This is a genomic window from Aeromonas sp. QDB23 (genome assembly GCF_027707745.1).
In the GTDB taxonomy this organism is placed as follows: Bacteria; Pseudomonadota; Gammaproteobacteria; order Enterobacterales; family Aeromonadaceae; genus Aeromonas; species Aeromonas allosaccharophila.
Window position 1 is genome coordinate 1 of record NZ_JAPCJA010000041.1, and the last position, 45,821, is coordinate 45,821.

General features: G+C 56.2%; 43 protein-coding genes, 1 tRNA gene and 2 pseudogenes. 33 read left to right on the forward strand and 13 right to left on the reverse strand.

The genetic code is table 11. The annotated features are described in order from the left end of the window. Together PG888_RS16180 and PG888_RS16185 are read right to left on the reverse strand one after the other, a co-directional pair. Positions 1–260, reverse strand: a 260-nt coding sequence (locus tag PG888_RS16180) for an IS5/IS1182 family transposase (RefSeq protein WP_032175310.1), incomplete at its 3' end; no start/stop codon positions are given. 43 nt (positions 261–303) lie between these two features. Further along, positions 304–801 (reverse strand): annotated as a pseudogene (locus tag PG888_RS16185) (winged helix-turn-helix domain-containing protein); the annotation flags it as partial. A 439-nt stretch (positions 802–1,240) separates the two neighbouring features. Between PG888_RS16185 and PG888_RS16190 the strand changes: the two are divergent. Then, positions 1,241–2,158, forward strand: a complete 918-nt coding sequence (locus tag PG888_RS16190) for an IS5-like element ISAs4 family transposase (protein WP_270693830.1) — start codon at positions 1,241–1,243, stop codon at positions 2,156–2,158. A 3-nt stretch (positions 2,159–2,161) separates the two neighbouring features. On the opposite strand, the gene PG888_RS16195 is transcribed toward PG888_RS16190, so the two are convergent. Further along, positions 2,162–2,539 (reverse strand): hypothetical protein, encoded by a 378-nt coding sequence (locus tag PG888_RS16195; protein ID WP_270815858.1) that lies wholly within the window; start codon positions 2,537–2,539, stop codon positions 2,162–2,164. A gap of 67 nt (positions 2,540–2,606) precedes the next feature. Here PG888_RS16195 and PG888_RS16200 point away from each other — a divergent pair, with 67 nt between their 5' ends. After that, on the forward strand, positions 2,607–2,978 hold the full coding sequence (locus PG888_RS16200; RefSeq protein ID WP_270693831.1) for a helix-turn-helix domain-containing protein: 372 nt from the start codon (positions 2,607–2,609) through the stop codon (positions 2,976–2,978). Between the two features lie 103 nt (positions 2,979–3,081). Here the strand turns inward: PG888_RS16200 and PG888_RS16205 are convergent, their stop codons facing one another. Both PG888_RS16205 and PG888_RS16210 read right to left on the reverse strand, forming a co-directional pair. Then, complete coding sequence (locus tag PG888_RS16205; RefSeq protein WP_270693832.1) at positions 3,082–3,306, reverse strand: helix-turn-helix transcriptional regulator; 225 nt, start codon at positions 3,304–3,306, stop codon at positions 3,082–3,084. A gap of 266 nt (positions 3,307–3,572) precedes the next feature. Then, positions 3,573–4,199, reverse strand: a complete 627-nt coding sequence (locus PG888_RS16210; RefSeq protein ID WP_270693833.1) for an inovirus Gp2 family protein — start codon at positions 4,197–4,199, stop codon at positions 3,573–3,575. A 1,605-nt stretch (positions 4,200–5,804) separates the two neighbouring features. On the opposite strand from PG888_RS16210, the gene PG888_RS16215 reads away from it, so the two are divergent. The 21 genes from PG888_RS16215 (at position 5,805) to PG888_RS16315 (ending at position 21,631) form a co-directional block, all read left to right on the forward strand. Continuing rightward, entirely contained in the window at positions 5,805–6,689 is an 885-nt protein-coding gene (locus tag PG888_RS16215) for a hypothetical protein (RefSeq protein ID WP_201035391.1), read from the forward strand. A gap of 195 nt (positions 6,690–6,884) precedes the next feature. Next, a complete protein-coding gene (locus tag PG888_RS16220; protein WP_201035390.1) occupies positions 6,885–7,394 on the forward strand; it encodes a lecithin retinol acyltransferase family protein in 510 nt (169 codons plus the stop codon). Then, on the forward strand, positions 7,391–7,828 hold the full coding sequence (locus PG888_RS16225; RefSeq protein WP_201035389.1) for a hypothetical protein: 438 nt from the start codon (positions 7,391–7,393) through the stop codon (positions 7,826–7,828). Before PG888_RS16220 ends, PG888_RS16225 begins: the two co-directional genes overlap by 4 nt. Before the next feature lie 59 nt (positions 7,829–7,887). Continuing rightward, positions 7,888–8,313, forward strand: coding sequence for a DUF2787 family protein (locus tag PG888_RS16230; protein ID WP_201035388.1), 426 nt, complete (start codon positions 7,888–7,890; stop codon positions 8,311–8,313). Between the two features lie 9 nt (positions 8,314–8,322). After that, a complete protein-coding gene (locus tag PG888_RS16235; RefSeq protein ID WP_201035387.1) occupies positions 8,323–8,613 on the forward strand; it encodes a hypothetical protein in 291 nt (96 codons plus the stop codon). A gap of 85 nt (positions 8,614–8,698) precedes the next feature. After that, the gene (gene radC, locus PG888_RS16240) at positions 8,699–9,196 is read left to right on the forward strand and encodes a RadC family protein (RefSeq protein ID WP_201035386.1); all 498 of its coding nucleotides are present in this window, start codon (positions 8,699–8,701) and stop codon (positions 9,194–9,196) included. After that, entirely contained in the window at positions 9,193–9,384 is a 192-nt protein-coding gene (locus PG888_RS16245) for a hypothetical protein (RefSeq protein WP_201035385.1), read from the forward strand. The genes radC and PG888_RS16245 overlap by 4 nt, the downstream gene beginning before the upstream one ends. 24 nt (positions 9,385–9,408) lie before the next feature. Further along, positions 9,409–9,747 carry a hypothetical protein gene (locus PG888_RS16250; protein WP_236544900.1) on the forward strand — a complete coding sequence of 113 codons (339 nt, stop codon included), beginning with the start codon at positions 9,409–9,411 and terminating at the stop codon, positions 9,745–9,747. 167 nt (positions 9,748–9,914) lie between these two features. Next, on the forward strand, positions 9,915–10,421 hold the full coding sequence (locus PG888_RS16255; protein ID WP_201035384.1) for a hypothetical protein: 507 nt from the start codon (positions 9,915–9,917) through the stop codon (positions 10,419–10,421). Next, complete coding sequence (locus PG888_RS16260; RefSeq protein ID WP_201035383.1) at positions 10,421–10,636, forward strand: hypothetical protein; 216 nt, start codon at positions 10,421–10,423, stop codon at positions 10,634–10,636. The genes PG888_RS16255 and PG888_RS16260 overlap by 1 nt, the downstream gene beginning before the upstream one ends. Continuing rightward, entirely contained in the window at positions 10,633–10,995 is a 363-nt protein-coding gene (locus PG888_RS16265; protein ID WP_201035382.1) for a hypothetical protein, read from the forward strand. Before PG888_RS16260 ends, PG888_RS16265 begins: the two co-directional genes overlap by 4 nt. A gap of 86 nt (positions 10,996–11,081) precedes the next feature. Then, entirely contained in the window at positions 11,082–11,624 is a 543-nt protein-coding gene (locus PG888_RS16270; protein ID WP_201035381.1) for a hypothetical protein, read from the forward strand. 1 nt (position 11,625) lies between these two features. Next, positions 11,626–11,967, forward strand: a complete 342-nt coding sequence (locus tag PG888_RS16275; protein ID WP_201035380.1) for a hypothetical protein — start codon at positions 11,626–11,628, stop codon at positions 11,965–11,967. Between the two features lie 30 nt (positions 11,968–11,997). Then, the gene (locus tag PG888_RS16280; protein ID WP_201035379.1) at positions 11,998–12,294 is read left to right on the forward strand and encodes a hypothetical protein; all 297 of its coding nucleotides are present in this window, start codon (positions 11,998–12,000) and stop codon (positions 12,292–12,294) included. Positions 12,295–12,409: 115 nt separating this feature from the next. Beyond that, positions 12,410–12,724, forward strand: a complete 315-nt coding sequence (locus PG888_RS16285) for a hypothetical protein (protein WP_099994252.1) — start codon at positions 12,410–12,412, stop codon at positions 12,722–12,724. A gap of 2 nt (positions 12,725–12,726) precedes the next feature. Further along, the gene (locus tag PG888_RS16290) at positions 12,727–13,131 is read left to right on the forward strand and encodes a type IV toxin-antitoxin system YeeU family antitoxin (RefSeq protein ID WP_099994251.1); all 405 of its coding nucleotides are present in this window, start codon (positions 12,727–12,729) and stop codon (positions 13,129–13,131) included. Between the two features lie 435 nt (positions 13,132–13,566). Continuing rightward, complete coding sequence (locus PG888_RS16295; protein ID WP_234577345.1) at positions 13,567–15,417, forward strand: class I SAM-dependent DNA methyltransferase; 1,851 nt, start codon at positions 13,567–13,569, stop codon at positions 15,415–15,417. Continuing rightward, complete coding sequence (locus PG888_RS16300; protein WP_077098315.1) at positions 15,407–16,729, forward strand: restriction endonuclease subunit S; 1,323 nt, start codon at positions 15,407–15,409, stop codon at positions 16,727–16,729. Before PG888_RS16295 ends, PG888_RS16300 begins: the two co-directional genes overlap by 11 nt. Before the next feature lies 1 nt (position 16,730). Then, positions 16,731–17,774: a DUF4917 family protein gene (locus tag PG888_RS16305; protein ID WP_234577347.1), complete on the forward strand. Its 1,044-nt coding sequence runs from the start codon at positions 16,731–16,733 to the stop codon at positions 17,772–17,774. Positions 17,775–17,789: 15 nt separating this feature from the next. Continuing rightward, positions 17,790–18,866 (forward strand): Fic family protein, encoded by a 1,077-nt coding sequence (locus tag PG888_RS16310; protein ID WP_077097230.1) that lies wholly within the window; start codon positions 17,790–17,792, stop codon positions 18,864–18,866. 206 nt (positions 18,867–19,072) lie between these two features. Then, positions 19,073–21,631, forward strand: a complete 2,559-nt coding sequence (locus PG888_RS16315) for an HsdR family type I site-specific deoxyribonuclease (RefSeq protein ID WP_270693837.1) — start codon at positions 19,073–19,075, stop codon at positions 21,629–21,631. A 196-nt stretch (positions 21,632–21,827) separates the two neighbouring features. Here the strand turns inward: PG888_RS16315 and PG888_RS16320 are convergent. After that, positions 21,828–21,915: transfer RNA gene (locus tag PG888_RS16320), tRNA-Ser, on the reverse strand. A gap of 209 nt (positions 21,916–22,124) precedes the next feature. Between PG888_RS16320 and PG888_RS16325 the strand changes: the two genes are divergently transcribed. The 3 genes from PG888_RS16325 to PG888_RS16335 all read left to right on the forward strand — a co-directional run bounded on the left by PG888_RS16325 (position 22,125) and on the right by PG888_RS16335 (position 25,559). Then, entirely contained in the window at positions 22,125–22,781 is a 657-nt protein-coding gene (locus PG888_RS16325) for a Bax inhibitor-1/YccA family protein (RefSeq protein ID WP_042061979.1), read from the forward strand. Between the two features lie 249 nt (positions 22,782–23,030). Beyond that, complete coding sequence (gene yccS / locus PG888_RS16330) at positions 23,031–25,184, forward strand: YccS family putative transporter (protein ID WP_213393725.1); 2,154 nt, start codon at positions 23,031–23,033, stop codon at positions 25,182–25,184. Between the two features lie 24 nt (positions 25,185–25,208). Beyond that, entirely contained in the window at positions 25,209–25,559 is a 351-nt protein-coding gene (locus PG888_RS16335; protein WP_005347582.1) for a TusE/DsrC/DsvC family sulfur relay protein, read from the forward strand. A 96-nt stretch (positions 25,560–25,655) separates the two neighbouring features. Here the strand turns inward: PG888_RS16335 and PG888_RS16340 are convergent, their stop codons facing one another. Together PG888_RS16340 and PG888_RS16345 are read right to left on the reverse strand one after the other, a co-directional pair. After that, complete coding sequence (locus PG888_RS16340; protein ID WP_201934413.1) at positions 25,656–26,570, reverse strand: Gfo/Idh/MocA family protein; 915 nt, start codon at positions 26,568–26,570, stop codon at positions 25,656–25,658. A gap of 357 nt (positions 26,571–26,927) precedes the next feature. Beyond that, positions 26,928–27,878, reverse strand: coding sequence for a transposase (locus PG888_RS16345; RefSeq protein WP_201934417.1), 951 nt, complete (start codon positions 27,876–27,878; stop codon positions 26,928–26,930). Between the two features lie 959 nt (positions 27,879–28,837). On the opposite strand from PG888_RS16345, the gene PG888_RS16350 reads away from it, so the two are divergent. From PG888_RS16350 to PG888_RS16360, 3 genes are all read left to right on the forward strand, one after another. Continuing rightward, positions 28,838–29,830: a reverse transcriptase family protein gene (locus PG888_RS16350; protein ID WP_270693838.1), complete on the forward strand. Its 993-nt coding sequence runs from the start codon at positions 28,838–28,840 to the stop codon at positions 29,828–29,830. An 88-nt stretch (positions 29,831–29,918) separates the two neighbouring features. Beyond that, on the forward strand, positions 29,919–30,950 hold the full coding sequence (locus PG888_RS16355) for an IS630-like element ISAhy2 family transposase (RefSeq protein ID WP_041204896.1): 1,032 nt from the start codon (positions 29,919–29,921) through the stop codon (positions 30,948–30,950). A 305-nt stretch (positions 30,951–31,255) separates the two neighbouring features. Further along, on the forward strand, positions 31,256–31,957 hold the full coding sequence (locus PG888_RS16360) for a retron Ec48 family effector membrane protein (RefSeq protein ID WP_213393361.1): 702 nt from the start codon (positions 31,256–31,258) through the stop codon (positions 31,955–31,957). Between the two features lie 61 nt (positions 31,958–32,018). Here PG888_RS16360 and PG888_RS16365 read toward each other — a convergent pair whose 3' ends face one another. From PG888_RS16365 to PG888_RS16375, 3 genes are all read right to left on the reverse strand, one after another. Continuing rightward, positions 32,019–34,376 carry a YgiQ family radical SAM protein gene (locus PG888_RS16365; protein ID WP_213393362.1) on the reverse strand — a complete coding sequence of 786 codons (2,358 nt, stop codon included), beginning with the start codon at positions 34,374–34,376 and terminating at the stop codon, positions 32,019–32,021. A 185-nt stretch (positions 34,377–34,561) separates the two neighbouring features. Beyond that, positions 34,562–37,678, reverse strand: coding sequence for an efflux RND transporter permease subunit (locus tag PG888_RS16370; RefSeq protein ID WP_182939134.1), 3,117 nt, complete (start codon positions 37,676–37,678; stop codon positions 34,562–34,564). Further along, positions 37,678–38,727: an efflux RND transporter periplasmic adaptor subunit gene (locus PG888_RS16375; protein ID WP_270693839.1), complete on the reverse strand. Its 1,050-nt coding sequence runs from the start codon at positions 38,725–38,727 to the stop codon at positions 37,678–37,680. The genes PG888_RS16370 and PG888_RS16375 overlap by 1 nt, the downstream gene beginning before the upstream one ends. A 197-nt stretch (positions 38,728–38,924) precedes the next feature. Between PG888_RS16375 and PG888_RS16380 the strand changes: the two are divergent. Together PG888_RS16380 and PG888_RS16385 are read left to right on the forward strand one after the other, a co-directional pair. After that, positions 38,925–40,466: pseudogene (locus tag PG888_RS16380) on the forward strand (sensor domain-containing diguanylate cyclase). 46 nt (positions 40,467–40,512) lie between these two features. After that, a complete protein-coding gene (locus PG888_RS16385) occupies positions 40,513–41,382 on the forward strand; it encodes a patatin-like phospholipase family protein (RefSeq protein WP_182939131.1) in 870 nt (289 codons plus the stop codon). A 72-nt stretch (positions 41,383–41,454) separates the two neighbouring features. On the opposite strand, the gene PG888_RS16390 is transcribed toward PG888_RS16385, so the two are convergent. Next, positions 41,455–42,816 (reverse strand): sodium-dependent transporter, encoded by a 1,362-nt coding sequence (locus tag PG888_RS16390; protein ID WP_201932530.1) that lies wholly within the window; start codon positions 42,814–42,816, stop codon positions 41,455–41,457. 200 nt (positions 42,817–43,016) lie between these two features. Next, on the reverse strand, positions 43,017–43,283 hold the full coding sequence (locus PG888_RS16395; protein WP_040094449.1) for a helix-turn-helix domain-containing protein: 267 nt from the start codon (positions 43,281–43,283) through the stop codon (positions 43,017–43,019). 257 nt (positions 43,284–43,540) lie between these two features. On the opposite strand from PG888_RS16395, the gene PG888_RS16400 reads away from it, so the two are divergent. Continuing rightward, positions 43,541–44,137, forward strand: a complete 597-nt coding sequence (locus tag PG888_RS16400) for a hypothetical protein (protein WP_201932532.1) — start codon at positions 43,541–43,543, stop codon at positions 44,135–44,137. A gap of 308 nt (positions 44,138–44,445) precedes the next feature. Then, complete coding sequence (locus PG888_RS16405; RefSeq protein ID WP_042656135.1) at positions 44,446–45,468, forward strand: porin OmpA; 1,023 nt, start codon at positions 44,446–44,448, stop codon at positions 45,466–45,468. Positions 45,469–45,821: the final 353 nt, after the last annotated feature.

The window sequence follows — 45,821 nt, forward strand, 5'->3', positions numbered from 1 at the left end:
ATGGAGGCGATTTCGTACAGAGCATCTTCCATCGCGCCATCGCTCAGGTTGTACCAATGCTGCATGCAGTGAATGCGTAACATGGTTTCCAGCGGATAAGGTCGCCGGCCATTACCAGCCTTGGGGTAAAACGGCTCGATGACTTCCACCATGTTTTGCCATGGCAGAATCTGCTCCATGCGGGACAAGAAAATCTCTTTTCTGGTCTGACGGCGCTTACTGCTGAATTCACTGTCGGCGAAGGTAAGTTGATGACTCATGATGAACCCTTTTTCATGGCTCCAGATGACAAACATGATCTCATATCAGGGACTTGTTCGCACCTTCCTTAGCTTTGAGCGTCTCATAGGCCTCAACGAAAGCCTGTTGTTTTGCCGTATCAAACTTGTGCGGCACACCTTTTGGTTTCTTGTAGCTAAAGCCGTTTTTATGAAGCCATTTGTGCATCCCTGCCACCGTATACTGCACGCCAAATTGCGCCAGTACATAGGCAACAATTTGCTTGTTGTGGTGGTAAGTATGCTCAGTTAGGTGCGTGATGAGTTGGGCTGTTTGCTCAGCCGTCAGTAGGCTTTGGGAACCGCCAATTTCGGGTTTGAGTTTCCCCGAAACTGTGTAGTCAACAAGGTGGTGACGGACAGTTGACTCATGGATCCGCAATGCTTGAGAAATCATTGCCGTAGTCCAGCCTTCGGATGCAAGCAGTACCGCTTTAATGCGGTCACACTCGAGCTTGTCACGGCCTTTGCCATGCATAGTTTCGAGTTGTTTCTTTTGGTCATCGGAGAGGTGCAGTTTCATAACAGCTAACTTGATCCTCATTTCGGTAAAAATCAAGCATCTTCATTGATCTCGGGTATACCAGCACGCTTGGGATTATTTGAGTCTCCAAAAATGAGGGGGTCCTTAAGTCTGGTAAGGGAAATTGGTTGCGTTGAGCACATCAGGGGATAGGGAGGTCAGCATGCTCTTGGCTTCCTCCCGCCTAGAGAAGTGGAGACGACGTACACATCAAGGCTGATAGGGGCCAAAAGCATTGCCGCTCATAACCCCGTCCAGTTGCTATAGACTGCCTCCTTTCTTCTTCCTCACTGCGCCATGATCTGATGACCTAGCTTTTCCACCACTTGTACAACCCGTAGGCGGCAGCCCGGCGTTGTTGCCCAAATTGATGCAGCTTGAATGGAACTAACTGAGGGCGCGGTGATCTGATCACCACCACCCTCTTCAAGTCTGCATCATGGGCACGTCGCTTCACCCCATCACCAATTGGCCTCAATACAACAGGTCTTTGATCAACCGTGGCTCTCTCACTTTCTGGGTTGATGCCGAGGCCATGGATAACTGGTTTCACCAAGACCATCACGGAAAACGGGGACGCAGTCAGCTCTACACCGACCAGAGCATCTGTACCTTTCTGATGCTCAAAGGGATTTTCAGCCTCACGCTGCGAGCCACTCAGGGGCTACTCGACTCCCTGTTCGAGCTGATGAATGTGCCGCTGTGTGCCCCGGACTACAGCTGTGTCAGCAAGCGCGCACGCACAGTGAAGGTGGCCTATCGGCAGCCCCCCAAGGGGCGCATTACCGACCTGGTTATCGACTCGACAGGTCTGAAAGTGTTTGGTGAAGGCGAGTGGAAAGTCAGAAAACACGGCGCTGAGAAACGTCGAGTCTGGCGTAAGTTGCATCTGGCGGTAGATCCCATGACTCACGATATCGTGGCGGCAGAAGTGTCGCTGGAGAATGTGCATGACGCAGAGGTGTTGCCGACCTTGCTCAATCCTCTGCGTCGCAAGCTGGGGCGTGTTTACGCGGATGGCGCCTATGACAGCAAAGCCAGCCATCGGTTGATTGCGCGTAAAGGAGCGACGGCGTGTATCCCGCCTCGCAAGAACGCAGGGCTATGGAAAAAGGGCCATCCGAGAAATGAGGCGGTGCAGGTGATGCGCAAGGAAGGGCTGGCGCACTGGAAGAAGATATCGGGGTATCACCGTCGTTCGCTGGCAGAGACCGCTATGTTCCGGTTCAAACAGTTAATGGCAGGCCAAATCACCCTGCGAAAATACAATGGTCAAGTGGGAGAAGTGATGGCGTATGTGAGCGCGATAAACAAACTGAACACCCTTGGCTTACCTGTCAGAAAGCCCCGAGTGTAGCAGTCACTTGGGGCTGGGGGAGTCATGACTTACTGGCTGATTTGGGAAACAACGCCCGGCAGCCCCAATTGCAACAGGCGCTGCGGCAGTGACCGCAAGTCCAGCGGCCATGCCGCCGCCAACGACACTGCCAACAGTGGCCAAGCCCGATGTAATACCGGCTGCGCCCAACCCACTGACAGCGCCCGCTGCTGCAACTGTACCGACGGACCCCGCTACACCCGCAGTTGCACCAACCGCTCCCGCCTTTACCGCATTCTTGTCGATGTCACTCATGTCATACCTCTCCATACCGATAGGTAGTTCGTTTGCCAATAAAAGTGTGTAAATCGCCGAGATAAACACACTGGTTTCATCACTGGTTAATTTACAACCCAACATTCATTTCACCAACCCTTTTGCTCAATAAAAATACTTCTACAACTTTTAAGTTCAAGCTGGTTATGTAATGAGCAAGTTCACATCAACAGACATGGATGTGCTGTTAGGGAGGCGAATTAAACTCCGGCGCAAAGAGTTACAGGTGTCAGCAGCACAACTAGCAGAGGCGCTGGACCTGTCTCAACAACAACTGTCTCGATATGAGCGGGGTGGAAATCGAATTAGCGCAGCGTTGCTGGTCGATATTGCTGCGCTGCTGGATACACCGGTTGAATGGTTCTTTCTGGATTGTCCCTCTCGCTATCACGCACTGGTTGTTGCATCCACACCAGTGGCATACCGCCCAACAGAGGGGCTCAAACGTCGATTGGAGCAACAGTGGGCCGGCCTGAGTGCAGAGAAACAACAGGCCCTGATCCAGTTTCTCGATTTTTATTGAATAACAGCGTATCTCCAATGCCGCGTTTCCTGATCTGTCGACAAGCATCGTTCTGATGCTGGTGCGAGCAAAAAAAACAATGATCCCATCGTATTGGGATTACCTATACAGCCGCATCAACCTGATTGAACCGGGCCAATATCCACTGGTCCACGTCGCTTTCCAGCCATCCCACACTTTTCTGACCAAGGCGCACTCGTTTGGGAAACGATGGGTCATAGCGGGGTGAACTCTCGCTCATCCAGTCATACAGCGTGCTACGGGCAACATTCAGCTTGAACAGCATGTCTTTAAGACGCAAAACGCGAACGGGTTTGTGTTGGCTCATGGTGAAATTTCCTGAATAAAAAATGCCATGGCAACAAGTGCAACCATGGCATGGAGATAAGGGGGCGACGCTCAGTGGCGTTGTCGGTGATGAGGTCAGGCAGTGGTGACGATATGAGTGCTATGCCTGCTCATCAGATAACGAGTGGCGTAGATAAATACCGACGAGGCCATGGGGTCATGGCAATATCTTGGTAATGGGAATTGCTTTGGGGCTCAGAGCTGGCGTTCTATGCGCTCTTGTTGCAATTTCCATCGCATCACGTGTTATCTCTTGCCACCGGCCGAGCACCCGAATGACCGAGCCGCCTTGCTGTAGATTTTGGTGCGGTCTTTAGCCAGATAGCTGACCCGTTCAAGAAACCCTTTGTAGTCGGTAGAGTTTCGTTCATCCAACTTGAGCCAGTACCAGGGGTTTTGGGGGAAATGAACCAAAGATGCATTGTTTTTAACGGCCTCCAGCTTTAAGGCGCTACACCACGCCTGACATGCCATGACGAACAAGCTGGGCCTTTCGTGTTTGTCCGCTGGATTAGCCTTGAAGTCACCTACCGAACAAAACGCATCCTTGTTGAGCATGAGCACCAGGTGGTAATGAGCGCGCTCTGATTGCTCTCCCACTTCTCTGACCCAGATATAGAACAGGGATGTATCGTGCACACGCTTGTCCGGGTCCTCTTTTTTCTTGCGCTGGCGGTTTGCCTTGAGTTTGGCTTTCAGTGAGTCAATGAAGCGGGTAATGGCCTTGGTATCTGCTGCCAATTCGTTGTTGGGAAAATGCAGGTCGATACGCACGGCCATGAGTCTGGGGTGAGTCGCAAGCGCCAGGTCGATAGTGTCCTGACAGCGCTGCAGGTAGCTGGCGTTATGGTAAAGGCTAGACAGTGACAACATGTTGAAATCCTCTTGGGTGTGGTTGGTGTCACCAGATGGATTTCGCCGTAATAATTTATGTCGATTGTGCCGGGCATGACGATGTGAGCCAGATGGCTGCCCAGGTGATGGGCTGATTGATGCGTTGGGAATGTACTGATGGTGGAGCGCAACGCGCTGCCTTGAACAGCAAGGCTCTGTATAGCACCTCATTCGCTCTCTGACACATTACTCAAGGAAAGATGACTCGTTGGGTGCCATCAGTCTCACCAGGGCTCTATGGCGCTCACAGGGGCGATAATGAACCAGCCAGACTACACAACTCATCTTGGGGGCATTTCAGATTGGCTCAATCACCTACAACGAACCATGAAACAGATATGCGATACGGATGACCGATAACATCCCTTCTCTTCCTCCTGCATTCAGGTATTCGTACCCTACGGAAAATTCATTAACAGTTATGTCGTTTAATTGTCAGCCATAAGGGCCTCACCAACGTCGGCAATAGCATCAGTACCGTGTTGGTTATATAGGCTCTGGCTCAACGCCTCCTGATATCCAGAGTAGACATATCAACACACTGGCTCATGTCACTATTTCAGATAAAAATCTCGTGATGTGGCACAGGCCTCTGAGCCGATACTTGGACTTATACTGGATTAATATGGTAGATATCTGACCATATATCACGCATCCACCTTACTACTTACCACCCCCTATCGACACCTGCTTGGATCCATATCAAAGCCTCCCCACCGATAATCCATGGCAAGCCCATCAACGATGACGTTGTTGATATACCACTCCTTGTGAAAGGCCATATCCGCGACATCACCTTTCAATGTCATCGACCAGCATATATGCCCTATATGCTCCATATCCCTGTAGGTACACACCCCATAACCACAACCTATATAATCCATACTCATCAGACATATAGACCATGTTTCCTGCTACATATACCGCGTTATTGCTATGCATTACCTATGGGTGATAGGGCTATGTTACTTATGAGATATATTCTCTATATTTACGTCATGTATGCTCTATATCGTTATCTATATATTATTATATTAACAATCCGACATGTATCACCTTATATTTAGCTAGCTTGGCAAAAATGTAAACCCAGATGCCACAAGGGTTCCTGTCTGTATATGACATCGCCCATAGTGGTAAAAATCACTCTGGAGTTATCATTTTACCACTATGCCTTTTTCATCCTCAGAAAGTACTGTTTTCTCGCCTCTTCCCCTCCTTGCTAGAAGTCCGGAACACTCCCTATCGCATCACTGCCGCCAAGCGGTCACCCTGTCCTGTGCATGGTCTTGACGCAGCTTGGGTGTGAAACGACGATGACAGGTAACCACCTCATCTAACCGCCAGTATTTTTTCATTTACCGACCGTTCCTCTTGTGTCGACAACGCGACGACAGCGGTGCCGATGCATCAAGCGTACTACCCAATTAATGCTGATGTACTGAACATGCCAAACCACCTTTACCCGCCGCCAGCGCATCTTTGTCAGTCATGATTGCGCCCACATTAAAATCAAGCGGTTGCAGATAGTGCATCACCATGATAGATTTCAATAGTGCATCACTAATTAAATAATGGATATTTATGGCCATCAAAAACAGGCTTAGCGTTAATTTCACCTCTTCAACAACGAGAAACTATATCAAGATGCTTTCCGATGTGAATGGCATGAGCCAGTCATATGTTGTGGAGGAACTCATAAAAATGGCTCTATTTGGGGTGAAGAACCCCTTTAAAGCAATACCAGAAAATAACCAGTTCTCGCTAGAAAATGTCGCTTTCATCAATCAAATAGAACTACATAAACGCTTGCACTTGAGTGCGGTTAAACAACTTGGCAACGAGTGGCTAAGTTTTACCCCGCTGCCCATGGTGTTACGTAGCTTTCCTGTTACCTCGACATTTCTCGCCCGCAAAGCGGCCCCGCTATTTGAAGCGCCAGGGACAATAGTAGACCCTCAGTGGGGAAAAGATATACCCAACAAAATACGAGAATATATCACCGAGAAATTATCTCACATCATTGCGTCATTGGGAGATGTGCCAGACATCATCCACATCTTCCTCAATCGAGCTGATGTTAAATATGACATAAATGAAAATGGGGATGTATCAGCCAGCGTCACGCCACATTTATACGTGCTACCACTGATGCATGATGGCGTACGAAAATATCATGTCGATCACGCAAACATTGTATATAAAAACTTCAAATTCATGCTTACCAATGAATGGCGACACAGGAAGTATGCGCGAAGGCTATTATTGGAGCACGCGTCTGCTTCTCAGAGTGGGGGCTATTTTGTCGGTTTTCTCCATCAACCAGAAAACGACACTGCCCATGAACGAAAGGACTTTTTTACACACAAAACACCTTCCTTCAGCGGTAGTATTCAAACGTTATGCAAAATTCACATTCATACCCGAGATATACGCTTCAAACGCAAAACAGGTGCCAATACCCCATAACGAGCCAGTCCTATTCACATGCCTCTCGTCAATACCGAGCGTAGATACCCAGACAGGTCATTCTTTCACTTCCATAAAAATTCAGACCGACATTACCCAGGTGACACACCACACCGGGTGTCTTTATATCGAATAAGCCCTGGCACATGCCGGGGCTTGTTCATGTCGGTCTTCACGCACTTATGGGAGTACGTTATGCAACGAGGTGACCATCTGGTTGTTTCACGGGGATTGTTTACCCATCACGGCCTGTATCTTGGCGGGCAGCAGGTTATTCATTATGGCGGTGGGCTGTCGAGCCGAGAGCAGGCTGACGGGGTGGAAATCGTCTCGCTGGCAGCCTTTGCTGATGGCCGCCGTGTCACTCTACAACCCCATCCCTCAGCCGCCTATGACGCCGATACTCGCCTTGCGCGAGCGCTCTCTCGTCTGGGGGAACGTCAATACCATCCGCTCACCAACAACTGCGAACACTTCGTTAACTGGTGTATCGACGCACAAGCTCGCAGTCCACAGGTCACCACTGCCATCACCACCGGCTCACTGCTGATGACTCCCTATGGCCGGGCAGCCCTGCTTGGGCTTGGCTATCACGCCTGTCGTTCACTGGGTGGTCCCGTGGTTATCGGGGGGCTGATTGGCTATGGCCTGGTTCGTTTGGTTAAAAACCTGCGCGCTTCCGGGGAGGGGGTATCCACATCATGACGAACGTACTCCCCATCAACCCGACTGTGACAGCACGCATTGATAGCTTTATCCAGGCTGCCGGGATATCCCCGGCCAGCATGCGTTGGCTATTGCATCTCACCCCAACCGAAGGGGAGAAGGCCCACATCACGACCACCCTGCTGCTGCAGTGGAGCAGTAATACCGGTGCAGGGGATACTCCATGGCAATTGCTCAGTGTCACGGACGCCAGCGGCTGGCCTGATATGCAACGGCCCTTTCAGGAGCTCTACGTCGATATCGAGCAGCACCAGTATTGGTACTGCCAAGGGGGTCCCTTAACCCCGGCACAATTCACCGCTGTCTTTGCACAGTGGCAAGCCCGCTTTATCACGCATCACCCCGTTGCGCTCACCCGAGCAGACGCAGAGGCGCTGGCGCCAGCGATAGCAAGCCCTCATACCGCTGACTGACACCGTGCGATAGCTCAGCAGCGCAATACCCCTCTTATCTGGCTATTCAGGAGTACACCATGACCATTCCTTTTGACCGGGAAGGCTTGTCCCTACCCGTATCATACGCTTTGCTCGATATCCTCGACCGGGTGCCCAAGCACGCCGGGCTTGACCTTACCAGCCTGACGGCACTGACCTTCCACTTTCGCAATCCCACCTACAGCCCGACAACCGGTGGCGTACACCCGGTTGAAATCCGTCTGATACGCAGTCTCAATGGTTGGCTATTCGATTACATCACCGATTTCAGCTACCAGGGGCTGGGCCAGGATACCGAATTGTGCAAAGAGCTCGACTTCAACTTCCTGGATAACGAGCACTACCTGCAAGGCTGGGGGCCACTGCCTGCGGCACAAGCCCATGAGCTCTTTAACCTGTGGCAGAGCAATTTCCTTAGCTACGCCCAGCTGGGCTTTTTTACCGTCACCGTCAGTGGTGATTGAGGAGCACAGATGCCCAAACAACCAATGGCTGTTGAGTTGGAGGCCATCAATCGGGAGGGGGAGACACAGGTGGTACGTGACAGCGGCCTGACGGTTCAGGGCTACAGCGTCTACCTGCGGGCCGTCGAAGCCAGCGGACTGGCCTTGGCCACCTGGGTGGCTGACTACGACACCATAGGACCGGCTTACCAACTGGCGGAACGGCTAAGCCTCGCACTGGCTATCCCGTTGAACATGTTGGTCCCCGAACCGCTGATGCCGGAACCTACAACAGTTGGAGCTATCTGCAACACCAACTGAATAACCTTTCGAGCCAACCAACATCCAACCTTTGACCTCGGCACGCCTCGCGCTGCCGGGGTTTTGTTTATTTGGAGAACCTTGCATGCGTTACCACAAGCTTAAAGCCGGGGAATGCCCCGGCACCTATGTCGTCACTGAACCCGTGACCGAACAAGACCTGCTGCACATCGCCAACCAAATTGCCCGCAAGCGTCTGGCCAAAGGCACCGCCATCACCAGTACCACCGAGGCCGCCGAGCAGCTGCAAACCCTGCTGCAAGACCGGGAGCATGAAGTGTTTGGCGCACTGTTTCTCGACGCCCAACATCGCGTGTTGGCCTTTGAGGAGCTGTTTCGCGGCACCCTCGACAGCGCCAGCATCTACCCACGGGAAGTGGTCAAGCGGGCCCTGCTACTCAACTGCGGGGCCATCATCGCGGTGCACAATCACCCCAGTGGTGACCCTGAGCCCAGCCACTCTGACCGGGTATTCACCCAGGCTCTCAAAGAGTCCTTGGCGTTGGTCGATGTCCGGTTGCTCGACCATCTGGTGGTCGGCGCTGAGGGCGTGGTCTCGATGGCCGAAAGAGGTCAGCTATGAACCAGACCCCAGGTAAAAACCACCTCACCGCCCTCGACATCCTCCTCGAGCTGCGTTGCTGGCTTGCAGACAACGTCGAGATGCAGGCCGAGCCCGCTATCGTGGCTCATCTGCCCAATGGCTACCTGCTCACCCAGAGCGATTGTGTCGAGGCCATGGATGCACTGCTCCACCAGCTACGCCATTAGTCGCGCCAAGAAGGAACAAACGCCATGCGATTACCCAATCCCTTTTCCCTTGAGGAAACCCTCGAGAAGCTGCGCCATAGCCTGACAGCCGTCAGCAACGAAGATGCGCTGACGTTGCTGGAGAAGGCCGTCACCAAGGCTCGTGATGACCGGAGTTATGCCAAGCAGTTTGAAGAGACCTTGCTGCAGGGCTCCACCATCGAGATACGCGAGTGTCTCATCTGCTTTGGCGACTACTTCGAACGCTCCCGAGACGCACCGCCCTATTACCCGCATCACGACGCCGTTAACGGCATTGATTGTGCGCTCTACGCCATTCTGTTCGATGCCGCTCACCCCGACACACGCCAAGATCACCAATAACGAACTGTCGATCGCCCAATAACATGCATGCCGATCACGTTTCCACCCAATAACCCGGATCATCAAACCAGGATCATCAGGTCCAACACCATGATCCGGATATCCCGACACAACCCACAAGGCCACCTCACCGAAGGTGGCCTTTTGCATTTTAAGGAACCATGCCCATGTCTGCCTTCATGATCGATCGCAAGGACTACCTGACCTTTGCCGTTCAGTTACACCGCTTTTGCAATGCTCCGATGCCACCGCACTACACCTTGGATCTACTGCGCACCCTCTGGTGGAACTCGCCAATGGATGTCACCAGTACCTGGACGTGGCGGGTAGATCGGTTGGTACGGTTGATGATGCTCGCCAACCGGCGGGCAGTCTGGCATCGCTATCAGCTGGGGCGTCAGCAGGAGCGTAAGGAACCACGCCAGCACCGCTCAACCAAGCCGAGCCCGCTTAAACCTGCCCACCGTTACCACCAGGCACCACTCACCGATGCCGAACTGGTGGCGCTGTACAAATTCACCTGCTGCGCCCTGTACCAATCGAGCGAATGGAGCGGGAGCCCCGAGCAGGCTCCCCGGCTGGTGAAGGTAATCCAGCAGTTGCAGCAGGCGCTGGCACAAGACGTGCTGACCCGGCTGTCACTGTGGGAGCAAGCCCCTTGGGGAGAGATGTGATGAACCTTTCCATCACTCTGACAGTGACAAGCTCACCTCCGAGCTCAACTGCCCATAGAGCCCAGCGTATCGCCGATGACATGGCACACCTTCATCATCGTCTGGGTGATGGGGTCAGTGATGAACTGGGCATCAGCATCAGTTACCTGGTCGAGCAGTTTGCGCTGCTGGCAGCGGCTTACCGTTCACCTGCAGAAAGAGAGAAACACCCATGATCGAATTCAACGATAGCTTCACTCAGGTCGCAGTCGCTCAGGCCATGAGTGCACATGGCGATTTGCATAGGCTCATTACCTATCAGCTCACCTTCCCGAAGTGGGCTCACGACTATGACGAGACCGGCAAGCGCACTGGCCCCGACAAGATCAAGCCCGTGCCAACGATGCACAAGACCTCGCTGTTCGTGAGTCCACTGGACATGGTGGAGAACCTGCCCCGCGAAATTAACTTTGCGTGGTGGGAGCGTGAGTGCAACGACCTCGGCTATCCCGTTGGGGAGTGGCGACGCACCATTGTGGGGGCCTACGTCAACCATGGCAGCAATGACGCACCAGATTGGAGTAGTCACACCTGAACCTGAACCACTGCCACCAGCACACCCAAGACCCCATACAGCCCCTCACGCCGAGGGGCTGTTTGCATTTGAAGGAAGCCCCAACCATGCATGACTTACGTGATTACAACACCCTGACCGCCCGACAACTCACCGCCGCTATCGGCCAGCTCAACCACAACACCGCGCCGAAGATAATGACCCACCTCGCATTGCGGGCCAGACAGCCGCACCCGCTCGGCAATAGTCGCAGCAGAGCCAAGGCCCTCGAGCTACTACGCCGGGTCAAGAAGGCTCTGAAGGTAGGGCGTATCCCGCTGGAGCTCACCGTGACCGGTTGCCGCATCGACCGGGGGAGCCATCAGGCTGACCGTTACTACTACGACCGCACGCTGCTGGCCCAGGGCTGGCAGCAGTACGACACCGAAGAAGATGCCTGGTATTTCGGTATCTGGATTAACACCGAGAAGCTGGAGACCTTTACCTACACCGAAGGGGATACCAGCCATGTGATTGCGCCAAACGTTGAGGCGTTTCGCTCTGAATTGGCGCGGCTCTATCAGTACCACCCGCAAGCCCCGGCCTTTATCAGTATCGATCCGGAGGCGGGCGTTGTGACCCACCACTTTGAAGCCAAACCGGAGGTGTGACATGGCGAAAAACATCACCATCCGGGTGCCAGGCAAACATCCGCAAACCGGCGAGCTCACCACCTTCGAACTCAAGGGCCAACGCATGGATATCGACATCGGTGGCCAAGCAGTGCCCTTTCTCATTCATGGGAGAGGTATCGGTACGTCGCTCACCCACATTCCGAGTGGCTACCGCATCGCGCTGCTCGGTGGCTGGCTCACTGCGCGTTACGCAATCCCTGAGAATAAGCCCAGCAGAACGGCCTGCGCCCAGATGGCCATCGACCGACTGGTGGCCCAGTACGGCTCGCTGCACCTTCTGGACCGGCTCAATGGCAAGCCGGTTATCAATCCGATGTAACGTGACGCTCAGACAACAAGGAACGGCTCAATGAACAACTCCCAACCCGCCGTAAGGAACCCACTGGCTGGCCATTCGGCGATGCAGATGCTGGATGTCGCCATGAGTTCCATCATCGGCGATTACGATGACGCTGACCTAGTGCCTGAATGGCAATGGGTCAAGCGTATGGCCTCCCATGAACATGTCGGCGTGAAGGATGACTCCGCCTATGAGTACATCCTGAATCTGGCCATGGAACTCGATGCGATCCCGCTAGTGCTGCAACCCTTGCTCACTGCCGCCCAGCAGGCCGGTATGAACTACATCCTGTTTTACAACGACTAGCCGCTGCAACCTGGCAGTGGTCAACAGCCACAACACCCCAGCTCCGCTCTTCCACACGCAGCATAAAGGGCCAGCCATCACAGGCTGGCCCTTTGCATCATTGGAGTCACCGAACATGACCCGTCTTATCACCGGGCTCGAGGTGCATCGCTACGCCCCCGAGCTCAACAAACTGCATCTGCGCAACCGGCAGACGTTACCCGCCCCCGGCATCACCACCATCAAGGAAGCCAAGGCACGCCTGCTTGGCCGCTGGCAGCCGGGGCATCAGGTGACCATCACCGTGAGCCATCCCGACTACATCAATCTCTCCCGGCTCTACCGGGGGCAACTGGCAAACCTGACAGACCTCCCAGCGCATCTGGCCAGACTACGTCAGCGCCACAACGTGCCGGGCACCATCATCGACATTCAGCTGAGGTATCGCTAATCATGACCACGACAACCACCCACACCAACAACCAACACCCCGTAGCGCCAGACCAGCCCACCCGGATTTTTGCGCAGTGGGGTTTACCTCATACCGTGACGCCACGCTTTGGTGCTCGCCTGATACAAAGTCACTACCGGCTCGATTTTCTACCCGATCGGGCCAGTCTGATCGGTGAGTGGAGTCAGATGCAGATAGCCAAGCTCGACCTGGCTTTCCCGGAGATCATCAAGGCTCTGGAAGCCAAGCTGTTGACCGGCGAGCTGGATGCCCAGCATCAGCACTGCATCACTATCCAGCACGAAGGGTTCACCTGCGAAGCCGATACCCTGGGTAGCCACGGCTATGTCTACTTGGCCATTTACTCAGCGACCAACATGGACGCCAATCCTGACCGCAAGGCGTGACCACCGATCCGCTTGTGGTAACATTTTTGCACCTACTAGTCCGTGATTAATGGGATAGGTCGTGGGGAAGGCCAATTCATAGCCTTCCCTTTGTTTTTTGTCCGCCAACTTGAGGCGTTGACCATCTCATCTCTGCAATAACAACGATGCTCCGTGATCGCCATTATGCGTGACATTACGCATAGTGCTGCGGGGTTCATTTGTATAAACTGCCCGCCAGATAATGGATAGACGACTGACGGGCCGGACTTTTTCTCGCCGATGCATCACCTTGGCGGCATCGCCTTCTGTTGACCCACCACCCTGGATAGGCCCCTGCTGTGCCCGTAAGGCTCGGCATGCGCCGTTCCGTCAGTCTGACAACTTGGCCCGCATCCTCACCTTGGCTTTCGCGCAGGTGGGCTGTGACGGCAACATGCATAACCGGAGAACCCCATGACCGACCCCAACGAGCTCAGCCAGGCGCTGCTGGCCGCCGTTCCTGAAGATGGCAGCAGCATCGGCAACCAAGCCCTGATGGACACCTTGAAAGCCCAATTCAGCGACCTGACCGATGAGGACTTTACCGCCGCACGCGAGGCCCTGCTGGAACAGGGCGTTCTGCGCAAGGGGCGCGGGCGGGGCGGTGCTGTGCTCCGGGTGTTGGATGGCGAAGCCGCCGCTGCAGCACCACGCAAACCGAAAGCCAGTGGCAAGGGCAAGCAGGCCAAGGATGAGCCGCAAGCGACCGGTATCGAGGGGCTGAAGAAGACCCTGTGGGCTGCCGCAGACAAGCTGCGTGCCGACATGGACGCCGCCGAGTACAAGCACATCGTGCTGGGCCTTATCTTCCTCAAGTACATCTCCGACTCCTTCGCCGCCCGTCGCGCCGAGCTGACCCGCCGCTTTGCCGATGAGAGTGACGAGTACTTTCTCTACGACTGTGACGATGAGCTGCTGGCCGAGGAGCTGGAAGATCGCGACTACTACCGTGAGGTGAATGCCTTCTGGGTACCGGAAGGGGCCCGTTGGGAGGGGCTGCGCGCCCATGCCAAGCAGGCCGATATCGGCAAGCGCATTGACGATGCGCTGACCCTGATCGAACAGGAGAACCCGCGCCTCAAGGGCATCCTCGACAAGCGCTACGCCCGAGCCCAGTTGCCCGATGGCAAGCTCGGCGAGCTGGTGGATCTGGTTTCCAAGATTGGCTTTGGCAGTGATGTCGGTGAAGCGCGCGACATCCTGGGGCAGGTCTACGAGTACTTCCTTGGCGAGTTTGCCAGTGCCGAGGGCAAGAAGGGGGGCCAGTTCTACACGCCTGCCAGTATCGTCAAGACGCTGGTGGCGGTACTTGCTCCCCATCATGGTCAGGTTTACGACCCTTGCTGCGGTTCAGGCGGCATGTTCGTGCAGTCGGAGAGGTTTATCGAAGCCCATGGCGGCAAGTTGGGTGATGTCTCCATCTACGGTCAAGAGTCGAACCCGACCACTTGGCGGCTGGCGGCCATGAACCTCGCCATCCAGGGGATGGACTACAACCTCGGGCGCGAAAACGGTGATACCTTCACCCGCAATCAGCACCCGGACTTGCGGGCTGACTTTGTGCTGGCCAACCCGCCGTTCAATATCAGCGACTGGTGGCATGGTAGCCTCGAGGGGGATCCGCGCTGGGTCTACGGCACGCCGCCTGCGGGCAACGCCAACTACGCCTGGCTGCAGCATATGCTCTACCACCTCAAGCCAACTGGCCGTGCCGGTATCGTGTTGGCCAACGGTTCCATGAGCTCTAGCCAGAATAGCGAAGGTGATATTCGCCGTGCCATGGTGGAGGCGGACGTGGTGGAGTGCATGGTGGCCCTGCCGGGGCAGCTTTTCTTCAACACCCAGATCCCTGCCTGCCTTTGGTTCCTTGCCAAGAACAAGACCCGCCGCCAGGGTGAGGTGTTGTTTATCGATGCCCGCAAGCTGGGCACCATGATCAGCCGGGTGCAGTGCGAACTCGATGAGAACGCAATTGCCCGTATCGCCGATACCTTCCACGCATGGAAAGTGGACGGAGAGTGCGAGCAGTCTTACGAGGATGTAGCGGGCTTCTGCCGCAGCGTAACCTTGGCCGAGATTGCCGAGCACGGCCATGTGTTGACCCCTGGCCGCTATGTAGGGGCCGAAGAGGTTGAGGAGGACGATGAGGCCTTTGCCGACAAGATGGCGCGCTTGACCAAGCAACTGGGTGGCCAGATGAGCAAGGGAGCCGAGTTGGACCAGTTGATCAAACAGAAGCTGGGGGGGTTGGGATATGTGTTCTGAATGGCCGCTGATACCACTACGTGACTTTGTTGACTTGCTCGCAGGTTTTGCATTCAAGAGTACTGGTTATTCTGATGGCCAAGACGATGTTCGTTTGCTTCGTGGAGATAACATTGCGCCAGGTAGAGTTCGGTGGGATGGGGTAAAGCGATGGTCTCGTGAAAATGCTGTTGGCCTTGAACGGTATGCGCTTGAGCCTGGAGATGTTGTTCTGGCGATGGATCGCCCGTGGATTCCGGCTGGCCTGAAAGTTGCTCAAGTGCAAGCTGCAGATACGCCCAGTTACCTAGTACAACGGGTTGCTCGGATCCGGCCTGCCTCAAGAGAAGATTGCAGCTTCTTGTTCGCATTATTGTCGACTCCTGAATTTGAATCGTACATTCAGAATGTGACGACAGGAACTGCAGTTCCGCATATCAGCGCAAAGCAAATACTCGATTTCGAGTTCAGGCTCCCCCCTGCGTACGTGAGAGCCAAAGTTGGGGAAATCGTTGCTGCGCTTAACGAACGTATCACTTTGTTGCGAGAGACCAACACCACGCTGGAGGCGATGGCGCAGGCGCTGTTCAAGTCGTGGTTTGTTGACTTCGACCCGGTCCATGCCTGTGCTCGTGGGGAGCAACCGGCAGGTCTGGCCCCCGAGGTCGCCGCCCTGTTCCCCGACAGCTTCGAAGAGTCCGCGCTTGGCATGATACCGAGGGGGTGGAGAGTTTTGTCCTTCACTGAAACGATTGATGTTATTGGGGGGGGCACGCCAAAAACCTCTATCAGCGAGTATTGGAATGGGGACATTCCTTGGTTTTCTGTAGTTGATGCTCCAGCAACCACAGACGTGTTTGTAATCGAGACTGAAAAGCACATCACTTGCGAAGGCTTGAACAAGTCATCAACCAAATTATTGCCTGTGGGAACTACTATCATTTCGGCGCGAGGCACTGTAGGTCGACTTGCTCTGGTGGGGCAAGCAATGGCGATGAACCAGTCCTGCTATGGCTTATCTGGTAAGGCCGGTGATGTGTATTTCACTTACTTCAGCACGCATCGCCTTGTTGAAACCTTAAAACAACGGACCCATGGTTCCGTGTTCGACACAATCACTCGAGATACCTTAGCTGGAGTTTCGGTGGTCTATCCACAGACCATCGTAATTACCGCTTTCGAGGAGACTATTGCTCCGGTGATGGAGCGCATCAAGGAAAACCTAATACAAGCTCGAACCCTCGCGACCCTACGCGACACCCTGCTACCCCGTCTGATCTCTGGCCAACTGCGCTTGCCGGAGGCTGAGGCTATGGTCGAAGGGGCAAGCTGACGTGGCAGATATAAAGACATGGCGTGAGATACAGGCCGATTACAGCGACACCCTGATTGTGGGCAATGGCGGCAGTGTCGCTGTCGATCCCTGTTTTCGTTACACCAACCTGTATCAGCAGGGCTGTGAGCACGGATTTATCCGCCCTGCCGCACAGGAGGTGTTTGATCAATTCGCCAAGAATGACCGTGATTTCGAAAGGGTGTTATATCGCCTATGGCAGGCTGACTATATCAATCAAAAGTTTGAGCTGGCCAAAATCGAGCGTGACAAAGTTCGCAACGCCTATACAGATGTGCGGCGGGCGCTGATCGATACCGTAAAAGACATTCATCCAGACAAGGCTATCAGTGAGCAGCAAGGGCTTGCCCATATTGGCCGCTTTATGGCAGGTTTTTCGACGGTATTCAGCCTCAACTACGACTTGATTGTCTATTGGGCATCACTTAATGCTCGCCAAGCCAATGGTTGGCGTTTTGAGGACGGGTTCACCATTGATAAGACGCGCGCGACAGACCCCAAATTGATCAAGCAATGCTTCAACGCGTCATTCCCTGCTGAACTTGAGCCCGGAGTGACCAGAGTCTTTTATCCTCATGGCAATCTTGCGCTCTACCGAACTCAAGGTGGCGAGGAAAGTAAGCTGATGGCCGACAATAGCGACCCATTAAGCCTTATCACCCAGTACTGGCGTGATAATGACGGTCAACCTCTGTTTGTGTGCGAGGGCTCGTCAGAGAGCAAGATCGCCGCGATAAACAGCTCCCGATATCTTTCCCATGTGTATCAACATGAATTACCTCGCCCCAAAGACAGCATGACTATTTATGGCTGGAGCATTGGCAAACAGGATCGTCATATTCTTGAGCAGCTGGCGTTATCACCATGCCGTCGCGCCGCGGTGTCTGTGTTTGCTGGTAACAAGACACCAAAAAAAATTGAATCCGAAAAGGTGCATATGGAAAAAATGCTAAATGATGCGGGCATCAAGGAGGTTGTATTTTTTGATGCCACCAGTGCGGGGTGTTGTAACCATGCTGACTAAAAGAGGTGACTGCTGATGTCATTTGATCGTAACCAGCCCTATAACGACCTGCCATTGCTGCCCCCCATCATCGAGCTGGAGACCAAGGCGGTGTTGAAACAAGCCATCGCGGCCAACCGGGTATTGGCCAATCTGCGCGGGCTGGCGGCCAAGATCCCCAATCAGGGGCTGCTGATTAACAGCATCATCTTGCAAGAAGCGCGGCTCTCATCGGAAATCGAGAATATCGTCACCACCAATGACGAGCTGTATCGCGCCGCCGCCAACCGCGATGGCAAGACAGATCCTCACACCAAAGAGGTGCTGCGCTACCGTGAGGCGCTCTATCATGGCTTCCATTCGCTCAAGGATCGCCCGCTCAATACCAACCTGTTTATTGAACTGGTTCGGCTGATTAAACAGGTGGATATCGGCATTCGCGCCATCCCCGGTACGGCCCTGAAGAGTGACCGAGGTGAGGTCATTTATACCCCACCCGTTGGAGAGCAGGTGATCCGCGACAAGCTGGCCAATCTTGAGCAATTTATCCATGCCGAGGATGAGCTGGACCCGCTGGTCAAGATGGCGGTGATGCATTACCAATTCGAGGCGATACACCCCTTCCCCGATGGTAATGGCCGTACCGGTCGCATCCTGAACCTGTTGTATCTTGTTGAGCAGCAACTGTTGGATATCCCGGTGCTCTTTTTGTCGCGCTACATCATCGCCAATCGGCAGGAATATTATGCCGGCCTACGGGGCATCACCGAAGCGCAGCAATGGGAACCCTGGGTGCTGTTTATGCTCAGGGCTGTGGAGAGCACGGCACAACAAACCTTTGAGCAGGTCAATCGCATCCTGAGTTTGATGGAAGAGGTGCGCGAGCGGGTGCAGCGGGAGGCGGAGGCCATCTATAGCAAGGATCTGGTCGAACTGATTTTTATGCAGCCCTACACCAAGATCGGGTTTCTGGTCGATGCCGGTATTGCCAAACGCCAGACGGCCTCTCGCTATCTGCAAACACTGGCGACGATGGGCATCTTGCGGGAAGAGCAGGTTGGCCGTGAAAAGTACTACATCAACGATGCGTTGTTCGCCGAGTTGACCCGCTAACCGATCAGGGTGACGGGATCGACATATCACCATGACGTGTCGATTTTTCGGCTTTTTTTAAACATATTTTCGCAACCTGTCGATCCCATCGACAGATGGGGGTGACGAGTCGATATGTCACCCGTTGTGACGCTGAGCAGGTTGGGCATACCCGAATGGCAGAGGCCATGGGGGTGCCAGGGATCGTCTTGAGGGATTGAGCAACAATGACCGAAGATCAGTTGGAACAAGAGGTGCTGGGGTGGCTGAGCGAGGTGGGCTATCGCGTGGTGTGTGGCTACGATGTGGCCCCCGATTCTGATAACCCGTGGCGTGAGCAGTTCCAGCAGGTGCTGCTGAGCGAGCGCTTGCGGGAGGCGATTGCCCGGCTCAACCCCTCCGTGCCGCTGGTGGCGCGTGAAGATGCGCTGGCGCAGGTGGTCAATCTCGATACCCCGGCGCTGCTGTCGGCCAACCGGGCATTTCACCGCTTGCTGGTGAATGGGGTGCCGGTGCAGTACCAGCGCGATGGCGAGACGGTGGGGGACTTTGTCCGCCTCGTTGACTTCGAGCAGCCCACCGCCAACGAGTGGCTGGCCATCAACCAGTTCTCTATCAAGGGGCCCAAACACACCCGCCGCCCCGACATCATCCTCTTCATCAACGGGCTGCCGCTGGTGGTGCTTGAGCTCAAGAACCCGGCCGATGTGAATGCCGACATCTGGAAGGCGTTTGATCAGCTGCAAACCTACAAGGAGCAGATCCCCGACCTGTTTCAGTACAACGAGATCCTGATTGCCTCCGATGGTAGCGAGGCGCGGATGGGGTCGCTGTCGGCCAATGCCGAGCGCTTTATGCAGTGGCGCACGGTGGATGGGGTCAACCTCGACCCCTATGGCGAGTTTGGCGAGCTGGAGACCATGGTGCGCGGCATTCTGACCCCGGCCATGCTGCTCGATTACCTGCGCTTTTTCGTGTTGTTTGAAGACAATGGCCGCTTGGTCAAGAAGATCGCCGGTTATCACCAGTTTCATGCCGTACGCGCGGCGATCACCCAGGTGGTGGCGGCGTCGCGCCCCGGTGGTAGCCATAAGGGCGGGGTGGTGTGGCACACCCAGGGCAGCGGCAAGAGCATCACCATGACCTGCTTTGCGGCGCGGGTGATGCGCGAGGCGGCGATGGAGAACCCGACCATCGTGGTGATCACCGACCGTAATGACCTTGATGGCCAGCTGTTCGGGGTGTTTTCCCTGTCGCAAGATTTGATCCGCGAGCAGCCGGTGCAAGTGGAAACCCGTGGAGATCTGCGCAGCAAGCTGGCCAATCGCCCCTCCGGTGGCATTGTGTTTGCCACCATTCAGAAGTTTATGCCAGGCGCGGATGAAGACAGCTTTCCAGTGCTGAGCGAACGAGCCAACATCGTGGTGATTGCCGATGAGGCGCACCGTACCCAGTACGGCTTTAATGCCACACTCAAATTGCCCAACCAGATTGCAGAAGGGGCAGCGCGCTATCAAGTCGGCTATGCCCAGCACTTGCGCGACGCACTGCCCAACGCGACGTTTGTGGCCTTTACCGGCACTCCGGTATCGAGCGAAGACCGAGATACCCGCGCGGTGTTTGGCGACTACATCCACATCTATGACATGCAGCAGGCCAAGGAAGATGGCGCGACTGTGGCGATCTATTACGAGTCACGCCTCGCCAAGTTGTCGCTCAAAGCTGACGAACTGACCCACCTAGATGACGAAGTAGATGAACTGGCCGAGGATGAGGAAGAGAGTGAGCAGGCCAAGCTTAAGTCACGCTGGGCCGCACTGGAGAAGGTGGTGGGCAGCAAGCCTAGGATAGAGCGGGTGGCCGCCGATCTGGTGGCCCACTTCGAGGAGCGCAATCAGGCGCAGCATGGCAAGGCGATGATGGTGGCCATGAGCCGCGAGATCTGCGTGCACTTGTATGATGCCGTGGTGGCCCTGCGCCCCGACTGGCATGACCCGGACCCCGACAAGGGGGCCATCAAGATCGTGATGACCGGTAGCGCCTCTGACAAGGCGTTGCTGCGCCCCCATATTCATCCAGCCTTGGTCAAGAAACGGCTGGAGAAGCGGTTCAAAGACCCGAGTGACCCGCTCAAGCTAGTCATCGTGCGCGACATGTGGCTGACCGGCTTCGATGCGCCCTGCGTGCATACCCTCTATGTGGACAAGCCGATGAAGGGCCACAACCTGATGCAGGCGATTGCACGGGTGAACCGGGTGTTCAAGGACAAACAAGGCGGGCTGGTGGTCGATTACATCGGGATCGCCAACGAGCTCAAGAGCGCCATCAAGGAGTACACCGCCAGCAAAGGACGGGGCAAGCCGACCGTCGATGCCCATGAGGCCTACGCGGTGTTGGAGGAGAAACTCGATATCCTGCGCGCCCTGCTGCATGGCTTTGATTACAGCGACTACCTCACCGGTGGCCACAAGCTGCTCGCCGGGGCCGCCAACTTTATTCTTGGCCTTGAGGATGGCAAGAAGCGCTTTGCCGATAACGCGCTGGCGATGATATCTGAACCCCTGGAGAAGATGCCTACATCGCTCGAAGCGCTCAGCAATGAACACCTGCAAGAACAAGCCACCAAGGCCCGCTTTGCCGCTCGTATCCTGCATGCCCACTTTCTGGCGCAACGCAGCGAGCGCCCGGCACGTTCTCAACCAGTGGAGGCACCCATCAAGATTGGCCGTAACGAGCCGTGCCCCTGTGGCAGCGGCAAGAAGTACAAGCAGTGCTGTTTGCACTGACCAACAAAATAGATAGCAAGAGAGGGCCAATGGCCCTCTCTTGTTTTGGGTAACTTGAGGGAGGCGTGGCAATGAACTGTCCAAAGAAATGCTATCAAGGGGTAGGACAGCCAACACCTAATGGCATACTCACTGGCATACCAAAAATCTCAGATACAAAAAAGCCCAACCGAATCAATCAGTTGGGCTATATATATGGCGGAGGAGGTGGGATTTGAACCCACGGATGGTCGCCCATCGCCGGTTTTCAAGACCGGTGCATTCAGCCGCTCTGCCACCCCTCCGAACGGCGTGCATACTACGTCAATGGCCCGTTCATATGCAATACATATTTCCTGTGGGATAGTGTGCGGGAGCAAAATGGCAGGTGGCTTGAAATTGTTCCTCGTCATCCCTATTTGTTCTACATACAATGCCTATTACATGCAGTAACAAACAGCGATCACGAGGCGGCTGCTCGCCGTCTCACCCGGACATCAAGAGGACACCCAAGATGGATACCCGTTCTATCTACACTGGCACCCAAAGTGCCGTACGCGATACCAACAAGGTGCTGCGTAACACCTATATGCTGCTCTCCCTCACTCTGGGCTTCTCTGCCGTGGTGGCGGGCATCGCTACCGTGATGAACATGCCGCCGCTGCACTGGGCCGTGTTCCTGATCGGCGTCTACGGTCTGATGTTCCTGACCGAAAAGAATCGCAACAACGGCATGGGGCTGGTCTTCACCTTCGCCCTGACCGGTTTGCTGGGCTATAGCCTGGGCCCCATCATCAACATGTACATGAACAATGGTGGTGGCGAGATCGTGATGACCGCCCTTGGCGGCACCGCGCTCACCTTCTTCGGTCTGTCTGCCTATGCCCTGACCACCAAGCGTGACCTCTCTTTCATCGGCGGCATGCTGTTCGTCGGTTTCTGGGTACTGCTGGTGGCCATGGTGGCCAACATCTTCCTGCAGATGAGCGCCCTGAGCCTGGCCCTGTCCGCCATGTTCATGCTGTTCTCTTCCGGCGCCATCCTGCTGACGACCCAGCAGATCGTGCGCGGCGGCGAGACCAACTACATCTCTGCCACCGTCACCCTGTATGTCTCCATCTACAACATCTTCCTGAGCCTGCTGAGCCTGCTTGGCGGCAACCGCAACTAATCAGAAACCCCGCTTCGGCGGGGTTTTTACTGGCTCCTCTTTCTGTCAGGATAAGTTGTAAATCAAGGATATGAAGCGAAGTGGCCCTGATTTGGATCAGGGCCACTTCGCGCTTGGCGGGTTACTATCTCGCTCTCGTTTCGATCAAGGGTTTCACCTGTCTCATGCCGATGGATCTCTCTGGCCTGCTGCGCCGACTGCTGACTGATAGTCACATCGATTTTGCTTCGCTCAAGGGTGGTGCCTAGCATGCCCATGGACTTCTCCGGTTTGTTACGCCGACTGCTGACCGATAGTCACATCTACTTCGCCCTCAAGGTGCTGCTGGCCATTCTCGGTCTGCTCGCCTTCACCCTGGCCACAGGCAATATCCAGCTCACCGTGCTGCTCTCCCTCGGGGTAGTGGCGGGCGCCATCGCCGAAACCGACGACAGCCTGTGGGGACGGCTCAAAAACCTCGCCATGACGCTCATCTGCTTCATGTTCGCGTCCCTCTGTGTGCAGTATCTCTACCCCACCCCCTGGCTGTTTGCCATTGGGCTGGCCAGCTCCACCTTTATCTTCGTGATGGTGGGTGCGCTCGGTGCCCGCTACGCCACCATCAGCTTCGGCTCGCTGCTGATCGCCATCTACACCATGCTGGGGGCCGCCAAGGCGCCGGATCTCTTCTACCAACCGCTGGCGCTCGGCGCCGGTGCCCTCTGGTACGGGCTGGTCTCGTTTATCTGGCTCTGGCTGCTACCCTACAAAACCCTGCACGAGCAGCTGGCCCAGAGCTACTTCGCCCTTGGCCGCTATCTGCTGGAAAAGTCCCGCTTCTTCCCGGCGGACGAGCACGGCGCCCAGGCCATTCGCCACAATCTGGCCCAGCTCAACATCAATCTGGTGAGCGCGCTGACCCTCACCAAATCGGCCCTCAACGCCCGCCTGAGCCGCCGCCATCCGGCCAGCCCCGAACTTGCCAGCCTGCTGCGCCTCTATCTGCTGGCGCTGGAAATTCACGAGCGCGCCACCTCCAGCCACTACCCCTACAGCCGGCTGGAGGCGGAGCTCAAGCAGGGCATCGTACTGGAAGGATTTCAGGAGGTTTTCCTGCAACTCTCCGAGGCGTGCCAGCGACTGGGCTACGCCATTCTGGTGCACAAGCCCTACGCCCATAACAAGCGTATTCACTGGACTCTGGAGGCCCTCGGCGATCAGCTGGAGTTCACCAATCTCAAGCAGCACTACCCGAAAACCCTGCTGACACCGATGAAGTTCCTGCGCCGCAATCTGGCCAGCATCAACCAGCTGCTGGGCAGCGCCGAAGTGCTGCAAAACCCCGAACAGCCGCAGCAGGAGCTGCCCGCGCTGGCTCGCCCGCCCCGCCTGCCGCTGCTGGTCCAGCTCAAGCAGCATCTCACCTTGCACTCCATGGTGTTTCGCCATGCGCTGCGTTTGTCGCTCGGGCTGGTGATCGGCTACGGCATACTGCAAGCCTTTGATCTGGAAAAGGGCTACTGGATTTTGCTGACCGTGCTGTTTGTCTGCCAGCCCAGCTACAGCGCCACCCGCCGCCGACTGGTGCAGCGGATGCTCGGCACCTTCGCCGGTATTCTGGTGGGCATTCCGGTGCTCTGGCTCTTCCCCGAGCTGCACGTTCAGCTGGTGGTGATGGGGCTGGCCGCCTTCCTGTTTTTCACCCAGGTGCGCAACAACTACAGCGCCGCGGTCTGCTTTATCACCCTCTACGTGCTGATGGCGTTCAACCTGCTCGATGGCATCGGCTTTGCGATCCTCGGGCCGCGGCTGCTGGATACCCTGCTCGGCTGCCTCATCTCCTACGGGCTGGTGGCCTGGCTGTGGCCGGACTGGCAGTACAAGCGGCTGCCGACCCTGATCGCCAATTCGCTCTCGGCCAACGCCCGCTACCTCTCGGCGGTGCTGGCAAGCCTCAAGCAGCAACGGGACGAGTCCATCGACTATCGGGTGGCGCGCAAGAGCGCCCATCTGGCGGACAGCGAGCTGGCCACCGCCTGGCAGAGCATGCTGGTGGAGCCGCAAAAGCGCCGCCGCTTCCTCGATCTCTGCTTTACCCTCACCTGGCGCAACCACGCCCTGCTCTCCTACATCTCGGCGCTGGGGGCCCATCGCGACAAGCTGGAGGCCATCAGCGGGCTGGATGAGGTGCGCCACCACATCTGCCACACCCTGGAGCAGGCCGCCGGCCATCTGGCGGGCAACCCCTCCAGCGCCATCGGGGGTCAGTGCCCGGTGATAAGTCCAGACAGCAGCGAGGAGCAGCTGATGCTGACCCAGCAGCTCAACCTGATCAGCGAGCTGGCGGATCAGCTGCTGCATCTGGCCAACGAGAGCCGGTTGCTCACCGGGGATCAAGGCGCTACCATGCCCGCCCAATCCTGATAGCCCCATTAGCGAGGAGCCCCCATGTCTGCGTCCGAAAAACATCAGCTGGAATTCAACGGCCAACTCATCGAGACCGATGCCAAGGGCTACCTGCTCAACAGCAACGACTGGAGCGAGGAGCTGGCGCTGGTGCTGGCCGCACAGGAGGGGATCGAGCTGGAGGAGCCGCACTGGGAAGTGGTGCGCTTTGTGCGCGCCTTCTATCTGGAGTTCAACACCTCCCCCGCCATCCGTGCGCTGGTCAAGGCGATGGAGAAACAGTACGGCCCCGAGAAGGGCAACAGCCGCTATCTCTACAAGCTGTTCCCGGAAGGGCCCGCCAAGCAGGCGACCAAGATTGGCGGCCTGCCCAAACCGGTGAAATGCATCTGATCCCATAAAACAGGGGCCGCAACTGCGGCCCCCGTTGTTTTTCATGCGTCTTTCTCACGCACCGCGCATTCATGCCACGCGCACTTCCAGCCTGTCTTATCCCCGTTTGTCAGCCAGCGCGACCAGCTGCTCCGCCAGCCGGTGGCCGTGCAGGTAGGAGGCGATCAGCTCGCTATCGGCCTTGCCGATTGCAATCTGCTGATACCAGTGCTCCAGCATGGCGGCAAAGCCGCGCTGGGCCAGCACCGGCTGCCAGTCGTTGGGGGCCAGCATCTGCGCTGCCTTGTCGCGGGCGATGCTGCCGCGGGTGCAGTTCTCAAGGTGCAGGGAGAGGTTGTCGCCGTAGGCATCGATGCGCTCCTCGGTGATCCCCGCGCTGCGGTTCATGCTGCCGCTGATGGCGCGATCGCCGCTCTGCCAGCTGACGCTTACTCCGGCCAACAGACGCTTGTCCTTCGAATCCGGTCGCAATACCGCATGGAAGTCCCCCTGTGGCACGCCGCCATAGAAGCAGAGGCTGTCGAGCACATGGATAAAGTCGTCGAACAGAAAATCCCGCGCCTTGCCGGGCAGGGCGAAGCGGTGTTTTTGCCAATTGAGTTCGGTCAGCGGCTGGGCACGGGCCTCGGCCATGGCGGGCAGATAGCGGCGGTTAAAGCCGGTAAAGAGGGCGCAATCTTGCGCCACGGCGAGGTTGGCCAGCGCTTCGGCCTCGGCCAGATTGTCGCACAGCGGCTTGTCGACAAAGGTGGGGAGCCCTGCGCGCAGGCACTGCTCGGCAATCTGGCTATGCACCGCAGTGGCGGCGTGGATCATCACGGCGTCGGGGCGGCTGGCCAGCATGGCCGCCACATCGGTAAAGCACTCGGCGATCCGATACTGGCGGGCCAGCTTCTCCAGCACAGATGGATTGCGGGTGCAGAGCAGCGGCGTGACCCGCTCATCGCTCGCCAGCAGCGGCAGATAGGCTTTCTGGGCGATATCCCCCAGACCAATCATGGCAATGCGCATCTCAACTCCTTTTCTCTCGATAACGGGACAAGCGGATAACTGCCCGCACCATCGCAGGATTTGTCCCGCAGATCCAGCCTGCCACTCCGATATGCCGCTAACTCTCCCCTTGGCACCGAACAAAGAGAGCACCTCGGCTTCTCTTACTTCTTCTTCTCAAATTGGGACACCCACCTTATGGAGCAAGCCACTATCGCGCAGTTGCAGGCACCATAAGGGTCTGTGCATCCGAACTGATGCCTACAAAATTTGGCTAGTGAGAGAGATTTTCAGGTTTAGAAAGCAACGGCCCCTGCACAGCCATTTGCTGGACTATGTGCAATACCCGGAGCTATCGGCAGGGTGGACGCGAAGCAATCAAAGCCGTGGTTGATGGCATCGCCGCTGGCCACAGTGGTGGGCAAACTGCTGGCATTGATCTCTGTCTCCCACCACTCTGATCCCTTGTCGCCTGAACAGCGTCACCTGTTTCAACCAGCGAACACCATCAAGACCCAACCGTTCCAGAATGGGTTCAAGTTGGGCCGGAATATGACCCTGCTTGTCGGGCCGAATAGCACGGCCTGTCCAATCAACCAGCATCAGGTAATCGGTGAAGGCATAGGGCAATTCTTCAGGCTTCCCCTGGCTGGCAAACGGCAGCAAAAGTGGTGGCAAAACCTCAGGGGCAGCAGGCTCGTCAAGGCGCTGTTTGATACTGGTGTAGTCACTCTGCTCTAGCCGATCGGTCAACGCGGCTCGTATCGGATTGAGGTCAACATACGCCATACAGGCCAGCAAGGCTGATTCGGTGAGCAAAGCCTGACTCTTGAAGCGGCCCTCCCAGAAATGGCCCTTGCAACCATCTTCCTGATTGGCCTGACGGGCCAGATTTTCATTGAGTAGCCGAATAAACCAACTGATGGAATGAAGCCGCTCCCGCCATTGGGTAAGCAATTGCTGCACAACAGCCAGTTCAGGCTCGATCTGAATCGCCCCCTGATACCAACGCCTGACCAAATGCGGCCACTGGAAAAGCGCCGCCCAGCGCTCAGCCACCTCCCGTTCACTCCAGTTGGCTGCGGTATCGGGCTCCACTTTGAGCACCAGATGATAGTGATTGCTCATCACCGCATAGGCACAAATGCCGATCGCAAACAGCCGCGATAGTTGCCCCAACTTGTCGACCACCCACTGACGCCGATGCTCGTAACTCTGGCCTGAATGGGCATCGTCACCACACAGAAAGGCTCGCCGCACACAGCGGCTGACCACGTGGTAGTAAGGCGTATCCTGCAAACTGATTTGACGTGAACGGGCAATGGTCATGGCGCATCCCTCAACGGTGACCTCTCAAGTCAAGACCAGCACTACGCCGCTGTCAAAAAGGTGGGTGTCCCAGATTTCGCGGTTTCCGTCGGCCCGGGCCGTGACGAGATGATCCTGCGCTAAGCAGCCCTCTCATCGTCAAACAAAAAACCGGCATCCATGATGCCGGTTTTTTTATGGCTGCCATTTAGCTCTCGCCCTTGAGTCACCCGATGCTCACCCGATGCAATGGCGCAAGCCAAGCGCCCAGCAATCCCAGATCAACGTTGGGCTTCACTTCGTTCAGCACCAACCTACGATTTTTCACCCAACATACGGGATGCACACAGCAATCAAAAAGTGCGGTCAAAAATGTGGGTGTCCCAGATGGCCGCCTAATCAGCTTCGTTTGGCTTACCATAGCCACCCAGAACCTGTTGAACTGCGATGGGTTACTGCCAGCCAGCGCGGGTCAATGGAGCATATTGGAAGCTGTAATCCACGGGCGGTAGCGTCTTTTCATTTTCGTAGGTTGGCGCAAAGCGCAGCGAAGCCCAACAGGCAAGTATTATTGCGCCAACCTGAGCGGGATAAACATGGATGTGGCAGTTCGGTAAAACAAATTCCAGTTACATTTCTCGGTAAACGTTGGGCTTCACTTCGTTCAGCACCAACCTATTTTTTAGCCCAACATGCGGACTAATTGAAATAAATATATTGACCCAACTGAGGACTTTGTTTAAGGTTTACTACGCACGAGCGTATCGCTCTGTATGCTGCACCCGATATAAACGCCAATAGTATCAGCCCTGTTCACAGGGCGCCTGCTTTAGCAGGCTTTTCGCCGGCTCACCCTCCGCCGTCTCCAAAAGAGACTGTAGCCTGCGGTAATTGGCATTGGTTCGAAAAGAGATGGCAGAAGCTATTGGTTTTCGGGGTAGGCATCATCTCTTTTTATCCCCTAGAGCTATGGGGCAACCATGTCAATTTTACAGTATATGAATGAAAATCAACCTATTCAGGCTCCCATAAAGCCGACCCTCAAGACTTCCAAGAAAATTTCCTCTCCAGAAAACCTACTAGTTGCATTAGGTTTGAGTGCATCTGAACTCAATTGTGCACTTTATATGACATCTGCAGAACGGTACATAGCTAAAAAAGTTCCAAAGAGCAGCGGAGGAGAAAGAATAGTCCATATACCTCACCCGTTAATAAAAAAAATACAACGAAGAATAAATAATCGTGTCCTTTCAAAAATTGTTGTTTGGCCATATTACTTGTTCGGTTCTGTTCCATCAGAAATTGATGTTCTCTATGAAGATGCCATCCTAAAACGTGACTATATAAGCTGTGCTCAGCAACATTGTAAAGCAAAAAGTATATTGAAATATGATATTGAGAACTTTTTTGATAATATCCAGTATGATTTAGTCTATGATATTTTCATTAAATTTTTTAAATTTGATTGTGATACGGCTAGAATACTCAGTGACTTATGCTGCATTGATAGCGAAGATGGTTCCCATATAGTTCAGGGGGCGCCAACATCAAGCTATTTAGCGTGCTTGTGTTTATGGGATATTGAGCATGATATAGTACAGCGCCTAAAAAGAAAAAATTTAATTTACACTAGATTGGTTGATGATATTACTGTCTCATCAAAGATATATGATTATAATTTTGAAAATGCAAAAAAAAGCATTGAGGATATGATTCATGAGAAAGACTTCCCAATAAACAAAGCCAAATCAAAGACTTTGAGTACATCCAGTGAACCACTATTAGTCCATGGTTTAAGAGTTAATTTTCATACACCACGGCTACCATCTGATGAGGTTGGAAGAATTAGGGCATCCGTAAAAAATGTAGAGCTAAGAGCTGCAACTAATAATTTTAGAACCAGTAAAGCATACCGAAAAGCATTTGAACGATGTTTGGGAAGAGTACATAAACTAAATAGCTGTTCCGAATAGTAGATCACCGGAGGAAGGGAACTCAGTCCAGTTTGTGCGATCTGATTAGTCGCTAAACAAAACAAGCCACACCCAAAGGACTGAGTTGATGCCTATCCTACCACCTCTGCCACGACCACAACGGCGCCGCATTCACAAAATCATCCATGCCACCCGTGATAAAGGACATGCTCGTCGCTTGATGGCCATCTTGCTGTTACATGAAGGACGCACGATCACCGATGTTCATCACCTTACCGGCGCTGCGCGCTCGACCATCGGTCGTTGGCTTCGGTGGTATCGAGATGAAGGCATAGATGCGCTAGAAGCCTTACCGGCTGGCCGTGCCCCAGTCTTACCTATCGCCAAGATTGTCACCTTACTGGTGCTGCTCATGCAGTTTTCTCCGCAAGATTTTGGTTATCAGCGCAGCCGTTGGTGTACTGAACTATTGGCTATAAAAATCAATCGATTAACAGGGCTCAATGTGGCAGCCTCCACGCTCCGCCGATGGTTACCTCGTATGGGCATTGTCTGGCGCAGGCCCGTGCCGACCTTGCGGATAAAAGACCCAGCCTATCAGGAAAAAATGGCGAATATCGACGCCGCGCTGGCCCGCTGTGATGCCGATAATCCGGTGTTTTATGAGGATGAAGTCGATATAGACCTCAATCCCAAATTAGGAGCCGACTGGATGTTCAGAGCGCAGCAAAAGCGGGTTGTCACACCGGGGCAGAATGCCAAGCATTATCTGGCAGGCGTTCTCCACGCAGGCAACGGAAGGGTACTTTACGTCAGCGGGATCAAGAAAAACTCATCGCTGTTTATTGCCATGCTGGAAAAGCTGCGCCACCACTACCGACGAGCCAAAACCATCACGTTGATCCTCGATAACTACATCATTCACAAAAGCAAACAGACCGAGCGATGGTTGAAGAAGAATCCCAAGTTCAGCCTGGTGTTCCAGCCAGTTTACAGCCCTTGGGTTAATCACATAGAACGGCTATGGCACAAGTTACATGAAACCATCACGCGCAATCATCAATGCAGAGGGATGGCAAACCTGCTGGCCCGAGTGAAACACTTCATGGATACCGTGTCTCCTTTCCCGGGGAATGGCTATGGCACAGCGAAGGTGTAGCACTATTGGGATCAGTTATTTAGCTCGTGTAGGTCACAACGCACACACGAAACTAAGAGACCGGCTACTGAAAATTCAGCCTCTCCCATCTCAAAGAGATATTGATCGAGTCAAACGCAATGTGACACGTTTAGAGATATTGGCTGCGAATGGTTGTGATGATCTCAAATATTCACGTTCATATTATATAAGCATGTACATCCTCAACATTATAAACAGAACGGAAAGATATAAACCTTTAGTTTCCGAATTAAGGGCTCGATTACATGCAATAGCTCCAAGCAAGGAAGTTGGAGGGACATACTTTGACTAAAAAAAACCTTAACACATTTCTTTTAATTATTTTTATTGTTGCTGGATTAGTATTATTTCTTTTTTTGTGTTCAGCTTCCACTATCGTATACCAAGATTTGCGTCATAAAGATTTTTGTTTTTCTTCTGAGTGCTATACTTTTGCTTTTAAAAAAATAGAGCCCGCCACTCAAATACTATTGGCAGGTGGTTGGTTTTTAACTCTTTTTGGTACCTTAGGTGGCGCGCTAATAGCATTAACTAGTTATCTTACTGGTATTAAACATAATGCTTTTAATAACCATCTTAGCCATATTAGATTGTTCTCCGATTTTGTAAATGCTGAGCTAATGAAACATTCAGGCATATCAAAAAACAAAATTGACGTTTTTCACTGGTATGATCTCATATTCCCAAATTCATCAGATGGGAACATGAGTATATCTCAAGATTATCATAATCAAATTAATGATATTAAGCAGGAAATTGTCACTTCGAACAATATAGTTGCAGAAAAAGCCAATATTTACATGGTTGACCATCAAAAAAGAATGCTGCCTAAACTTGAAGGTGTTTTTGGTATAAAATTTGATATTTTGCCAAAAAATGACTATATAAGGGTTGAAGAAGAGATTTTTATATTTATAGACAAAGTAAACAAAACATTTACTAAGAATCCAATTTCATTATCAGGCCAAAAACGTTTATACACTTAGAAATAAAAAGGCGACCATCCGGTCGCCTTTTTTATTTCTGTCGCTGTCCAGTCAAGAAAACTCACCGAGCCGGTCGCTTGGCGCCATTCCCTTTGGCCGCAGGCTTGCCGCTCTGAGTGGCGGGTTTTGCGCCCGGATTGGCAGAGCCTGCGCGTGTTGGTGCCTTGCCTTTATGGGCAGGTTTGCCAGCCGGTTTGCCCTGACCGGCACCCTGCGCAGCAGGCTTGCCGTTACCCGCGCCTTTCTGCAGCTGGGAGCCCACCGGCTTGCCGCCAGTCCCCTTGTTACCCGTGCCATTACCACCATTGCCACGCTGATGGCTGATGTTGCTATGGCGAGTCAGGGCCGGTTTCAGCCCCTTGTTGGTACTGCGCGAAGCCACCGCCTCACCGCGACCTTCTGGCGGCACCAGACAGCCGGGGCCGTTGCCAATCAGGTGGCCCTTGCCCATGGCGAGCAGGGCTTCGCGGATCATCGGCCAACCGGCCGGATCGTGGTAGCGCAGCAGCGCCTTGTGCAGGCGGCGACGGCGCTCACCCTTGACCACGAACACATCACCACCGGTACGGCTCACCTTGTTTAACGGGTTTTTCTCGGTGTAATACATGGTGGTGGCGTTGGCCAGCGGCGACGGGTAGAAGTTCTGCACCTGATCGAGCTTGAAGCGGTTCTCTTTGACCCACAGCGCCATATTCACCATGTCTTCATCTGTGGTGCCCGGGTGGGCAGAGATGAAGTAGGGGATCAGGTATTGCTGCTTGCCCGCCTCTTTCGAGTATTTGTCGAACAGCTCCTTGAACTGGTAGTAGCTGCCCATGCCCGGCTTCATCATCTTGGAGAGCGGCCCCTCCTCGGTGTGTTCCGGCGCGATCTTGAGGTAGCCGCCGACGTGGTACTTGGCCAGCTCCTTGATATAGCGCGGATCTTCTACCGCGATGTCGTAACGCACGCCAGAGGCGATCAGGATCTTCTTGATCCCCTTGAGGTCACGCGCCTTGCGGTAGAGGTTGATGGTCGGGGTGTGGTCGGTGTCCATGTGGGCGCAGATGGTGGGCCAGACACAGGAGGCACGACGACAGGTCTGCTCGGCCTTGGGGCTCTGGCAGCGCAGCTTGTACATGTTGGCGGTGGGGCCACCGAGATCCGAGATAACGCCGGTAAAGCCGGGCACCTTGTCGCGGATATCTTCGATTTCTTTCAAGATCGACTCTTCCGAGCGGCTCTGGATGATGCGCCCTTCGTGCTCGGTGATGGAGCAGAAGGAGCAGCCGCCAAAGCAGCCGCGCATGATGTTGACCGAGGTCTTGATCATCTCGAAGGCGGGGATCTTCTCGTTGCCATAGGCCGGGTGCGGCACCCGCTGGTAAGGCAAGCCGAACACGCCATCCATCTCGTCGGTTTCCAGCGGGAAGGCGGGCGGGTTGACCCAGATGATGCGATCGCCGTGAGCCTGCGACAGGGCGCGGGCACAGCCGGGGTTGGTCTCGTGGTGCAGAATGCGCGAGGCGTGGGCGTAGAGCACCTTGTCCTCTTTGACCCGCTCGAACGCCGGCAGCTTGACATAGGTCAGCTCCCACGGCTTGGGCTTGGGCGGCTGCACCAGCACCGGCTGGGCCTCTTGCGCGGCAGGAGCCGCGTCGGTGGCGTCATCCGAGCAGGGGGCCCCTTCCATATAGGGGTTCATGATGGGATCGATGCGGCCAATCTGGTCGAGCTTGCTCGAATCCACCCCTTTCCAGCCCGGCAGCGGCTCCTTGCGGATGACGGCGGTGCCGCGAATATCCTGCATGGTGTCGATGGTCTCCCCCGCTGCGATGCGGTGAGCCACCTCGATCAGCGGACGCTCGGCGTTGCCGTAAATCAGGATATCGGCCTTGGCATCGAGCAGGATGGAGCGACGGATGGTCTCGGACCAGTAGTCGTAGTGGGCGATGCGGCGCAGGGAGGCCTCGATGCCACCGATCAGCACCGGCACCTCTTTGAAGGCCTCTTTGCAGCGCTGGGTATAGACCAGGGTGGCGCGATCCGGCCGCTTGCCGCCCACATCCCCCGGGGTGTAGGCGTCGTCGTGGCGCAGCTTCTTGTCGGAGGTGTAGCGGTTGATCATGGAGTCCATGTTGCCCGCGGTGACCCCGAAGAAGAGGTTCGGTTTGCCAAGGCGCATAAAGTCATCCTTCGATGACCAATCCGGCTGGGCGATGATGCCGACCCGAAAGCCCTGGGATTCGAGCATGCGGCCGATGACCGCCATGCCGAAGCTCGGGTGATCCACGTAGGCATCGCCCGTCACCAGAATGACGTCGCAGCTGTCCCAACCGAGCTTGTCCATCTCTTTGCGGGACATGGGCAGGAAGGGCGCCGTGCCGTAGCACTCGGCCCAATAGCGGGGATAGGAGAAAAGGTTGGGTACCGGCTGCATTTTGAACACCTGGAAAAATTCGGGTCGCGCATTATACCGGTTGCGGCCAAGGGGAGCGATGGCTTTTTGTCCCTATAGATCCCACGGAATAGGCCGCCGCCAGCAATAGCAAGGACGCCCGCAGGCGCCCTTGTGATGAGGAAGGCTGATAACTGGCCCCGCTTGGGTTCTGGTCAGGATGCTGGTCAGAGCGCCGGAGGCTGCGACTCCCCTGCCCCCTTGGCAGCCAGCGCTTCGTCTACCTGCTGATCCCGCGCCCCTGTCATGCCGGCGTGACGGGCGATCAGATGGTAAATGGCGGGCACCACCAGCAGGGTGACCAGGGTCGCCAGCGACAACCCGAAGAAGACCACTGTCCCCACAGCCATCCGGCTCTCGTAGCCCGCCCCCATGGAGAGCATCAGCGGCACGGCGCCGATAATAGCGGTGAGGGAGGTCATCAGGATGGGGCGCAGGCGGCGCACCGAGCCTGCGATGATCGCCTCCTCGAACCCTTCCCCGCGCTGACGCAGCTGGTTGATGAACTCGACGATGAGGATGCCGTTCTTGGTCACCATGCCGATCAGCATGATCATCCCGATCTGGCTGTAGATGCTCATCTCCTGCCCCGTCAACCAGAGGCCGAGCAGACCACCAAAGATGCCGAGCGGCACCGTCACCATCACCACCGCCGGGGTCAGGGTGCCCTCGAACTGGGCCACCAGCACCAGATAGACCACCAGCAGGGCGAGGCCGAACACCAGCACCATCTCCCCCTGATTGTCGCGGTAATCCTTGGAATCACCGGCGTAATCCACCGTCATGCCGGTCGGCAGGTTGGCGTTGGCCCAGCCATCGAGGAAATCGAGCGCCTCCCCCAGGGTGTGATCAGGGTGCACGTCGGCGGTCAGGGTAATCGCCTTCTGCCGCTGGTAGTGGTTGAGGCGGTTGGCGGTCGCCACCTGCTTGACAGTGGCCAGGGTCGAGAGGCTCACCATCTCGCCGTTGGCGGCCTTCAGGTAGATGCGGCCGAGATCCGAGATGCCGTTGAACTCGGTCTGGTTGCCGCGCAGGTAGACGTCATACTCCTCGCCCCTGTCCACATAGGTAGTCTTGCTCGCCCCGCCCAGCAGAGTCTGCAAGCTGTTGGCAACAGTTGAGACCGGAATACCGAGCTGGCTGGCGCTGTCACGATTGATGGTCACCTGCAGCTCGGGGGTCTTCTCGGCATAGTCGAGATCCGGGCTCAGCATCAGGCCGCTGCCCTGCGCCGCCTGTTGCAGTGCCAACCCTTGCTGGTAAAGCTCGGCATAGTCGTTGCCCTGCAGCACGAACTGCACCGCGGCGGTGGAGCCGCCACGGAAACCGGGCTGGAAGGTGCGGATCATCACATCGGGAATGCCGGAAAGCTTGGCGCCGAGCGAACGGGAAAACTCGGTGGCGGTAACGTCGCGATCGGCCCAGTCGGTGAGCTGGATGATCACCATACCGGTCTGATCGCCGCCACGGCCAAAGGCGGGGGTACTGAAGCTGAGCGCCTGCACCACCCCTTTGCCCAGCATTGGCATAATGGCGGACTCCACCTGCTGCATGTTGCGCTTCATCCGCTCGATGCTGGTCCCCTCTGCCCCCTTGACGAATACATAGATGACGCCGCGATCCTCGGTCGGGGTAAGGCTGGTCGGCAGCTGGGTAAAGAGGGCGCCGATACCGCCCAGACAGAGCAGCAGCACCAGCGGCGTCCAGCGGGAGCGACGCAGCACCCACGCCAGCAGGTGGCGATAGTGCCCCTCCAGCCAGCCGAGCCCGCGGTCGAGCCCGGCGGTCAGCCGGTTCGGTTTATCGAGCGGGCGCATCAGCCAGGAACCCATGGCCGGGGTCAGGGTCAGCGCCACCAGCGAGGAGCAGAGCACCGCCAGCGATAGCAGGATGGCAAACTCGGTAAAGAGCCGCCCCACCATGCCATCCATAAAGGCGATGGGGACAAACACCATCACCAGCACGGCAGTGGTGGCGATGACCGCAAAGCCCACCTCGCGGGTGCCGTGCCAGGCGGCCAGCAGCGGCGGTTCGCCCCGCTGCAGATGGTGGTGGATGTTCTCCACCACCACGATGGCGTCATCCACCACCAAACCGATGGCGAGAATAAGGGCCAGCAAGGTGATGAGGTTGATGGAAAAGCCGAAATACCAGGCACCGATAAAGGCGGAGATCAGCGACACCGGCACCGTGATCGCCGGAATAAGCGTGGTGCGCCCCTGCCCGAGGAACAGATAGAGCACCGCCACCACCAGCACGGCGCAGATGGCCAGGGTTTCATACACCTCGTCGATGGCCTGCTTGATAAAGATGGTGGAGTCGTAATCCACCTCGAGTTTGGCCCCCTCGGGCAGGAAGCGCTGCATCTCGCCGAGTTTCTTCTCGATCCCCTGCGCCACAGCCAGCGGGTTGGCGGTGGACTGGGCGACGATACCGATACCCAGACTCTCCTTACCGTTGCGCTGATAGGCGCTGTCTTCGTTCTTGGCCCCCACCTCTACATCAGCGATATCGGCCAGATAGACGCTCTGGCCGTTGGCGGCTGTGGTGACTTGCAGTTGCTGGAAATCTTCCGCGGTGTGATAGAGACGGGCGATCTGCACCGCCATGGTCATGGAGTTGTTGCGGATCTCCCCCCCCGGCAGCTCGATGTTCTCCCGCTTGAGGGCCTCTTCCACATCGCTCACCGTGATGCCACGGGCCGCCATGTCGGCAGGGCGCAGCCGCACATACATCACCTGGGTCAGATCGCCGGAGAGCGCCACTTCGCTCACCCCGTCCACCAGACTCAAGGGGTCGACCAGCACGCGGTTGGCGTAGTCGGTCATGGCGGTGCGATCCATCTGGCTGCTGCTGAAGTTGAGCCAGATCGCCACATCGCCGTTGCCGCTATCCTTGGTCACCAGCGGCTCGTCCACATCATCGGGCAGCCGTGGCCGGGCGCGGGAGAGGGCATCGCGCACATCGGAGATCCCCTCCACCATGTTCCAGCCGAGCTTGAACTCGACGGTGATCATCGAGCGCCCCTTGCGGGTCATGGAGTTGATGTTCTTGATGCCGCTGATGCCGGAGAGCTGATCCTCGATGGGCTTGGTGACCTGACTCTCCATCACCGAGGGGGCCGCCCCCTCATAGGTGGTGGTGATGGAGACCGAGGGGATCTGCACATCCGGCATCTCCCGCACCGTCAATTTGCTGAAGGCGACCAGACCAAACACGGTGAGCAGGGCACTGAGCACCACTGCCACCAGCGGGCGGCGTACTGAGATATCGGAGAGCCACATCAGCCGTTCACCTCGGCCAGGTCACGCACCTGCACCCCATCACGCAGATTGACCAGCCCCTCGACCACGATGCGATCGCCGACCTTCAGCCCATCGGTGACCCAGACGGTCTCCCCTTCGGTCTCGCCGAGCACCACAGGCACCCGTTTGACCCGGCCATCGGCCTCGAGACGGTAAACAAAGCGCTGCTCACCGGCGTACTCCACCGACTGGGCAGGGATCAGGGTGAGCTGCTGGGCAGGCAACGCCAGCTCCACATTGAGCAGCATGCCCGGGCGCAACTGGCCGTTGCCATTGGGGATCATCACCCGCGCCTTGATGTTCTGGGTATCGTTGGAGACGCGGCTATCGAGGGTGGTCAGGGTGCCGTTAAATTGCTGATCCGGCCAGGCTGTGCTGGTGGCGGTGACCGCCATGCCCGGGCGCAGCAGGGAGAGGTAACGCTCCGGCACCGCCAGATCGAGGCGCAGTTTGTCGAGTTCATCCAGATGCAGCAAGGTATCGCCGCTGTTGACCAGTGCCCCTTCGCTCAAGTCAATCAGGCTCACGGTACCGGCAAAGGGTGCCTGCAAGGTACGCAGGGAGAGCTCGTAACGGGCGGCATCGAGGCGCGCCTGCACCTGGGCCACGGTGGCCTCCTGCCCCTCCAGCTCGGATTGGGTCACGGCGCCACGGGCCACCAACTTGCGCATATCCCCCAGCTTGCGGTTCTCGTCACGCAGACTGGCGCTCTGCTCGGCCAGCTCCGCCTGCTGCTTGCCCGCATCCAGCGCGATCAGGGTCTCCCCCTTCGTCACGCTCTGACCAGATTGCACCGCAATCTTGACGATGCGGCCGGTCACTTCGGGGCTGATGATGACGGAGCGATTGGCCGCCAGCTTGCCCACCAGCTTGAGGGTCGGCTCGGCCAGACTCTGCTTGACGGTTTGGGTGCGGATATTGACCTGTCTGGCCTGTGCTTTGGCGGCGGGTTCGCTGTGACGCAGCGCCCAGACGCCGGCAACCACGATTAGAAGAAGGCCCAAGCCGAGCCAGATACGCATTTTCATCGAACGATCCATGAAGAGTGAGAAAGAAAAACCAGATTGGGGCCATTTTAGCCCCAGACTATGCCGTGACTATGTATAAATGTGACAAAACGTAACAGGAAGGGGGCAAGATCACTCCATTGGGCATGGTTCGATTCTTTTCCCACCCTCTTCGCTTACACTCACGACACTCTCTTTTCCATGCCCGATCGTTGCCTATGCCCAATGTGTCAGCCACCCCTTTTCTCACCCGCCTGACCTGGCTGCTGTTTGCTCTGGTCATCCTGCTGGTTGGCCTGACCCTGCGGCAAAGCCTGAAACAGATAGAACGCCTCTACCAGAGCGATACCCTCAACAGCGCCATCTACCTGCGGGATCAGTTCAAGCAGATTGAGGTCTTTCTGGAGGCGATGCGCGGTCAGGCCGAGGAGCGGCTGCGCAGCGACCCCCAATCGGTGCTAACCCGCCAGCTCTACCGCCATATTCAGCAGTTGCCGGAGCTGGGGCTGGCCCTCGACCAACTGCCCGCCAACCTGCCTGCAGGACTAGCGGGCAACCTTACCGGCGCGGGCCCGTTGCCACCAGCGGGCAGCGAGCGGGAGGCGCGCATTCATCTGGCCCTGAGCCTCTCCCCCTTGCTAGCCACCGCCAGCCAGCGCCTTGGCAACGAGATCGCCTGGGTCTACTTCACCGGCATCGACAACTTTATCTACCTCTACCCCTGGCAACCCTCCAGCCGGTTTCGCTTCTACCCCTCCATCTACCGGAAGAGCTTCTGGCAAGATGCGCTGGCGGCCACCAACCCGGACAAGAAGACAGTCCTCTCGCGCCCTTACGATGACTTTATCGGGCTCGGCCCCATGGTCACCATGTCCCAACCCCTCTATAAGGACGGCACACTGGTGGGGATGATCAGCATGGATGTGCTGCTCGCCCGCCTGCAGCAACAACTCGACAAACTGACCCCGGCACTGGGGGAGTATCTGCTGCTCAATCAGTACCATCAGGTGCTGGCCAGCAGTGCACAGCAGCCCGTGCTGCCGCAAAATCCCGAGCCAACCGGCGAATATCAATGGCGACAAGGGGCATGGCAGCTGACCATGGCAATCCACGATACCCCCTTGTGACTGGTGCACAGCGTCACCCTGCTGCCACTGGTGTGGGCCATGCTCTGCCAGTCCGCCCCGACCCTGCTCGCCATCCTCTTTATGCTGCTGGCGGTACTCTCCAACCTGAGGTCCCACCGTCTCAATCAGCGGCTCAACTACCTCTCCTGTCACGATGCCCTCACCGGCGCCTTCAATCGCCACTATCTGGAGCGCCTGGAGCAGGGGGGCGAGCTGGCGCGACTGCAGGCCGGGATCCTGATGTTCGATGCGGATCATTTCAAACGGGTCAACGACACCTTCGGCCATGCCGTTGGCGATATGGTGCTGATCCGGCTGGTGCAGCTCTGCCAGCAGCAGCTCGGCCCGTCGGACAAATTGATCCGCTGGGGTGGCGAGGAGTTTCTGCTGCTGATAGGCCACAGTGATGCCTCCCGCCTCGGCGAGCTGGCAGAGCAAATCCGACTCGCCGTAGCCGATCATCACTGGGCCGCCATCGAGCCCGATCTGGTGGTCACCATCAGCCTCGGCTATCACCCCTACGAGGCGGGTATCCCGCTCCATGAAGCGGTGCGCCGTGCCGATGTGGCGCTCTATCAGGCCAAAGCCAACGGGCGCAACCGCAGCGAAAGATGGCAGGGTGACGCATCCTGACTTGCGGAGTAAGCTGGTCGCTCCAACCCCTTTTTGGAGGAACGTCGTGCCACGTAAACCCCGTGTAGGGCTCGCTCTCGGGAGCGGTGCCGCCAGAGGATGGGCCCATATCGGCGTCATCCGCGCCCTTGAACGACTGGGCATCAAGCCCGACCTCATCGCAGGCTGCTCCATCGGCAGCTTTGTTGGCGCCGCCTATGCCGCCGGTGAGCTGGACCGGCTGGAGTCATGGGTGCGCGGCTTTACCCGTCTGCAGGTGGTCAGCCTGCTCGACCCGGCCCTCTCTGGCGGTCTGTTTCGTGGCGAGAAGGTGTTTGGCCTCGCCGCCAACCACCTGGGCAATCCTGAGCTGGAGAGCCTGCCCATCCCCTTCGCCTGTGTCGCCACCGAACTCGATACCGGCCGCGAAATCTGGCTGCAACAGGGGCCGCTGCGCCAGTCGGTACGCGCCTCCTGTGGCATGCCAGGGATCCTCACGCCGACCCGGGTCAACGACCGCTGGCTGGTCGATGGCGCCGTGGTCAATCCGGTACCCATCTCGCTGGCCCGCGCCATGGGGGCCGAGGTGGTGATCGCCGTCAACCTCAACACCGACATGCACCAGCCCTGGACCGACGAGCCGGATCAACCTGGCAGCATGGGCCTGCTCAGTCAGTGGCTCAATCGCGGTGAATCCGCGCCAGCCACCCCGGGTCTGTGGAGCGTGATGAGTGGCTCCATCAACATCATGCAGGAGCGCATTACCCGCGCCCGGATGGCCGGTGACCCGCCGGAGATCCAGCTCTGCCCGCGCCTTGGCAGCTTCTCTATCATGGATTTTCATCGCGCCAGCGACGCCATCAACGAGGGGGAAGCCTGCGTCGAGCGCAACCTCGACCAACTCAAGGATGAACTGTCTCGTCTTGGCTTGTTGTAACTCCGCCCTCGTTGCCAACATCAACAAAAAGAGCGCCTTGCGGCGCTCTTTTGCTATGGCAAAACCCTCGGCTTAGAACAGCCCCAGCCCCTTGAGCATCACGATCAGGATCAGCAGCGGTGAGACATAGCGGATGATGAAGAACAGTGGCTTGAGAATGGGCAGAACCAGCTCACCGCCATTGGTCAGGGCATCGCGCATCTTCTCCTCGCCCCATACCCAGCCCACAAACAGGCAGAGGAAGATACCGCCGAGCGGCATCAGGATGTTGGAGGAGAGGTAGTCGAACAGATCGAAGAAGGTCTTGCCCGCAATCTGCACATCCGCCATGGCGCTGTTGGAGAGCGCACAGGTGGAACCCACCGCACCCAGCACCAGCAGGTTGATCAGGGTCGCCTTGGGGCGGCTCATCTTGAAGCGCTCGGAGAGCACCGAGACCGGCACTTCCAGAATGGAGAGCATGGCGCCGGTGGCCGCGATAGCCGACAGCACGAAGAAGAGCACCATGAAAACATGGCCAAACGGGATGCTGGCAAACACTGCCGGAATGGTGATGAACAGCAGCGACGGGCCGGCGGTCGGCTCGAACCCGAAAGCAAACACCGCCGGGAAGATGGCGATACCGGCCAGCATGGAGACGAACAGGTCGGCGCACATCACCCGGAATGCGGTGAGCGGAATGTTCTGGTCATCACGGAAGTAGCTGCCGTAGGTCATCATGCAGCCCATGCCGATGGAGAGTTTGAAGAAGGCCAGCCCCATGGCGGTGAGCACCACGGCCCCGGTGATCTTGGAGAAATCTGGCGAGAAGAGGAAGGAGAGACCTTCGCTCGCGCCAGGCAACGTCAGACTGCGGATACCGATCACCAGCAACAGGATAAAGAGCACCGGCATCAGCTTCTTGGTGACCGCTTCGATCCCCTTGGAGACCCCCATCAGCAGGATGCCGCCCATCAGGGCCAGCACCAGCCACTGCCACAGCAGGCTCTGTAGCGGGTTGCTGATCAGCGCGCCAAATGCCGCACCGGTCACCTCGGGATCGGTGGAGAGAATGGAGCCGTCGATCGCCTTGAAGATGTAGGCAAACACCCAGGCCGCCACTTCCGAGTAAAAGGACATGATCAGGAAGGCCGCCAGCACCCCCATCACCGCAATCAGCCACCAGGGTTGCCCTTTCGGAGCGAGATTGCTCAGGGTGGTGACCGCATCGGTTTTGCTTTTGCGGCCCAGCATGATCTCGGAAATCATCACCGGCAAACCGACCAGCAGGGTGGCGATCACATAGACCAGCAGAAAGCCGGCACCACCGTTTTCACCGGTCAGGTAGGGGAATTTCCAGATATTGCCGAGGCCGACGGCTGAACCAAGGGTGGCGGCAAGGACGCCGAACTTACTGGTAAAGCCGTCGCGGGCCTTGGGGGAGGTTTGACTCATGCTTGTCTCACTTATTTCGCATCATGCGAGATGAACCGGATTTTGAGGGTCGGAATTTTCTGAGGTTTATGGTGGTTTGCCAAGATGTTTTGAGCAAAAGCCCTATATAGAGCACAGATAAGAAAAAAGCGGCAACCAGGGCTCTGATTTGCAGGCAAAAAAATACCGCCCGAAGGCGGCATTTCTATTCACATCGATGATCACACCTTGGCGAGATCATCCGGTCCAATCTGACCGATTTCGGCGACTTTTTTGTCTGCCAGCAGCCAGAGGGTGAACTTGTGCAGATCCGGGTGGTGCGCCAGGGCAACCAGGAAGGCGCCCCCGACTTCACGGTAACCCAGCTCGTAGTTTTTCAGTGTGGTGGGAGGAACACCGAGCAAATCTGCAAACTTCGGACGGCTCAAACCGACCGCTTCACGGATCTGACGGATCTTCTTGCCAACAGTGACGATATTTGAATTCATAATGTTCCATACTCCGTTCGGCGGATTTACTCCGCCTTTATTTTTCGCGACGACTCGTAGTCAAGTGTATCAGTTTTGTACGGACTCGTTATGGTCGAGCCTCTATCTTTATGAGCGCCTTTCGGCGACAACCCTTACTTTCATCGGGGATGGTAATCGCTCAGCCGTCTCAGGTAAACAGTCTCGAAAAGAAACCTTTATTGTTGCCGCCAGAATAACTCGTATAATTCGCCCGCTACCCAATAAGAGGAATAAGTATGGCGTTTCCCGGCATTATCTCTCGCCTGCACCCCGTTTCCAGCCCTGCAGAACTGGCACAACAGCGCCTGCAAGGTGAACAATATCGCGCCGAAGCATTCTGGCTTCCGGCATCGATGCACAGCCATGCCAGCGAGATCCTGGCCGCCCTGCCGGAGAGCTGCAGCCTGTTTCTTGAACAGGAAGCCGCGGGCCTGGCCCTGCGCAGCCACGACGGCACCCTGCATAACAATGAACAGCTCATCACGGTAAATGGGCAGAACATTACCCTGGCCACGACACCGGGCGATGGCGGTCTGGTACCCGAATCCGGCTTGTGCAAGATGGCTGACTGGCTGGACGCCGGACACCGCCATTTCATCTGTTCAGCTGCGGTTCAGCCTGTGGCGCGGGCCATCCTCAATATCTGGCCACTTGACCCCTATCTGGCCCGACATTTCTTGATGACATTTACCCCCCTGTTGGAGCATGCAACCGAGGCAGATTACCTCGCGGTCTTTGCCGCCAGAGCACATCCTGCCGACCCGCATTCCGACTGGGTTCAGGCCTATATGAAACTTGAAAAGAAACTGCACAGGGCCTATCTGGATCACTAATTAATCTGGATAAACAGCCATTTAACGACACGACACAATTTGCCATAAGGCTCATTTGTGAGCTTGATCATGTTTTAAAATCGGCATAGAGTGAGCCTCGTCATCGGAATGACATCAGTTGCCTGGCAGTGGTTTCTCACGCATTGCGTGCCATGCCAGCGCACTCGACACACCAGGAGAGTGTGCAACCCGGTTCTGCCGGGTCATCTGCCAGACTCGACGCCAGCCGTACGGCGGAGCCTGCAGCTTACATAAATTACAAAGTGTGAAGCACGTAAATAACGTGCGATCTCAACGAGGATTTTTTTATGATGAAAATGGCTCCTTCCATGATCGCCATCGCCATGGCTGCTCTGGGTGCTACCGCTGCTCACGCCGCTGACGACATCTACTTCGGTGCCGGTGTCGGTGCTGCTCACTTCAACGGTCTGAACAAGATCGAAAGCACCAACGTAGGTCAAGAAGATGCAGCTGCAGCCAACGCCTTCGTTGGTTACAACTTCACCGAAAACTTCGGTACCGAATTCGGTTACCAGTATGCCGGTCGTGGTAACACCGACGGCAACCGTTACGAAAACCAGGGTGCCACCCTGTCCGGTATCGCTCGTCTGCCGGTTGGCAACGACTTCTCCCTGTTCGCTGAAGGCGGCGCCTACTGGGCTCACACCGACGGTCTGGGTGTAAGCGACACTAAAGTTTCCCCGCTGGCCGGTGCCGGTGTGACTTACAAAGTAAGTGACGCGCTGGATCTGCAAGCTCGCTACCGCTACATGTGGGACGTGGCTGACCTGCACGCCGACAACGGTGACCGTTACAAGTCCAACCAGAGCGTTGCTACTCTGGAAGCGGTATACCACCCGTTCCGTACTTCCTACGTAGCTCCGGTAGCTGCTCCGGTTGTTGAAGAAGCTCCGGCTCCTGCTCCGCAAGTGGTAGAGAAGAACTTCGCCCTGAACTCAGACGTGCTGTTTGCCTTCGGCAAAGACACCCTGAAGCCGGAAGGCGTTGCAGCCCTGAACGGTCTGTATCAGCAAATCGTTGAATTCCAGCCGAAAGATGGCAACGCTGTTGTTGTTGGTTACACCGACCGTATCGGTTCCGACGCTTACAACCAGAAGCTGTCTGAAGCCCGTGCCCGTACCGTTGCCAACTTCCTGGTGAGCAAAGGTATGGCTGCCAGCAAAGTTGCCATCGAAGGTCGTGGCGAAGCCAACCCGGTTACCGGCACCAAGTGCAACGGCGTAACCGCTAAAGCTCAACTGATCTCCTGCCTGGCTCCGGATCGTCGCGTAGAAGTTCGCGTATCTGGCGTACAAGAAGTTCAGCAATAATCTGACCTCGTTCAGATAGTGCGAAAAAAAGGGATGCTGCGGCATCCCTTTTTGTTTGTTTCATTCTCGCTTGCATCCCTCAGTTCCCCCTCCCTGCGCTTGCCTGCCCCGCCCCGAAAGCATAAAGTAGTTGCGCCTGTAAGGTATTGGATAAGCACTAAAAAGCGCTTCTTGTCCGGTCTGTTGTCCATGACGCCACTGCATCATGAGAGTCCCAAGCCTTCGCTATCCACTTTGCTGGCGATTTTTCGCAGCAATAAAAACAAGTGCATTGCCCCAGGGCGGGAGCACACTTTGTTGATATTTTAACCAAAGAATAACTGAGCCCGATAGTCGTCATTCCAGCCGGCTCT

Excerpts from the sequence above, each read along its gene's own strand:
- PG888_RS16335 (WP_005347582.1), top strand. The coding sequence starts at position 25,209 with ATGTCTGCGTCCGAAAAACATCAGCTGGAATTCAACGGCCAACTCATC.
- PG888_RS16345 (WP_201934417.1), bottom strand. The coding sequence starts at position 27,878 with ATGACCATTGCCCGTTCACGTCAAATCAGTTTGCAGGATACGCCTTAC.
- PG888_RS16300 (WP_077098315.1), top strand. The coding sequence starts at position 15,407 with ATGTGTTCTGAATGGCCGCTGATACCACTACGTGACTTTGTTGACTTG.
- PG888_RS16365 (WP_213393362.1), bottom strand. The coding sequence starts at position 34,376 with ATGCAGCCGGTACCCAACCTTTTCTCCTATCCCCGCTATTGGGCCGAG.
- PG888_RS16190 (WP_270693830.1), top strand. The coding sequence starts at position 1,241 with ATGGGCACGTCGCTTCACCCCATCACCAATTGGCCTCAATACAACAGG.
- PG888_RS16215 (WP_201035391.1), top strand. The coding sequence starts at position 5,805 with ATGGCCATCAAAAACAGGCTTAGCGTTAATTTCACCTCTTCAACAACG.
- PG888_RS16200 (WP_270693831.1), top strand. The coding sequence starts at position 2,607 with ATGAGCAAGTTCACATCAACAGACATGGATGTGCTGTTAGGGAGGCGA.
- PG888_RS16255 (WP_201035384.1), top strand. The coding sequence starts at position 9,915 with ATGTCTGCCTTCATGATCGATCGCAAGGACTACCTGACCTTTGCCGTT.
- PG888_RS16295 (WP_234577345.1), top strand. The coding sequence starts at position 13,567 with ATGACCGACCCCAACGAGCTCAGCCAGGCGCTGCTGGCCGCCGTTCCT.
- PG888_RS16245 (WP_201035385.1), top strand. The coding sequence starts at position 9,193 with ATGAACCAGACCCCAGGTAAAAACCACCTCACCGCCCTCGACATCCTC.
- PG888_RS16265 (WP_201035382.1), top strand. The coding sequence starts at position 10,633 with ATGATCGAATTCAACGATAGCTTCACTCAGGTCGCAGTCGCTCAGGCC.
- PG888_RS16195 (WP_270815858.1), bottom strand. The coding sequence starts at position 2,539 with ATGTTGGGTTGTAAATTAACCAGTGATGAAACCAGTGTGTTTATCTCG.
- PG888_RS16290 (WP_099994251.1), top strand. The coding sequence starts at position 12,727 with ATGACCACGACAACCACCCACACCAACAACCAACACCCCGTAGCGCCA.
- PG888_RS16400 (WP_201932532.1), top strand. The coding sequence starts at position 43,541 with ATGGCGTTTCCCGGCATTATCTCTCGCCTGCACCCCGTTTCCAGCCCT.
- PG888_RS16390 (WP_201932530.1), bottom strand. The coding sequence starts at position 42,816 with ATGAGTCAAACCTCCCCCAAGGCCCGCGACGGCTTTACCAGTAAGTTC.
- PG888_RS16375 (WP_270693839.1), bottom strand. The coding sequence starts at position 38,727 with ATGAAAATGCGTATCTGGCTCGGCTTGGGCCTTCTTCTAATCGTGGTT.
- PG888_RS16235 (WP_201035387.1), top strand. The coding sequence starts at position 8,323 with ATGCCCAAACAACCAATGGCTGTTGAGTTGGAGGCCATCAATCGGGAG.
- PG888_RS16405 (WP_042656135.1), top strand. The coding sequence starts at position 44,446 with ATGATGAAAATGGCTCCTTCCATGATCGCCATCGCCATGGCTGCTCTG.
- radC (WP_201035386.1), top strand. The coding sequence starts at position 8,699 with ATGCGTTACCACAAGCTTAAAGCCGGGGAATGCCCCGGCACCTATGTC.
- PG888_RS16260 (WP_201035383.1), top strand. The coding sequence starts at position 10,421 with ATGAACCTTTCCATCACTCTGACAGTGACAAGCTCACCTCCGAGCTCA.
- PG888_RS16285 (WP_099994252.1), top strand. The coding sequence starts at position 12,410 with ATGACCCGTCTTATCACCGGGCTCGAGGTGCATCGCTACGCCCCCGAG.
- PG888_RS16340 (WP_201934413.1), bottom strand. The coding sequence starts at position 26,570 with ATGCGCATTGCCATGATTGGTCTGGGGGATATCGCCCAGAAAGCCTAT.
- PG888_RS16370 (WP_182939134.1), bottom strand. The coding sequence starts at position 37,678 with ATGTGGCTCTCCGATATCTCAGTACGCCGCCCGCTGGTGGCAGTGGTG.
- PG888_RS16350 (WP_270693838.1), top strand. The coding sequence starts at position 28,838 with ATGTCAATTTTACAGTATATGAATGAAAATCAACCTATTCAGGCTCCC.
- PG888_RS16395 (WP_040094449.1), bottom strand. The coding sequence starts at position 43,283 with ATGAATTCAAATATCGTCACTGTTGGCAAGAAGATCCGTCAGATCCGT.
- PG888_RS16310 (WP_077097230.1), top strand. The coding sequence starts at position 17,790 with ATGTCATTTGATCGTAACCAGCCCTATAACGACCTGCCATTGCTGCCC.
- PG888_RS16205 (WP_270693832.1), bottom strand. The coding sequence starts at position 3,306 with ATGAGCCAACACAAACCCGTTCGCGTTTTGCGTCTTAAAGACATGCTG.
- PG888_RS16220 (WP_201035390.1), top strand. The coding sequence starts at position 6,885 with ATGCAACGAGGTGACCATCTGGTTGTTTCACGGGGATTGTTTACCCAT.
- PG888_RS16250 (WP_236544900.1), top strand. The coding sequence starts at position 9,409 with ATGCGATTACCCAATCCCTTTTCCCTTGAGGAAACCCTCGAGAAGCTG.
- PG888_RS16355 (WP_041204896.1), top strand. The coding sequence starts at position 29,919 with ATGCCTATCCTACCACCTCTGCCACGACCACAACGGCGCCGCATTCAC.
- PG888_RS16315 (WP_270693837.1), top strand. The coding sequence starts at position 19,073 with ATGACCGAAGATCAGTTGGAACAAGAGGTGCTGGGGTGGCTGAGCGAG.
- PG888_RS16270 (WP_201035381.1), top strand. The coding sequence starts at position 11,082 with ATGCATGACTTACGTGATTACAACACCCTGACCGCCCGACAACTCACC.
- PG888_RS16225 (WP_201035389.1), top strand. The coding sequence starts at position 7,391 with ATGACGAACGTACTCCCCATCAACCCGACTGTGACAGCACGCATTGAT.
- PG888_RS16280 (WP_201035379.1), top strand. The coding sequence starts at position 11,998 with ATGAACAACTCCCAACCCGCCGTAAGGAACCCACTGGCTGGCCATTCG.
- PG888_RS16210 (WP_270693833.1), bottom strand. The coding sequence starts at position 4,199 with ATGTTGTCACTGTCTAGCCTTTACCATAACGCCAGCTACCTGCAGCGC.
- PG888_RS16230 (WP_201035388.1), top strand. The coding sequence starts at position 7,888 with ATGACCATTCCTTTTGACCGGGAAGGCTTGTCCCTACCCGTATCATAC.
- PG888_RS16275 (WP_201035380.1), top strand. The coding sequence starts at position 11,626 with ATGGCGAAAAACATCACCATCCGGGTGCCAGGCAAACATCCGCAAACC.
- PG888_RS16325 (WP_042061979.1), top strand. The coding sequence starts at position 22,125 with ATGGATACCCGTTCTATCTACACTGGCACCCAAAGTGCCGTACGCGAT.
- yccS (WP_213393725.1), top strand. The coding sequence starts at position 23,031 with ATGCCCATGGACTTCTCCGGTTTGTTACGCCGACTGCTGACCGATAGT.